Annotated in this window: 56 protein-coding genes; 33 read left to right on the forward strand and 23 right to left on the reverse strand. The window is 72.1% G+C overall.

Annotated elements, in window-relative coordinates; translation table 11 throughout:
• The coding region (locus VGN18_RS13355; protein WP_327540190.1) for an acetate--CoA ligase at positions 1–1,195 on the forward strand (1,195 nt) is incomplete at its 5' end.
• Here the strand turns inward: VGN18_RS13355 and VGN18_RS13360 are convergent.
• On the reverse strand, positions 1,146–2,039 hold the full coding sequence (locus VGN18_RS13360) for a DUF72 domain-containing protein (RefSeq protein ID WP_327540191.1): 894 nt from the start codon (positions 2,037–2,039) through the stop codon (positions 1,146–1,148). The genes VGN18_RS13355 and VGN18_RS13360 overlap by 50 nt on opposite strands.
• 38 nt (positions 2,040–2,077) lie before the next feature.
• Here VGN18_RS13360 and VGN18_RS13365 point away from each other — a divergent pair, with 38 nt between their 5' ends.
• The 6 genes from VGN18_RS13365 to miaB all read left to right on the forward strand — a co-directional run bounded on the left by VGN18_RS13365 (position 2,078) and on the right by miaB (position 9,978).
• Positions 2,078–2,269 (forward strand): DUF3046 domain-containing protein, encoded by a 192-nt coding sequence (locus tag VGN18_RS13365; protein WP_327540192.1) that lies wholly within the window; start codon positions 2,078–2,080, stop codon positions 2,267–2,269.
• A 203-nt stretch (positions 2,270–2,472) separates the two neighbouring features.
• A complete protein-coding gene (gene recA / locus VGN18_RS13370) occupies positions 2,473–3,525 on the forward strand; it encodes a recombinase RecA (protein WP_327540193.1) in 1,053 nt (350 codons plus the stop codon).
• Positions 3,526–3,527: 2 nt separating this feature from the next.
• Positions 3,528–4,106 carry a regulatory protein RecX gene (locus tag VGN18_RS13375; RefSeq protein ID WP_327540194.1) on the forward strand — a complete coding sequence of 193 codons (579 nt, stop codon included), beginning with the start codon at positions 3,528–3,530 and terminating at the stop codon, positions 4,104–4,106.
• Between the two features lie 296 nt (positions 4,107–4,402).
• On the forward strand, positions 4,403–6,172 hold the full coding sequence (gene rny / locus VGN18_RS13380; RefSeq protein ID WP_327540195.1) for a ribonuclease Y: 1,770 nt from the start codon (positions 4,403–4,405) through the stop codon (positions 6,170–6,172).
• Positions 6,173–6,285: 113 nt separating this feature from the next.
• On the forward strand, positions 6,286–8,490 hold the full coding sequence (locus tag VGN18_RS13385; RefSeq protein WP_327540196.1) for an acyltransferase family protein: 2,205 nt from the start codon (positions 6,286–6,288) through the stop codon (positions 8,488–8,490).
• Between the two features lie 42 nt (positions 8,491–8,532).
• A complete protein-coding gene (miaB, locus tag VGN18_RS13390) occupies positions 8,533–9,978 on the forward strand; it encodes a tRNA (N6-isopentenyl adenosine(37)-C2)-methylthiotransferase MiaB (protein WP_327540197.1) in 1,446 nt (481 codons plus the stop codon).
• On the opposite strand, the gene VGN18_RS13395 is transcribed toward miaB, so the two are convergent.
• On the reverse strand, positions 9,979–10,473 hold the full coding sequence (locus tag VGN18_RS13395; protein ID WP_327540198.1) for a limonene-1,2-epoxide hydrolase family protein: 495 nt from the start codon (positions 10,471–10,473) through the stop codon (positions 9,979–9,981). It lies immediately after the preceding gene.
• A 36-nt stretch (positions 10,474–10,509) separates the two neighbouring features.
• Positions 10,510–11,688 (reverse strand): DUF349 domain-containing protein, encoded by a 1,179-nt coding sequence (locus VGN18_RS13400; RefSeq protein WP_327540199.1) that lies wholly within the window; start codon positions 11,686–11,688, stop codon positions 10,510–10,512.
• Positions 11,689–11,885: 197 nt separating this feature from the next.
• Here VGN18_RS13400 and VGN18_RS13405 point away from each other — a divergent pair, with 197 nt between their 5' ends.
• The 6 genes from VGN18_RS13405 to VGN18_RS13430 all read left to right on the forward strand — a co-directional run bounded on the left by VGN18_RS13405 (position 11,886) and on the right by VGN18_RS13430 (position 17,447).
• On the forward strand, positions 11,886–12,539 hold the full coding sequence (locus VGN18_RS13405) for a hypothetical protein (RefSeq protein WP_327540200.1): 654 nt from the start codon (positions 11,886–11,888) through the stop codon (positions 12,537–12,539).
• Entirely contained in the window at positions 12,448–13,464 is a 1,017-nt protein-coding gene (gene miaA / locus VGN18_RS13410; RefSeq protein ID WP_414655053.1) for a tRNA (adenosine(37)-N6)-dimethylallyltransferase MiaA, read from the forward strand. The genes VGN18_RS13405 and miaA overlap by 92 nt, the downstream gene beginning before the upstream one ends.
• A 3-nt stretch (positions 13,465–13,467) precedes the next feature.
• On the forward strand, positions 13,468–14,316 hold the full coding sequence (gene dapF / locus VGN18_RS13415) for a diaminopimelate epimerase (RefSeq protein WP_327540202.1): 849 nt from the start codon (positions 13,468–13,470) through the stop codon (positions 14,314–14,316).
• Between the two features lie 43 nt (positions 14,317–14,359).
• The gene (hflX, locus tag VGN18_RS13420; RefSeq protein ID WP_327540203.1) at positions 14,360–15,796 is read left to right on the forward strand and encodes a GTPase HflX; all 1,437 of its coding nucleotides are present in this window, start codon (positions 14,360–14,362) and stop codon (positions 15,794–15,796) included.
• 102 nt (positions 15,797–15,898) lie between these two features.
• Complete coding sequence (gene tatA / locus VGN18_RS13425; RefSeq protein WP_327540204.1) at positions 15,899–16,231, forward strand: Sec-independent protein translocase subunit TatA; 333 nt, start codon at positions 15,899–15,901, stop codon at positions 16,229–16,231.
• A gap of 19 nt (positions 16,232–16,250) precedes the next feature.
• Entirely contained in the window at positions 16,251–17,447 is a 1,197-nt protein-coding gene (locus tag VGN18_RS13430; RefSeq protein ID WP_327540205.1) for a S8 family serine peptidase, read from the forward strand.
• Positions 17,448–17,454: 7 nt separating this feature from the next.
• Here the strand turns inward: VGN18_RS13430 and VGN18_RS13435 are convergent, their stop codons facing one another.
• The 8 genes from VGN18_RS13435 to eccB all read right to left on the reverse strand — a co-directional run bounded on the left by VGN18_RS13435 (position 17,455) and on the right by eccB (position 24,381).
• The gene (locus tag VGN18_RS13435) at positions 17,455–18,186 is read right to left on the reverse strand and encodes an SDR family oxidoreductase (protein WP_327540206.1); all 732 of its coding nucleotides are present in this window, start codon (positions 18,184–18,186) and stop codon (positions 17,455–17,457) included.
• Complete coding sequence (locus VGN18_RS13440) at positions 18,173–18,946, reverse strand: 2OG-Fe(II) oxygenase (RefSeq protein ID WP_327540207.1); 774 nt, start codon at positions 18,944–18,946, stop codon at positions 18,173–18,175. The genes VGN18_RS13435 and VGN18_RS13440 overlap by 14 nt, the downstream gene beginning before the upstream one ends.
• Positions 18,943–20,241, reverse strand: coding sequence for a S8 family serine peptidase (locus VGN18_RS13445; protein ID WP_327540208.1), 1,299 nt, complete (start codon positions 20,239–20,241; stop codon positions 18,943–18,945). Before VGN18_RS13445 ends, VGN18_RS13440 begins: the two co-directional genes overlap by 4 nt.
• A 106-nt stretch (positions 20,242–20,347) precedes the next feature.
• Positions 20,348–21,526: a hypothetical protein gene (locus tag VGN18_RS13450; protein ID WP_327540209.1), complete on the reverse strand. Its 1,179-nt coding sequence runs from the start codon at positions 21,524–21,526 to the stop codon at positions 20,348–20,350.
• A gap of 15 nt (positions 21,527–21,541) precedes the next feature.
• Positions 21,542–22,027 carry a hypothetical protein gene (locus tag VGN18_RS13455; RefSeq protein WP_327540210.1) on the reverse strand — a complete coding sequence of 162 codons (486 nt, stop codon included), beginning with the start codon at positions 22,025–22,027 and terminating at the stop codon, positions 21,542–21,544.
• A gap of 123 nt (positions 22,028–22,150) precedes the next feature.
• Positions 22,151–22,438: a WXG100 family type VII secretion target gene (locus VGN18_RS13460; RefSeq protein ID WP_327540211.1), complete on the reverse strand. Its 288-nt coding sequence runs from the start codon at positions 22,436–22,438 to the stop codon at positions 22,151–22,153.
• 23 nt (positions 22,439–22,461) lie between these two features.
• Complete coding sequence (locus VGN18_RS13465; protein WP_327540212.1) at positions 22,462–22,773, reverse strand: WXG100 family type VII secretion target; 312 nt, start codon at positions 22,771–22,773, stop codon at positions 22,462–22,464.
• A gap of 183 nt (positions 22,774–22,956) precedes the next feature.
• Positions 22,957–24,381 (reverse strand): type VII secretion protein EccB, encoded by a 1,425-nt coding sequence (gene eccB / locus VGN18_RS13470; RefSeq protein ID WP_327540213.1) that lies wholly within the window; start codon positions 24,379–24,381, stop codon positions 22,957–22,959.
• Positions 24,382–24,513: 132 nt separating this feature from the next.
• Here eccB and VGN18_RS13475 point away from each other — a divergent pair, with 132 nt between their 5' ends.
• Positions 24,514–25,611: a type VII secretion protein EccE gene (locus VGN18_RS13475; protein WP_327540214.1), complete on the forward strand. Its 1,098-nt coding sequence runs from the start codon at positions 24,514–24,516 to the stop codon at positions 25,609–25,611.
• Complete coding sequence (locus VGN18_RS13480; protein ID WP_327540215.1) at positions 25,608–26,330, forward strand: hypothetical protein; 723 nt, start codon at positions 25,608–25,610, stop codon at positions 26,328–26,330. Before VGN18_RS13475 ends, VGN18_RS13480 begins: the two co-directional genes overlap by 4 nt.
• On the opposite strand, the gene eccD is transcribed toward VGN18_RS13480, so the two are convergent.
• Positions 26,300–27,691 carry a type VII secretion integral membrane protein EccD gene (gene eccD / locus VGN18_RS13485; protein WP_327540216.1) on the reverse strand — a complete coding sequence of 464 codons (1,392 nt, stop codon included), beginning with the start codon at positions 27,689–27,691 and terminating at the stop codon, positions 26,300–26,302. The two genes, VGN18_RS13480 and eccD, sit on opposite strands and share 31 nt — an antisense overlap.
• A 118-nt stretch (positions 27,692–27,809) precedes the next feature.
• Between eccD and eccCa the strand changes: the two genes are divergently transcribed.
• On the forward strand, positions 27,810–31,772 hold the full coding sequence (eccCa, locus tag VGN18_RS13490) for a type VII secretion protein EccCa (RefSeq protein ID WP_327540217.1): 3,963 nt from the start codon (positions 27,810–27,812) through the stop codon (positions 31,770–31,772).
• Positions 31,773–31,859: 87 nt separating this feature from the next.
• On the opposite strand, the gene lexA is transcribed toward eccCa, so the two are convergent.
• A complete protein-coding gene (gene lexA, locus VGN18_RS13495) occupies positions 31,860–32,588 on the reverse strand; it encodes a transcriptional repressor LexA (protein WP_414655054.1) in 729 nt (242 codons plus the stop codon).
• A gap of 399 nt (positions 32,589–32,987) precedes the next feature.
• Here lexA and VGN18_RS13500 point away from each other — a divergent pair, with 399 nt between their 5' ends.
• From VGN18_RS13500 to VGN18_RS13525, 6 genes are all read left to right on the forward strand, one after another.
• Positions 32,988–33,491 (forward strand): LysM peptidoglycan-binding domain-containing protein, encoded by a 504-nt coding sequence (locus VGN18_RS13500; protein WP_327540219.1) that lies wholly within the window; start codon positions 32,988–32,990, stop codon positions 33,489–33,491.
• A gap of 284 nt (positions 33,492–33,775) precedes the next feature.
• Positions 33,776–34,237 (forward strand): transcriptional regulator NrdR, encoded by a 462-nt coding sequence (nrdR, locus tag VGN18_RS13505; RefSeq protein WP_327540220.1) that lies wholly within the window; start codon positions 33,776–33,778, stop codon positions 34,235–34,237.
• A gap of 87 nt (positions 34,238–34,324) precedes the next feature.
• Positions 34,325–37,225, forward strand: coding sequence for a vitamin B12-dependent ribonucleotide reductase (locus VGN18_RS13510; protein WP_327540221.1), 2,901 nt, complete (start codon positions 34,325–34,327; stop codon positions 37,223–37,225).
• Positions 37,226–37,339: 114 nt separating this feature from the next.
• A complete protein-coding gene (locus tag VGN18_RS13515; RefSeq protein ID WP_327540222.1) occupies positions 37,340–38,116 on the forward strand; it encodes an SGNH/GDSL hydrolase family protein in 777 nt (258 codons plus the stop codon).
• Between the two features lie 50 nt (positions 38,117–38,166).
• Complete coding sequence (locus VGN18_RS13520; RefSeq protein ID WP_327540223.1) at positions 38,167–38,646, forward strand: TspO/MBR family protein; 480 nt, start codon at positions 38,167–38,169, stop codon at positions 38,644–38,646.
• Between the two features lie 28 nt (positions 38,647–38,674).
• A complete protein-coding gene (locus tag VGN18_RS13525) occupies positions 38,675–39,139 on the forward strand; it encodes a DUF5990 family protein (RefSeq protein ID WP_327540224.1) in 465 nt (154 codons plus the stop codon).
• Here the strand turns inward: VGN18_RS13525 and smpB are convergent.
• On the reverse strand, positions 39,117–39,599 hold the full coding sequence (smpB, locus tag VGN18_RS13530; RefSeq protein WP_349259912.1) for an SsrA-binding protein SmpB: 483 nt from the start codon (positions 39,597–39,599) through the stop codon (positions 39,117–39,119). The two genes, VGN18_RS13525 and smpB, sit on opposite strands and share 23 nt — an antisense overlap.
• A gap of 18 nt (positions 39,600–39,617) precedes the next feature.
• On the reverse strand, positions 39,618–39,944 hold the full coding sequence (locus tag VGN18_RS13535) for a DUF1330 domain-containing protein (RefSeq protein ID WP_327540226.1): 327 nt from the start codon (positions 39,942–39,944) through the stop codon (positions 39,618–39,620).
• Positions 39,945–40,157: 213 nt separating this feature from the next.
• On the opposite strand from VGN18_RS13535, the gene VGN18_RS13540 reads away from it, so the two are divergent.
• The 7 genes from VGN18_RS13540 to VGN18_RS13570 all read left to right on the forward strand — a co-directional run bounded on the left by VGN18_RS13540 (position 40,158) and on the right by VGN18_RS13570 (position 46,174).
• Positions 40,158–41,606, forward strand: coding sequence for an MFS transporter (locus VGN18_RS13540; RefSeq protein WP_349259913.1), 1,449 nt, complete (start codon positions 40,158–40,160; stop codon positions 41,604–41,606).
• The gene (locus VGN18_RS13545) at positions 41,603–42,064 is read left to right on the forward strand and encodes a universal stress protein (protein ID WP_327540228.1); all 462 of its coding nucleotides are present in this window, start codon (positions 41,603–41,605) and stop codon (positions 42,062–42,064) included. Before VGN18_RS13540 ends, VGN18_RS13545 begins: the two co-directional genes overlap by 4 nt.
• A gap of 49 nt (positions 42,065–42,113) precedes the next feature.
• Positions 42,114–42,767: a SatD family protein gene (locus VGN18_RS13550; protein ID WP_327540229.1), complete on the forward strand. Its 654-nt coding sequence runs from the start codon at positions 42,114–42,116 to the stop codon at positions 42,765–42,767.
• The gene (locus VGN18_RS13555; protein ID WP_327540230.1) at positions 42,764–43,498 is read left to right on the forward strand and encodes a hypothetical protein; all 735 of its coding nucleotides are present in this window, start codon (positions 42,764–42,766) and stop codon (positions 43,496–43,498) included. Before VGN18_RS13550 ends, VGN18_RS13555 begins: the two co-directional genes overlap by 4 nt.
• Before the next feature lie 58 nt (positions 43,499–43,556).
• Positions 43,557–43,871 carry a hypothetical protein gene (locus VGN18_RS13560; protein ID WP_327540231.1) on the forward strand — a complete coding sequence of 105 codons (315 nt, stop codon included), beginning with the start codon at positions 43,557–43,559 and terminating at the stop codon, positions 43,869–43,871.
• Between the two features lie 123 nt (positions 43,872–43,994).
• On the forward strand, positions 43,995–45,269 hold the full coding sequence (locus VGN18_RS13565) for a hypothetical protein (protein ID WP_327540232.1): 1,275 nt from the start codon (positions 43,995–43,997) through the stop codon (positions 45,267–45,269).
• A gap of 5 nt (positions 45,270–45,274) precedes the next feature.
• On the forward strand, positions 45,275–46,174 hold the full coding sequence (locus VGN18_RS13570) for a DUF4393 domain-containing protein (protein ID WP_327540233.1): 900 nt from the start codon (positions 45,275–45,277) through the stop codon (positions 46,172–46,174).
• On the opposite strand, the gene VGN18_RS13575 is transcribed toward VGN18_RS13570, so the two are convergent.
• Positions 46,171–46,446 (reverse strand): hypothetical protein, encoded by a 276-nt coding sequence (locus tag VGN18_RS13575; protein ID WP_327540234.1) that lies wholly within the window; start codon positions 46,444–46,446, stop codon positions 46,171–46,173. The two genes, VGN18_RS13570 and VGN18_RS13575, sit on opposite strands and share 4 nt — an antisense overlap.
• 40 nt (positions 46,447–46,486) lie before the next feature.
• Entirely contained in the window at positions 46,487–47,119 is a 633-nt protein-coding gene (locus VGN18_RS13580; protein WP_327540235.1) for a flavin reductase family protein, read from the reverse strand.
• 37 nt (positions 47,120–47,156) lie between these two features.
• On the opposite strand from VGN18_RS13580, the gene VGN18_RS13585 reads away from it, so the two are divergent.
• Complete coding sequence (locus VGN18_RS13585; RefSeq protein ID WP_327540236.1) at positions 47,157–47,861, forward strand: alpha/beta hydrolase; 705 nt, start codon at positions 47,157–47,159, stop codon at positions 47,859–47,861.
• A 22-nt stretch (positions 47,862–47,883) separates the two neighbouring features.
• Here VGN18_RS13585 and VGN18_RS13590 read toward each other — a convergent pair whose 3' ends face one another.
• Positions 47,884–49,806: a glycoside hydrolase family 15 protein gene (locus VGN18_RS13590; protein ID WP_327540237.1), complete on the reverse strand. Its 1,923-nt coding sequence runs from the start codon at positions 49,804–49,806 to the stop codon at positions 47,884–47,886.
• A 13-nt stretch (positions 49,807–49,819) separates the two neighbouring features.
• Entirely contained in the window at positions 49,820–50,656 is an 837-nt protein-coding gene (locus tag VGN18_RS13595; protein WP_327540238.1) for a phosphatase PAP2 family protein, read from the reverse strand.
• 130 nt (positions 50,657–50,786) lie between these two features.
• Between VGN18_RS13595 and VGN18_RS13600 the strand changes: the two genes are divergently transcribed.
• Positions 50,787–51,701, forward strand: coding sequence for a DMT family transporter (locus VGN18_RS13600; RefSeq protein WP_327540239.1), 915 nt, complete (start codon positions 50,787–50,789; stop codon positions 51,699–51,701).
• Between the two features lie 15 nt (positions 51,702–51,716).
• On the opposite strand, the gene VGN18_RS13605 is transcribed toward VGN18_RS13600, so the two are convergent.
• The 3 genes from VGN18_RS13605 to VGN18_RS13615 form a co-directional block, all read right to left on the reverse strand.
• Positions 51,717–52,358 carry a VOC family protein gene (locus VGN18_RS13605; RefSeq protein WP_327540240.1) on the reverse strand — a complete coding sequence of 214 codons (642 nt, stop codon included), beginning with the start codon at positions 52,356–52,358 and terminating at the stop codon, positions 51,717–51,719.
• A gap of 83 nt (positions 52,359–52,441) precedes the next feature.
• Positions 52,442–53,215 (reverse strand): peroxide stress protein YaaA, encoded by a 774-nt coding sequence (gene yaaA / locus VGN18_RS13610; protein WP_327540241.1) that lies wholly within the window; start codon positions 53,213–53,215, stop codon positions 52,442–52,444.
• Positions 53,216–53,244: 29 nt separating this feature from the next.
• Positions 53,245–53,700: an NUDIX domain-containing protein gene (locus VGN18_RS13615; RefSeq protein WP_327540242.1), complete on the reverse strand. Its 456-nt coding sequence runs from the start codon at positions 53,698–53,700 to the stop codon at positions 53,245–53,247.
• Between the two features lie 213 nt (positions 53,701–53,913).
• Between VGN18_RS13615 and VGN18_RS13620 the strand changes: the two genes are divergently transcribed.
• Positions 53,914–54,528: a hypothetical protein gene (locus VGN18_RS13620; RefSeq protein ID WP_327540243.1), complete on the forward strand. Its 615-nt coding sequence runs from the start codon at positions 53,914–53,916 to the stop codon at positions 54,526–54,528.
• Positions 54,529–54,647: 119 nt separating this feature from the next.
• On the forward strand, positions 54,648–55,670 hold the full coding sequence (locus tag VGN18_RS13625; protein ID WP_327540244.1) for a DUF4192 domain-containing protein: 1,023 nt from the start codon (positions 54,648–54,650) through the stop codon (positions 55,668–55,670).
• Positions 55,671–55,698: 28 nt separating this feature from the next.
• Here the strand turns inward: VGN18_RS13625 and VGN18_RS13630 are convergent, their stop codons facing one another.
• A complete protein-coding gene (locus VGN18_RS13630; protein WP_327540245.1) occupies positions 55,699–56,394 on the reverse strand; it encodes a metal-dependent transcriptional regulator in 696 nt (231 codons plus the stop codon).
• Positions 56,395–56,456 lie beyond the last annotated feature (62 nt).

Here is a 56,456-nt window from a genome sequence, read left to right on the forward strand (position 1 = left end):
CATCCTCTACACCTCGGGAACCACCGGTAAACCCAAGGGAATCCTGCACACCACCGGCGGCTACCTGACCCAGGTCGCCTACACCCACCACACCGCCTTCGACCTCAAGCCGGACACCGACGTGTACTGGTGCACCGCCGACATCGGCTGGGTGACCGGGCACTCCTACATCGTGTACGGCCCGCTGGCCAACGGCGCGACCCAGGTGATGTACGAGGGCACCCCCGACACCCCGCACCAGGGCCGGTTCTGGGAGATCGCCGAGAAGTACAAGGTGAGCCTGCTCTACACCGCCCCGACGACGATCCGGACGTTCATGAAGTGGGGCGAGGACATCCCGGCGAAGTTCGACCTGTCCGCACTGCGCGTGCTGGGCTCGGTCGGCGAACCGATCAACCCGGAAGCCTGGATGTGGTACCGCCGGGTCATCGGCGGGGACCGGTGCCCGATCGTGGACACCTGGTGGCAGACCGAGACCGGCGCGATGATGATCAGCCCGCTGCCCGGCGTGACGGCCACCAAGCCCGGATCGGCGATGAAGGGCCTGCCCGGGGTGTCGGTCGACGTCGTGGACGACACCGGCGCCTCGGTCCCCGACGGCGGGGGCGGCCTGCTGGTGCTCACCGAGCCGTGGCCGGCCATGCTGCGGGGGATCTGGGGCGACCCCGAGCGGTTCGCCGAGACGTACTGGTCCCGCTTCGCCGAGGAGGGTTACTACTTCGCCGGCGACGGCGCCAAGAAGGACGATGACGGCGACCTGTGGCTGCTCGGCCGGGTCGACGACGTCATGAACGTGTCCGGGCACCGCATTTCGACCACCGAGGTCGAGTCGGCGCTGGTGTCGCACCCGAAGGTCGCCGAGGCCGCCGTCGTCGGCGCGTCCGACCCGACCACCGGGCAGGGCATCGTCGCGTTCGTGATCCTGCGCGGGACGGGCCCGACCGAGGAGTCCGAGGGCGAGGCGCTGATCAAGGAACTGCGCAACCACGTCGCCCACGAGATCGGCGCGATCGCCAAACCGCGCCAGATCATGGTCGTGGCCGAGTTGCCCAAGACCCGCTCGGGCAAGATCATGCGCCGGCTGCTGCGCGACGTCGCCGACCACAAGGAACTCGGCGACGTCACCACCCTCACCGACTCCTCCGTCATGGACCTGATCGGCGAGAAGATGCCGAGCGCCCCCGCCGAGGACTGACGTCGATCGGCGCACCGGCCGGCCAGACCACGCCGAGCCGGTGCGCCAGGGCGAGTGCGTCGAACGGGGCGCGGACCTTCACGTCGTTGTCGAAGTGCACCTGGACGTCGTGCCCCGCGGCGGTCCAGGCGCGGATGCGGCCGGCCCACTCGTCGAGGGCGGTGCCGGAGTACCCGCTCGTGTAGAGCTCGACGTCGCCGTGCAGGCGCACGTAGACGAGGTCGGCGGTGGCCTCTCGGATCAGCGGCCACTTCCCGGCGGTGTCGGCGACCACGACGCTGATCGCGTGCGCGCGCAGCAGCTCGGTGAACGCCGGCGTCTCGAAGGTGTGGTGGCGCACCTCGAGGGCGTGGCGCAGCGGCCGGTCGGCGTCGGTCGCGGTGATCGAGCGGTCCTTCATCCGCTCGTCATGACGCCGGGCCAGCCAGGCCGCCTCGCCGCTCGAGCGGGGGAGCAGGGCGAAGAACGCCGCCAGCCGCCCGGCGTCGAAGCCGAGGGTCGGCGGCAGTTGCCAGAGCATCGGCCCGAGCTTGTCGCGCAGCGCGAGCACGCCGGAGGCGAAGAAGTTGGCCAGCGGGGTCTCGACGTCGGCCAGCTTCTTCATGTGCGTCACGAAGCGGGGGCCCTTGACCGCGAAGGAGAAGTCCACCGGCGTCTGGTCGTACCAGCGGCGAAAGCTCGTCGGGCGCTGCAGCGAGTAGAACGTGCCGTTGATCTCGACGCTGTTGAGCCGGGACGACAGGTACTCGAGCTCGGCCCGGTGCGGCAGGCCGCGGGGGTAGAAGTCGCCGCGCCAGGGCGGGTACAGCCAGCCCGACGTGCCTATCCGCACCGCAGCGCCCATGGCCTCGACGCTAGCGGCCGGACCGTAGGGTTGACCTTGTGCGACTGACCGAGTTCTGGAACCGGATGGACGAGCGCTTCGGCTCGTCCTACGCCGCGAGCGTGGCGGCCGACTACCAACTCCCCGGGCTCGGCGCCACGATCAACGAGGCGCTCGCCGCCGGGGTCGAGGCCAAGACCGTGTGGAGGGCCGTCTGCGCCGAGTTCGAGATGCCCTCGCAGCTGCGCTAGCGTCGCCCGGCGTGTCGCGCGCGATTCGCCCGGTCATCGAACAGGTGTTCGGCTAGGCTGACCCGAGCAGCTATCCACAGGACGAGTTGAAATCGGCTCGTCATCCACAATCTCGCGCGGCGCACCGGTTCTGTCGGTACCTCGATCTAGCGTCGCAGGCAGCAGTTCACCGCAGGCATCACACGCTACGAAGGAGCGCCTCAATGGCCACCAGCTTCGACCGGGAGAAGGCGCTCGACGTCGCCCTGGCGCAGATCGACAAGCAGCACGGCAAGGGCGCGGTCATGCGCCTCGGCGACCGGGTCGCCGCCCCGATCGAGGTCATCCCCACCGGGTCGATCGCGCTCGACGTCGCGCTCGGCATCGGGGGTCTGCCCCGCGGCCGGGTTGTCGAGATCTACGGCCCGGAGAGCTCGGGCAAGACCACCGTCGCCCTGCACGCGGTGGCCAACGCCCAGGCCGCCGGCGGCGTGGCGGCGTTCATCGACGCCGAGCACGCGCTCGATCCCGACTACGCCCGGGCCCTGGGGGTCGACACCGACTCCCTGCTGGTCAGCCAGCCCGACACCGGCGAGCAGGCGCTCGAGATCATGGACATGCTGATCCGCTCCGGCGCGCTCGACATCGTCGTCGTCGACTCGGTGGCCGCGCTCGTGCCGCGCGCCGAGATCGAGGGCGAGATGGGTGACAGCCACGTCGGCCTGCAGGCCCGGCTGATGAGCCAGGCGCTGCGCAAGATCACCGGCGCCCTGAGCAACTCGGGCACCACGGCCATCTTCATCAACCAGCTGCGCGAGAAGATCGGCGTGATGTTCGGCAGCCCCGAGACCACGACGGGCGGCAAGGCGCTGAAGTTCTACGCCTCGGTCCGCCTCGACGTGCGCCGCATCGAGACGTTGAAGGACGGCGGCGACGCGGTCGGCAACCGCACCCGGGTCAAGGTCGTGAAGAACAAGGTCGCCCCGCCGTTCAAGCAGGCCGAGTTCGACATCGTGTACGGCGAGGGCATCAGCCGCGAGGGCTCGCTCATCGACGTCGGCGTCGATCAGGGGCTCATCCGCAAGTCCGGCGCCTGGTACACCTACGAATCGGATCAGCTGGGCCAGGGCAAGGAGAACGTCCGCAACTTCCTGCGTGACAACCCCGACCTCGCCGACGAGATCGAGAAGCGCATCAAGGAGAAGCTGGGCATCGGGGCCCGGGTCGACCAGGCCGGTGCGCCGGTCGAGCCGCTGCCGGCGCCGGTCGACTTCTGAGCATGGGTCGGGCCCGATCCGGGGTGGCTGCGCCGGGCACCGCGCCGCCGGATCCGGACTCGATCGAGGCGCAGCCGCCGGGCGATCCCGAGACGGTCGCGCGCTCGATCTGCCTGCGCCAGCTCGAGCATCGCGCTCGCAGCCGCGGTGAGCTGGCCCAGACCCTGCGCAAGCGGGGTGTGCCCGACGACGCCGCCGTCCGGGTGCTCGACCGTTTCGAAGAGGTCGGCCTCATCGACGACACCGCGCTGGCGGGGATGATGGCGGGCGCACAGCACCGCGAGCGCGGGCTGGCCCGGCGGGCGATCGCTGCGAAGCTCGGTCAGCGCGGCTTCGAGGCCGAGGCCGTCGGCGCGGCGCTGGCCGGCATCGACGCCGACGACGAGCGGGCCCGCGGGCTCGAGCTGGTGGTCAAGCGGCAGCGGGCGCTCGCGGCGCTGCCGCCCGAGGTGCAGACCCGTCGCCTCGTCGGGCTGCTGGCGCGGAAGGGCTACGCGCCGGGCATGTCTTACGACATCGTTCGTGAGGTCCTGAGCGGCGCGGCCGATGCAGCCGACGATGTCTTCGGCGAGCCGACCTGAGGTCGAACAATTCGGTGGCCGGCCCGCTCCGTCACTTGATTTGTCTGCTCGGCGTTAATAGCCTCGATGAATACCAGGAGTAATCGCAGCACACGCCCGCGACCGGTCCGACGTGGACCGGCCCGCGACATAGCAGCCACAAGCCCCGCCGAGTGAGAAAGGTCCAGCGGCAGGTCCGGCCTTGAGGTCGGCACTCCTGCCTTCACGATCGACCCGCAGACGGACGCAGGTGCGGCCGGTGCGGGCTCGTGTGTCGCATCCCTGGTCGACGGTTGTCCGACGGTCAGGAGGCGCGCGTGAACGGGGTCTGGTACGCGGCGGTCGGGGCGGCCTTCGTCCTCGGGCTGCTCTTCGTGTTCGCCTATTCGCGTCGCTCGACCCCGCCCGGTCGGCACGGCGAGGCGTCGAGCGCCACCGTCGCCGCCGGGAGCGACGAGGTCGCCCGGCGCTCGGCCGAACTCGAGGCCGGCACCGCTGCCGCTGTCGCCGAGGCGTCCGCGCTGCGCAAGGCGGCCCAGACCGAGGCCGAGGGCCTGCGCCGGGTCGCCGAGGCCGAGGCCGAGGCCACCCGGCGGACGGTCCGGACCGAGACCGAATCCGCGCGCGGGCAGGTCGAGGCATTGCTGGCCCGGGCGCGCGAGCAGGCCGCCGGGCTCATCGCCGAGGCCCGCCGCTCGGCGCGGGCCGAGGTCGACACCCTGACCGGGGAGCTGCAGCGCCAGCTCGCCTCACACGCCGCCCGCACCGCCCGCCTGGAGGAGACCGAGGCGCGCCTCGACGCCCAGGAGGCTCGGCTCGCCCAGCGCGCGGCGGAGCTGCAACGTCGCTCCGACGAGCTCGCCGCCCGCAAGAGCGAGCTCGACGAGCGGTCGGCCGAGCTCGAGACCGCCCGGGTCGCCGTCGCCGACGCCACCCGCGAGCACGAGCGTGAGCTCGAACGCATCGCGGGCCTCTCGGCCGACGATGCGAAGGGCGAGCTGCTGGCCACGGTCGAGGCCGGCGCCCGCCGGGAGGCCGCCGTGCTCGTGCGCGCGATCGAGGGCGAGGCCCGGGCCGAGGGCACCGAGCGGGCCCGCTCGATCGTCGTCGAGGCCGTGCAGCGGGTCGCGAGCGCGCAGACCACCGAGACGGTCGTCAGCGTGCTGCACCTGCCGGCCGAGGAGATGAAGGGCCGCATCATCGGCCGCGAGGGCCGCAACATCCGCTCGTTCGAGGCCGTCACCGGCGTCAACGTGATCATCGACGACACGCCCGAGGCCGTTCTGCTGTCCTGCTTCGACCCGGTCCGGCGTGAGGTCGGCCGGCTGACCCTCGAGAAGCTCATCCTCGACGGCCGCATCCACCCGCACCGCATCGAGGAGGCCCACGAGCAGAGCAAGATCGAGGTCGAGGAGCTCTGCCTGCGGGCCGCGCGCGACGCGCTGGCCGATGTCGGCATCGGCCCGATCGACGAGCGGCTGATGCCGACCCTGGGCCGGTTGAAGTACCGCACGAGCTACGGGCAGAACGTGCTCGGCCACCTCGTCGAGACCGCTCACATCGCCGGCGTCATGGCCGCCGAGCTCGGCGTCGAACCCACACTGGTCAAGCGCTGCGCCTTCCTGCACGACATCGGCAAGGCGCTCACCCATGAGGTCGAGGGCAGCCACGCGATCATCGGTGCCGAACTGCTGCGCAAGTTCGGCGAGGACGAGGCTGTGGCCCACGCCGTCGAGGCGCACCACAACGAGGTGCAGCCCAAGACGATCGAGGCCGTCCTCACCCAGGCGTCGGACACCTGCTCGGCGGCTCGGCCCGGCGCGCGGCGCGAATCGCTCGAGTCCTACGTCAAGCGCCTCGCCCGCATCGAGGAGATCGCCGGTGCCCGGCCCGGCGTCGAGAAGGTCTTCGCCATGCAGTCCGGCCGCGAGGTGCGGGTCATGGTGCAACCCACCGAGGTCGACGACCTAGCGTCGTCGGTCATGGCCCGCGAGATCGCCAAGCAGATCGAGGACGAGCTGACCTACCCGGGCCAGATCCGGGTCACCGTCGTGCGTGAGTCGCGCAGCACCGAGATCGCGCACTGACCCCGCGCGCGATCGGGCGCGAACCGGGTCACCGGGTCGGCCGCGCCCGCCGAGGCGCGGGGCCGGTCCGCTAACGTCGGGGGATTGGCGGCAATTGTCATAAGGGGTTCATCGTGACGGCGGCGCGACGCGGGGATCAGGCGATCCCACGTCGGGTCGACCCGGTCCGGCCGGTCCCCGAGTCCGGTGCCCGCCACCGTCCAGCCGCTGCCACCGGTCGCTCCGGGTCGGCCGCGCCCGGCAAACGCCGGGACATCCAGGGCCTGCGCACGATCGCGGTCGTCGCCGTCGTCGTGAACCACCTGACCGGTCATCCCCGGGGCGGATTCGTCGGGGTGGACATCTTCTTCGTGATCTCCGGGTACCTGATCACGGGGCTGCTCGTGCGGGATCTGGGTCGCGGGGACGGCCCGGTGCGCTACATCGCGAACTTCTACCGCCGGCGCGTCCGGCGCCTCATGCCGGCGGCGCTCGTCGTCATCGGCGCCACCGTCCTGACCGCGCATTTCGCCTTCAACGCCACGCGATTCGCCACCACCCGGACCGACGGTCTGTGGTCAGCCGTGTTCTGGGCCAACTGGCACTTCGCGTCCGCCGGGACGGACTACTTCGCCGCGTCGGCACCACCGTCTCCGCTGCAGCACTACTGGTCGCTGAGCGTCGAGGAACAGTTCTACGTGGTGTGGCCGGTCGCGCTGTTCCTGCTCGGCCTGGCGGTCGTGCGCGGGCAGTCCGTCGGGCGGCGTCGCCTGGCGGTCGGCAGCGCGAGTGCCGTGACCCTGCTCGTGTCTCTGGTGTACGCCGTGCACCAGAGCACCGGCGACCCCACCGCGGCCTACTTCTCGACGTTCGCCCGCGGCTGGGAGCTGGCGCTGGGGGCGCTGCTCGCCTGCGCCGTGCCGTACCTGCGCGCCACGCGAACCGTCCTCACGTCGATGTCCTGGCTGGGCACCGCGCTCATCGGCGTGTCGCTGTTCGCGGCGCGCGGCGGCTCGGGGTTCCCGGCGCCCGGCGCGATCCTGCCGTGTGTCGGGTCGGCGCTGGTGGTCGCCGCGGTGAGCAACGACGGGCATGCGGCGCGCAACGGGCTGCTGACCAACCGCGTCTCGGTGTTCGTCGGCGACATGTCCTACTCGATCTACCTCGTGCACTTCCCGGTCGTGATCATGCTGACGACCTACGTGGCGGCCGGCTCGACGAGCTACTACCTCGCCGCGGTCACGCTGGCCTTCGCCCTGGCCCTGGGCCTGTACGGACTGGTGGAGAAGCCGATCCTCGAGTCGCGCTGGCTGCTGCCGACGTCGGCGGGCCGGCGGGCCGGCGGCCCGGCGGACCGGCCGTTCGCCCCCCTGCGGTGGGCCGGCGCGTCCGTGGTGCTCCTCGTCGTCGCGGTGGGTGTGGCCGGGCACGGCCCGACGCCCGGGGCGCTGGACGCGCAGACAGCCGCGGCGATCCACCGGGCCGCCGAGAGCCCCCCGCCGCCCCGGCGCCCCGGGACGTCGGCAGCAGCCGGGCAGCAGCTCGCCCTGACGGCCAAGCTGCAAGCGGCGCTCCGGGCCGGGTCATGGCCGGCCCTCCACCCGAGCTACGACGAGGTGTTCTCCGGGCCGCCCGAGCCGGCGTCGATCTACGAGTGCGGCAAGACCGCCCTGAGCCCGAACTGCGTCTGGGGCGACGCCGCGGCACCGCCGTCCCGCACGATCTACCTGGTGGGCGACTCCACCTCGGTGGCCTACGACCCGGCGTTCCGGGCGGCGGCGGCGCTGCTGCCGGGCTGGAAGGTGCGCGCCGCCGGGGGGTTCTCGTGCAACTTCGGCGACTCCGTCGAGGTTCCGCAGAAGGACAACTTCGCCCAGAGTTGCGCCGCCCGGCAGCAGGCCGTGCTGGCCGACATCAGGCGCCTGCATCCGGCCCTGCTCGTGCTGACCGAGGTGACGGCGACCGCCGGCTACCTCGCCTCGGCCGATCGCGCCCTGCGCAAGATCGCCGGTTTCTACGACAGGATCGTGGTGCTGCCGGCGCCGCCCCTCAATCCCGACCCGCGGACCTGCTTCGTGCCGTCCAGCTCGCCGTCGGCCTGCGTCTCGCGCATGCCGGGCAACTACCGGCCCATCCTCAAGGCCGACAGGGCCTTCGTGACGAAGCATCACGGCCTGTTGATCCCGACCGAGGACTGGTTCGCCGTCGGCGGCTTCTGCCCGCCCTTCGTCGACCACACCCCGATCAAGCGGGACACGACGCACATCACGGCCGCGTACTCGGCCCAGCTCGGGCCGACCGTGGCCGAAGCGTTCCGGAGCCGGGCCGGCGTGCGCTGATGCCGTTCCCCTCGCCGCGGCGGCAGTCGTAGGCTGCTCGCGATGAATCCCCACGCCGCTCCGCCCGACGCCGGACGGACGTACAGCATCCGCACCTACGGCTGCCAGATGAACGTCCACGACTCCGAGCGGCTCGCCGGGCTGCTCGAGGCGCAGGGCTACGTCCGGGCCGGCGACGCCGCCGACCCCCCGGATCTCGTCGTGTTCAACACCTGCGCCGTGCGCGAGAACGCGGACAACCGGCTCTACGGCAACCTCGGTCACCTGTACCCGGCCAAGGTGGCGAACCCCGAGATGCAGATCGCCGTCGGTGGCTGCCTGGCCCAGAAGGACCGCGCGACCATCGTCGAGCGCGCGCCGTGGGTCGACGTCGTCTTCGGCACGCACAACCTCGCCGCGCTGCCGGTGCTGCTCGAGCGGGCCCGGCACAACCGCGAGGCGCAGGTCGAGATCGTCGACGCCCTGCAGAAGTTCCCGTCCGACCTGCCGACGCGGCGCGAGTCGCCCTTCAGCGCGTGGGTGTCGGTGTCGGTCGGCTGCGACAACACCTGCACGTTCTGCATCGTGCCGTCGCTGCGCGGCGCCGAGACCGACCGCCGGCCCGGTGACGTGCTCGCCGAGATCGAGGCGCTCGTCGCCTCCGGAGTCGTCGAGGTGACCCTGCTCGGCCAGAACGTGAACTCCTACGGCCGCTCGTTCGGCGACCGCCACGCCTTCGGCAAGCTGCTGCGGGCCTGCGGCGGCATCGACGGCCTCGAGCGGGTGCGCTTCACCAGCCCGCACCCGCGCGACTTCACCGACGACGTCATCGAGGCCATGGCCGAGACGCCGAACGTGATGCCGCAGCTGCACATGCCGATGCAGTCGGGCTCGGACACCGTGCTCAAGCGGATGCGCCGCTCGTACCGGCAGGAGCGCTACCTGTCGATCATCGGCTCGGTGCGGGCCGCGATGCCCGAGGCCGCGATCACGACCGACATCATCGTCGGCTTCCCGGGTGAGACCGAGGCCGACTTCGACCGGACGTTGGACGTGGTCCGCGCCGCCCGGTTCGCGAGCGCGTTCACATTCCAGTACTCCAAGCGCCCCGGCACCCCGGCGGCCGACATGGACGACCAGATCCCGAAGTCGGTCGTGCAAGAGCGCTACGAGCGCCTCATCGCACTGCAGGAGGAGGTCGGCGGGGCGGCCGCCCGCGCCCTCGTCGGCCGCGAGGTCGAGGTGCTGGTGAACGCCACCGACGGCCGCAAGGACGGCGCCACCGGCCGCGTGTCCGGCCGGGCCCGCGACGGCCGGCTCGTGCACGTGGCCGCGGGAGCGGCCACGGTGGCGCCCGGCGACGTCGTCACCTCGACAATCACCTACGCCGCGCCGCACCACCTGGTCGCCGACGCCGGCATCAGCGCGCACCGCCGCTGGCGCGGTGCCGAGGCGGCCTCGCCGCCCGCCCCCCGTCCGCTGCTGACGATCGGCACTCGCCCTACTTGATCAGTGCCGCCCGGGCGGCGTGTCCGCCGTCGTCGGCAGCGTCGGACGCAGCGACGGGACGGCCAGCCCGAGCACGCCCCGCAGCGACCCGAGCACGACGTCGACGTAGTCGAACGAGTCGCGCCACAGCGTGATGCGCCCGGCGTGCACGTCGAAGCGGCCGGTCACCCAGAACTGGGCGCGGTAGCGGCGGTAGATCAACGCGTCGGTGCGCTCGGTGAGCACGGTCGGACCGCTCGCCGAGATCGCGTGCAGGAAGACCTCGAACGAGGCGCCCGGGCGGTCCATCAGGCCGAGCGCGCGCACCACGCGGTCGCGTCCGCGCAGCGTCGGCAGCCCGACGTTGGTGTAGACGACGCCGTCGGCCAGCAGGGCCGCTGCCGCGTCGAGGTCGGATTCGGCGAGCGCGTCGAGGAAGTCCTCGACCACGGTCTGCGGATCGGCGGCGACGGCCGGGTCACCGTCGGCGACGCTGTGCAGCGGGCGACTGGTCATCGCCCGAGCATAGGGGCGGGAGCGACGCCGTGCGCGTTACTCCGGCAGGAGCGCCCGGCGCTGCTCGACCTCGGTCTCGGCCTTGGCGATCCGGCCGGGGTCGCCGGCCTTGCGGGCCCGCTCCAGCTTGGCCTCGGCCTCGGCCAGCCGGTCGCGCAGGGCGGTCAGAAACGGGTTGGACGCGGCGCTGCTCTGCCGCCACTCGGCGTCGACCGCATCGCGCACCCGCTGCTCGGCGGCCCGCATGCGGTCGTCGAGGCGGCGCATCGCATCGCGCGGCACGTGCCCGATGTCGTCGAACTGCGCCTGCAGGTCACGCAGCACCGACTGGGCCGCCTTCGGATCGCTGACGTCGATCTTCTCGGCCGCCGCGATGATCTCTTCCTTCTTGTGCTGGTTGCCGACCTGCTCGGCGTCGCGCTCGGCGAACGTCTCGCTGCGGCGGCTGAAGAAGGCGTCCTGGGCGGCGCGGAAGCGGGTCCACAGCGCATCCTCGACGTCGCGACCGGCGCGGCCGGCAGCCTTCCACTCGGTCATGAGATCGCGCATCGCGTTGGCGGTCTCTTTCCAGTCCGACGAGGTCGACAGCTCCTCGGCCCGCTTGATGAGCCGCTCCTTGACCTCCTTCACCGAACCCCGCTCGGCATCGAGCTGGGCGAAGTGCTGGCCGCGGCGGCGGCCGAACGCGTCGCGGGCGGCGGCGAACCGCTTCCACAGCGTGTCGTCGGTCTTGCGATCGACGCCCTTGATCTGGCGCCAGTCGTCGACGATCGCGCGCAGGCGATCGCCCGACGCCTTCCAGGCGGTGCTGGACTCGGCGATGGTCTCGGCCTCGGTGACGAGTGCCTCCTTGGCCGCCACGGCGTCGGCGCGGGCCTGCTGGCGTGCGGCCGCGGCCTCACCGGCCTTCTCCTCGGCGGCGGTGAGCAGCGTGTCGAGGCGGCCGGCGAGCGCATCGAGGTCGCCGATCGCGGCCGCGGTGGCGAGCTGGCCCTTCATCTCCGCCGCGTGCGTGCGCGTGTGCGCCGGATCGCCGGCGCCGGAGGCGAGCCTCTTCTCGAGCAGGGTCACCTCGGTCTCGAGGTCGTCGTACCGGCGCACGTAGAACGCCATGCCGGCCTCGGCGTCACCTGCCTGCCACGAACCGATGGCGCGCTCGCCGTCGGCCGTCCGGACGTAGACGGTGCCGTCTGCGTCGATGCGTCCCCACTCCATGACTGTGCATTAGACACGATCACGCGGGGGCGGGGCAGGACAGCACCCGCCCCGCGCGGCGTTCCGGCTAGCCTCGCAACCGTGGATGCCCTGCGAGAGCGCGCTGTGACGCCCCCCGTGACGCCCCGGATCGAGCCGTCGATCGTGTCCGTTTCGTGATCCGCGGCGTCGCGTTCTGCCCTCATCCTCCGGCGCTCGTGCCCGAACTCGCGCAGGCCGCCGCCCCCGAGCTGGACGCCCTCCGGGTCGCCTGCCGCGCCGCGATCCGCCGGGTCGCGCAGCCCGACGCGGAGTTCCTCGTCGTCGGTGCGGGGGAGTCGACCCGCCGCCACGCGCCGACCGCGCGCGGCTCGTTCGCCGGTTTCGGGGTCGATCTCGAGGTGAACCTGGGCCGGGACGAACCGCGCGGAGAGGTCGACCTACCGCTGGCCCTGACCGTCGGCGCCTGGCTGCTGCGCGACGCCCTGGGGCCGGGCCACGCCGCCCACGCGATGTCGGTCGGCCCGGAGGGGCAGGCCGCCACGCCGATGGGGCGGCCCGTCACGCTGCTGGTCATGGGTGACGGCAGCGCCCGGCGCAGCATCAAGGCCCCGGGCTACCTGGACGACCGGGCCGGCGCGTTCGACCGGACGGTCGCGGCGATCCTCGCGGAGGGCGACCCCGTCGCGCTGACCGGCATCGACCAGCCGCTCGCCGACGAGCTCCTCGTCGCCGGCGCCCCGGCCTGGCGCGCCGCCGGGGCGATGCTCCTCGACGCCCATCCGGGTGCCGAGTGGGACGCCGAGCTCCTCTACGACGACGCGCCCTACGGGGTCGGCTACCTCGCCGCCGCCTGGACCCTTCGTGGCTGAGCGGGCCCGGCAACGGGTCGTCGCCGTCGTCGGACCTACCGCGACCGGCAAGTCCGACCTCGCCATCGCGCTGGCCCGGGAACTGGACGGCGAGATCGTGAACGCCGACTCGATGCAGCTCTACGCGGGCATGGACATCGGCACGGCCAAGGTGCCGCCCGCGGAGCGGGGCGGGATCCCGCACCACCTGCTCGACGTGTGGCCGCTGGCGAAGTCGGCCGCCGTCGCGCAGTACCAGGCCATGGCTCGCGAGACGCTCGACGAGATCGGCGCGCGCGGCAAGGTGCCGGTGATCGTCGGCGGCTCCGGGCTCTACCTTCGGGCCGCCCTCGACCACCTCGACTTCCCGGGGGAGTCGCCCGCGTTGCGGGCCGGTCTCTACGCCGCCCTCGAGGAGCGCGGCCCCGAGGCGCTGCACGCCCGGCTCGCCGAGCTCGACCCGCTCGCGGCGGCGGCGATCCTGCCGACGAACGGACGCCGCATCGCCCGCGCGCTCGAGGTCATCGAGCTCACCGGGCAACCGTTCATGGCCCGCATGCCGGGCTTCGACTACGTCTACGACTGCGTGCAGATCGGGCTCGACCGCGCCGACCTCGACGAGCGGGTCGAGACCCGGGTGCACCGCATGATGGCCGCCGGGCTGCTCGACGAGATCCGGGCGCTGCTGCCCGAGGGGCTGCGGGAGAGCCCGACCGCGGGGAAGGCCCTCGGCTACCAGCAGGTGCTCGCCTGCCTCGACGACGAGGGCGGGGTGATCGGCGACCTCGACGAGGCCGTGGAGACCACCGTCCGCCAGACCCGGCGCTTCGTCCGCCGGCAGCGGCGCTGGTTCCGGCGCGACCCGCGGGTGACCTGGCTCGACGCCGCCGACCCCGATCTCCTGCGGCAGGCGAGCGTCGCGGTGGCCGCGACGCATACCCTCTAGTACGTGAGGTTCGTCAAGGGGCACGGGACGGAGAACGACTTCCTTGTCCTGCCCGACGCCGAGGGTGACATCGACCTGACCCCGGCCCTGGTGCGCGCCCTGTGCGACCGGCACGCCGGCCTCGGTGCCGACGGCATCCTGCGCGTCGTCCGGGCCGAGAAGGACCCGGATTCACAGGCCATGGCCGCCGACGCGACCTGGTTCATGGACTACCGCAACGCCGACGGCAGTGTGGCCGAGATGTGCGGAAACGGCATTCGCGTCTTCATGCGATACCTAAACGCCTCCCGCCTCGTTGGAGAAGATGCGGCGGTGGCGACTCGCGGCGGGATCCGACGCGTGCGGACTCGCGGGGACGGAAACGTCACTGTGCACATGGGTCTGCCCCGGGTTCTTGCCGACCGGCCGATCGCCACCGCCGCGCCTCTGCCTCCGACGGCCGGGCTCGCCCTCGAGATCCCGAACCCGCACGTCGTCGTGCCGATCGGTTCGGTCGCCGAACTCGACGCCCTCGACCTCGGCCGGGCCCCGCTCGTCGAGCCGCCGCTGCCGCACGGGCAGAACGTCGAGTTCGTCGTCGAGCGCGGCGAGCGGCACCTGCAGATGCGGGTGCACGAGCGCGGGGTGGGGGAGACCCGCTCGTGCGGCACCGGCATCTGCGCCGCGGCGGTCGCGGTGGCGACCGAACGGGGGGTCGGCGCCGATGGCGTGCCGTGGCGGGTCGACGTGCCCGGCGGCACGTGCGAGGTCACCTGGCAGCCGGACGGCGAGGTGCTGCTCACCGGCCCGGCCGTCCTCGTGGCCGAGATCGACGTCGACGACGCGTGGCTGCGGGCCACGGCCGGCGAGTAATCACGAGCGCTCCGGGGCCCGGCCGTGTCACGATGGAGACACGATGACCGAACACGACACCGCCCCGGACCTCGACGAGGTCGACGAGCCGTACGGCTCCAACGATGCCGACGGCGACTTCCACCTCGAGGAACGGCAGGCGCTGCGGCGCGTCGCCGGGCTGTCCACCGAACTCGCCGACATCACCGAGGTCGAGTACCGCCAGCTGCGACTCGAGCGGGTCGTCCTCGTCGGCGTCTGGACCACCGGCACCCTCGAGGAGGCCGAGAACTCGCTCGCCGAGCTCGCCCGGCTCGCCGAGACCGCCGGCTCCGAGGTGCTCGACGCGATGATCCAGCGCCGCGACAAGCCCGACGCCGCCACCTACATCGGCTCGGGCAAGGCCAAGGAGCTGCGCGACATCGTCGACGCCGAGGGCGCCGACACGGTGATCTGCGACGGCGAGCTGACGCCGGGCCAGCTCAGCCAGCTCGAGGGCGTCGTGAAGGTGAAGGTCGTCGACCGCACCGCGCTCATCCTCGACATCTTCGCCCAGCACGCGCGCTCCAAGGAGGGCAAGGCCCAGGTCGAGCTGGCCCAGATGCAGTACATGCTCCCGCGCCTGCGCGGGTGGGGTGAGTCGCTCTCGCGCCAGGTCGGCGGGCGGGCGGCCAACGGCGTCGGCATCGGTGGCCGTGGCCCCGGTGAGACCAAGATCGAGATGGACCGCCGCCGGATCCGGACCCGGGTCTCGAAGCTGAAGCGCGAGATCGCCGGCATGAAGACCGCCCGCGACGTGAAGCGCTCGCAACGCAATGCCCAGCACATCCCGAGCGTCGTGCTCGCCGGCTACACCAACGCCGGCAAGTCGTCGCTGCTCAACCGGCTGACCGACGCCGGCGTCCTCGTCGAGAACGCCCTGTTCGCGACCCTCGACCCGACCGTGCGCCGGGCCGAGACCGGCGACGGGCGGGTCTACACCCTCGCCGACACCGTCGGCTTCGTGCGCCACCTGCCGACCCAGCTCGTCGAGGCGTTCCGCTCGACGCTGGAGGAGGTCGGCGAGGCCGATCTGATCGTGCACGTCGTCGATGCCGCCGACGCCGACCCCGAGGCCCAGATCCGGGCGGTGCGCGAGGTGCTCACCGAGATCGACGCGCTCGGCGTGCCCGAGCAGTTGGTCTTCAACAAGACCGACGCCGCCACCCCGGAGACGCTGCTGCGGCTGCGCCGCCTGGCCCCCGATGCGCTGTTCGTGTCGGCCCGCACCGGCGCCGGACTCGACGAGCTGCGCCGCATCATCGACGACCGGCTGCCCCGCCCGGACATCGAGGTCACCGCGCTGCTGCCCTACACCCGCGGCGACCTCGTCGCCCGCCTGCACGAGACCGCCGACATCCTGCGCACCGAGCACACCGCCGGTGGCACGCTCGTCCACGCCCGCGTCGACGCCGCGCTGGCCGAGGTGCTGCGGCCCTACGCGTCGGTCGGTGTCCTGTAGCCGCTTCGCCGCAGCCGAACCGGTCGCCCGGGTTGGCGCGAAGTGTGACTGACGTACCCTGAGGGCGTTGACCGGAACGGCAGACGACAGGAGCGAGTGCGGATGTTCGAATCCCCGTGGCACTGGGCCGTTGTGGCGATCGTGGCGTTCGTCCTCTTCTTCGGCTGGAAGAACCTCCCCGACATGTCCCGCTCGCTGGGGCGGTCCCTGCGGATCTTCAAGACCGAGATCAAGGGCATGAGCGAGGACGACAAGCAGCGCGAGGCCGCGAAGGCCGAGCCGGCCGCGCTCGAGGCGCCGGCCCAGCCGGCGCCCCCGCCCGTCGTCGCGCCGCCGCCGCCGCCGCCGCCGCAGGCCGTCCCGATCCCGAACAGCCGCCCGCGTCCGACCCCGCGCCCGCAGGGCTCCGGCTCGTCCGTCGGCGGCGCGCAGTAGCCACCTGATCCCTCCCTTCATGTCCCGAATGCGAGCCCGGTCGTTCCTGGCTGCGCTGCTGCTGTGCGGCCCGGCCCTGGTGGGCGTCGGCGCCGGTCCCGCGGCGGCCCTGCCGGGCGACTGCAGCGTCCAGGGCGGCGGGCCGCCGTCGGCCACCCTGTGGGCCCAGCAGCGGTTGAAGTTCCAGCAGGTCTGGCCGGTCACCCGCGGCCAGGGCGTGCTCGTCGCCGTGATCGACAGCGGCCTCGACACCCAGAACCCGCAGCTGCGGACGCTGCGACCGCTCCCGGGTCGCGACGTCATCGACCAGCCCGGCTTCCCGGTCGACAGCACGCGCGACTGCAAGGGCCACGGCACCGAGGTCACCTCGATCATCGCCGCGCTGCCGTCCCCCGGTTCGTCCTTCCTCGGCATGGCCCCCGGCGTCACCATCCTGCCGATCAAGCAGACCAACACCGACGGTGACCAGACCGGCACCTGGGAGGGCATCGCCCGTGGCATCGACGCCGCGGTCGCCGCCCACGCCCGGGTCGTCAACATCTCCGTCACCAGCCCGAACACCGGCCCGCAGCTCGCCGACGCCGTTCAGCGCGCGGCCGCCGCCGGACTGGTCATCGTCGCCGCGGCCGGCAACGACGGAGCCGGCAACGACCTCCCGGCCTACCCGGCCGCGTACTCCACCCGGTTCCCGAACGTCATCGCGGTGTCGGCCACCGACGCCGCCGACCAGGTCGCCGACTTCTCCCAGACCGGTGCCTACGTCACCGTGGCCGCGCCCGGGGTCGGCGTCGAGGTGCCCGCGCCGATCACCGGCTACGTCAGGGTCGACGGCACCAGCTTCGCCGCGCCGTGCGTCACCGCCACGGTGGCGCTGATGCTGGCCGCGCACCCCGGGATGACCCCGATCCAGGTGCGCAACCGGCTCGAGGCCACGGCCGACCCGCCGCCGGCCACCGTCCCCGACCGCAAGTACGGCTACGGCATCGTCAACCCCTACCTCGCCGTCACGTCGGTGCGCAGCGACTCGCCGGTGGCGTCGTCGAGTGCGGTCGGGCCACCGGTGCCGGCCCGGGCCGCACCCGCGCCGCCGGACCGCCACCTGCAGCACGTCGCGCTGGGCGCGGCCCTCGCCCTCGTCGGACTGGCCGCGATCGTGATCGCGGGGGCGGCGGTGCTGCGCCAGCCGGCCCCGGGCCGGCGCCGCGTCGCGAGCTGAGCGGCCGTCAGGCGTCGACGACCAGCACCCGCCCGCTGACCGTCTCCGCGTCGAGCTGGGCGATGCCGCGGGCCACCCGCTCGGTGGCCACGAGGGTCGGGAAGCTCGTCGGCGCCAGCGCGTTCGCCCGCACGCCCAGGGCCGCGAACTCCGCCGCCTGGTGGCGGGTCAGCTGGTTCAGTGCCGCCTTGGACGCCGCGTAGACCGCCTGGCCACCCGGGTAGATCCGGGACGCCGACAGGCTCGAGACGTTGACGACGTTGCGGTTGCGCCGCCGGTTGGCCACGACGTCGTCGCGCCAGCTGGTCTCGGCGAGCCGGCCGGCCAGGCGCTGGGGCAGCCCCACGTTGACCGCGAAGTGTCGGTCGAAGTCGGCCATGACCCCGGCGTCGTCGATCAGGCCCGGCCGGTGCAGGCGGGTGTAGGCCGCGTTGTTCACCAGCAGGTCGACCGCGCCGAAGCGGGCCAGCGCGAGATCGACGACCCGCTCGACCTGACCCGGCTGCTCGAGATCGGCGTACACGACGTGCACCCGGTGCCCGTTCTCGGCGAGCTCGGCCTCCGGAGCCAGCGGGTCGACGAAGCGCTCGAACTGCGAGGGCACGTCGGGCACGCGGTTGCGGCACACGGCGACGATGTCGTAGCGGTCGACGTAGGCGCGGCAGAACGCGGTACCGAGCGGGCTGCCGGCACCGGTCAGCAGGCAGACCCGCCGATCCGGCCGTTCACCAGTGGACAATGCTCTGCTCTCCCCAGCGCTCGACCACGTCGGCCTTCGGCCGGTGCAGCCACATGACGATCGAGTTGCGCATCGTGTCGGCGTTGGCGAGGTAGCCGTGCCACGAGAACGGCGTGCACTCGAACAGCACCAGCGAGTTGTTGATCGGTGGCACCGCCGCGGCCAGCGCGTCGGGCCGACCGGCCCGGTAGAGGCCGGTCTCGCCGCCGTCGCCGCGTTGCCACGGCACGTTCGCGAGGTAGAACAGCAGCGAGACGCCGCGGATCGTCTCGTGGGCGCCGGTGCCGTCGGGCCGGGTGCCCCGGTGGTACTCGACCGGGCCGTCCGAGCTCAGCCGCACCGCGCCCGGGTCGGGTGGGGGATCGGCGAACCAGCCCGGGTTCAGGTCGTTGTGCGGCCAGCCGCTCGCGGCCCGCGGGTCGTGGTGGTGCAGGCTCGCCGTCACGTCGCCGGTGGCGGTCACCCCGGCCACGCCCGCGATCAGGTCGTGCCAGGCGCGGGAGACGAACACCCCGAGCGGCCCGTCGCGGTAGCGGTCCAGATCCGAGCCGGACGCGTCGTAGCCGGCCATGTCGCGTCGGAAGACCTCCGGGTGGGAGGCCTCGATGCGACGGAACTCGGCGTCGAGCCCGGCGTAGAAGCCGGGGGTGAACACATCGCGGGCCACGACGTGCGGGAACGGCCGCTCGCGCCGGACCCAGCGCCGGTTGGCCAACACCTCGGCCAGGTCGGGGCCGCCCGGTCCGGGGGGTGAGCTCACCGCGGCGGGTAGTAGCCGGGTGGCTGGTAGCCCGGCGGGCCCGGAGGCACCGGCCGCCGCCGCCGCGACAGCACGACCGCGAGGACGATGCCGAGCACGACGACGACCGCGACCGCGAGTGCGGCGATCACGAGCGGACCCACCGACGAGCCGGAGTCCCCCGAGGCCGTGGGCGCGGCGACGCTCGACGAGGACGACGCAGGCGCGCTCGCGGAACCGGAGGCCGGCGGGCCCGGGCTGCCGCTTCCCGACGAGGTCCTCACCTCGTCGAAGATCGGGTTCGGGGCGGTCGGCGGGACCCGGTCGACGATGGCGTTGTACGGCCGGACGATGCCGTAGCCGGTGGCGTCGTCACGACCGGGCGTCGCGGCGTCGTCGGTGACCGTGGCCAGCAGTCGGGCGACCACCTGCCGGTTGGTCAGGTGCGGGTACTTCGACCAGACGAGGGCGACGGCGCCCGAGACCAGGGCGGTGGCGTTGCTCGTTCCGTCGGAGGTGCCGACCACGTTGGTGAGGGTCGTGTCCGCCATGCCCACCCCGGGGGCGGCGACGTCGACGTAGGACTGCCGTTCGGACTTCGGCCAGGGCTTCTTGGCGCCGTCGATCGCGCCGACCGCGATGACGCCCGGGCAGGCCGCCGGCCACTCGGGCGGATTGGCCCCGGCGCCGTCGTTGCCCGCGCCGGCGACGACGACGGCACCGCGGGCGAGTGCGGTCCGCACCGCGGTGGCGACCGTCGTCGGGCAGTGGTCCGGCAGGCCGGTGCCGTCGCTGGCCACCGACAGGTTGATCACCTTGGCCCCGTGCGTCGCGGCGTAGTCGATGCCCATCGAGATGGACTGCTCGGCGCTCAGCGTCTCGCTGTGCACGGTGATCGGCAGGATCTTGGCGCCGGGCGCGATGCCGGTGAGGTCCTGCCGGCCCCCGCCCTGGCCCGCGATGAAGCGGGCGATGGAGGTTCCGTGTCCGACCGGCCGGTCGGTGTCGGTGCGGCCGTCGCCGCCTGCGAAGTCGGTGCCGCGCAGCACCACGCCGCCGGTGAACTCCACCCGGTCGGCCTGCACCCCGCTGTCGAGCACCGCCACGGTGATGCCCTGACCGGTGGCGCCCAGCGCCCAGATCTTGCTGATCTGGTAGTTGCCGAACCAGTACTGCACCGAGGTGTCCGGGACGGGCGGCGTGCTCAAGGGGGCCGCGACGGCCGGGCCGGCCGCCAGCAGCGGCGCGGCGGCCAGGGTCGCGGCGATCAGCGTCCGGGCCGCGCGGGTCCGTCCGGTCAGCCCTGTACGTCGCACTCTGCCGCCTCCTCGTGGTGCCTGCCCGTTCCGCGTCGATTGTTCCCGAACCGGGTAGGGACAGACGAAGGCGGGGCGACGTTCGTCGCCCCGCCTCATGTCGTGCTCAGCCGCCGATGACGCCGGGTGGGGCGTCGTCGGCGCCCCAGATGTCGTCGTCCTCGGCCAGCCAGGTCGACCGCTCGCGCTCGTCGTCACTGCCCTGGCCGCTGCCGTGCATCGGCATCATCGTGCCGGGACGCCCGCCGGCGCCTCCGGCCACGCCACCGGCGGCGCCGATGCTGCCGCCGCTGCCGGCTCCGGCCCCCATGCCGGCGCCCGACCCGGCGAGCCCGGAGGCGCTGCCGGCTCCGAGTCCACCGGCTCCGGGTCCGCCGCTCCCGAGGCCGCCACCGCCGAGGCCCGAGGCGGCGCCGAGCCCCGACGCCCCGCCGGCGCCCAAGCCGCCGCCGGCGCCGCCGCCGGACGGGTCGAAGCCGGCCAGTGCGGAGCTGTTGTCGAGCGTCGGCAGGGCGTGCGGGTTGCAACCGGAGCCTGGGCCCGGACCTGGGCCAGGACCGAGCGGGCCAGGACCTAGCGGGCCCGGACCGGGGCCGGGGCCGATGGGGCCGGGACCGGTGGGACCGGGCTCGTGGGGCGGGGGCGGGTTCACGTGGTGCGGCGGGATCGGGTGCGTCGGCGGGATGGGCGCGACCGGCGTCATGCCGGGGCCCGGGCCCGGGCCGGGGCCCATCGGGCCCGGACCGGGGCCGGGGCCTGGGGTGGCGTGGAACTCGGCGACGTAAGGCGCGTTGTTCTGCACGAGCGAGGACTGCACCTGGCTCGGGATGCAGTAGCCGATGACCTCGTTGTAGCGGCTCAGCAGCGCGACGCGGTGCTGGTTGATCGCATCGGCGTCGCTGCTGGTGGTGATCAGCCCGTCACCCGGGACGTGCGCCTTGTACCACTGCGCGTACTGGTAGGCCCAGTCGGTCGCGCGGGCCATCTGCATGCACTGGTCGGCCAGGGCCTGGGCGGTGGCCTGGGCGAGCTGGAGCTGCTGCTGGGCATCAGGAGAGGTCCTGGACTCCCACGCCTCGTGCAGCGGGGTGCCGGCGGTGGCCTTGAGGTCGTTGGCGACCGTGCCGAGGTGGCTGGCCAGCTTGGACCACGCCGTGCAGGCGACGTTGATCGGTGCCGGGTTCAGCTGGTTGAACTCGTTCTTGATCTCGTCGTAGGTGCCGGAGTAGGTCCCGGTGTCCTGCGACTTGGTGATCTGTTCCTGGCTGTTCTGGACGTTGACCATCGCCGCTCTCCTCTCCTAGAACGCCTTGGAGCTGGTGCTGGGCCCCTGGTCGAGGCTGGCCTGCTGGTTCGTCGCGCTGCTCGTGTTCGTCGACTCGGCGCCCTGGTAGCCCCCGCTCGCCTTGCGAATGGCGTTGGCGGCGTCGGTCAGGTTCGCGATGAGCTGCTGCGTGTAGTTGGTGACCGTCTGCGCCACCTGGCCCGATGCGTCCTTCAGATACACGGCGGCACCCCAGCTGTTCGGGCCGTACGAGACGCTCGTCGAGGACTGGATCTCGGTGAAGTGACTGGCCTGCAGCCCCTGCGCGATGCTCTCGATGGTGCCGGCGACGGCGTTCATCTTCTCCGGGTGCACCCGCTGCTTGTCGGGGGCGGCGTTCAGGCCGGGCCACGAGCCGTCCCGGCTGACGTCGAGCGAGTAGCCACCGAGCCCGGAGGCGGTGTTCTGGCTCTTCTCGTCGCCCAGGTGGACGCGGTCGTTGCCGTAGTTGTAGTCAGCCATCGGGAGTCCCCCCATCGGGTGTCTGCGGAGTGGCGCGCGCATCGCGCCCGGCTGGGCCGAGCGCGAGCGTCGCCGTGGCGGTCACCCGCCACGGCGACGCTCGGTGCATCGCGTCGTCGGCCGTCAGGCCCAGTTGCTACGGGCGCTGTTCTCGGCGGCCGTGTAGTTCTCGTGCGCCTGGCCGACGGCCTGGCCGATGCTGTTCAGCACGGCCGAGAGCGCGAACGCCGCGTCGTCCCACTGCTTCTTGCACGCGACGTAGGACTCCTGGGCCGCACCGCTCCACGAGTTGACCATCGGCGCAAGGTCGCTCTCGAGCTGCTCGAGGGTGGCGGTCAGCTTGGCGTAGTTCTGGCGGATGCCCTGCTCGCCGGCCTGCAGGGACTCGAACTGGACGTGGATCTCACCCATGGTGATCAAATTCCCTTCGGGTCTCAGCCGTTGATCTGACCGGCGAGGCCGGAAAGGGACTGGGTCTGGTTGGTCTCCTGCGTGCCGTACGTGCGGTGCGTGGCGACGAGCGCCTCGTGCATCTGACGAAGGGCGTTGTTGATCTTGGTGGCCTGCTGTTCGAACGACTCGTGGACCTGGACGAACGAGGAGGCGGCCTCGCCGCGCCATCCGCCCATCATGGTCTCGACCTCGGAGCGCAGGTTCTGGATGTGCCCCTGGATCTGGGTCGCCGCGTCGTCGACCTTGGTCGCGCCTTGCGCCATGGCCTCCTGGCTGGTCGTGTACTGAGCCACGATGAGCCTCCTTCTCTGACGAGTGGTTGATGTGTGCGATGTCCGGAATCGTCGCAAATGAAAGTAACGAAAGGCTATGGCAGTGATGATCTGTGGACAACCCGACACGATGGGGAGCACTCCCCGACATGTGGGCCGAACGGGGCGCGATCCGATCCGCGTCGCGTTAGTACCCGGTTAAGATCAATTGCTCACGGGACGGCGGGCCGCGACCGGATCCAGACTCTTCCCGGACGGGATCAGCGGGAGCACCTGCACGGGCAGCGTGGACGGCGTGGCCGAGCCGTAGCCCAGCGCGTTGATCGCGTCCTTCGATGCGGCGGGGTACTTCGTGCCCGGCTCGGCGACGAGGAAGAGCGTGGCCGAGTCGGTCGAGCGGACGAGCGCGACCGACCCGGCGGGCACCGTGACGCTGTCGGCCTGGCCGTGCTGGGAGTCGACCGACTCGTCGACCCCGCCGAACACCACTGACGGCAGCGAGTTCGGGGCCGCCGTGAAGGCGGGTTCCTCGCTGCCCTTGCCGTACACCGCGCACAGCCCGCCCGCCGCGTCGACCGTGCGGGTGTTGGCGGCGATCGCGTCGGGCTGCAGCTGGTCGGGCAGGCCGGCCAGACTCTGCTGGATGCGCGGCCACACCACGGTCGACGGGTGCGTGCCGAACAGGCCGCTCTCCGGCGTCTCGATCGGGTTGTGCGGGGTGGCCGGGGTGCCGGTGGGCAGCGTGCGCAGCAGCGCGGTCTGCACCGAGGTGACCGCGGCCAGGCCGTCGGGGAGCACGACCTGGTACTGGTCGGTGCCGCTGATGTGCAGCAGCTGCCCGATGAGCGGGTGCGTCCCGTTGACCGCATAGTCGGACTGCCCGCCGACGGCGATTGCAGGGGCGCGGAGATCCGGCCCCGGGGGCACGCTCTCGACGAAGGCCGTGCCGACGGTCAGCGGCGAGGTGTTCTGCAGCCCGAGCGCCAGGGCGACGTTCGGCGAGGTGATGGTGAGCCGGTGGCCCCGGCCGAGCAGGTAGCTCGCGCCGCTCGGGGTGCGGACGAGCACGCCGGCGCCGGGACTCGGCAGCGCGTGCGACTGGCCGGTGTCGCCGATGCGCAGGCTCACCCGGGCGTGCAGGGTGGTGCCCGAGGTGCCCTGCAGCCGCGAGCAGCTCGTGACCGGACTGCTCACCAGGCCCGACGCGGGCGGTAGCGAGGCGGGCAGGCCCGGGATGCCGATCTCGACCCCGCGCGGCGTGCCGTCGAGGTCGCTCCGGTCGACCTGCACCACGTGGGCGGCCTGGTTCGTACCGGCCGCGAGCACCGCCGAGGTGTAGTTGGCAACGGGGTGCAGGACGTCCTGGGCGTAGATGTAGGTCGCGCCGGTGTCGCGGTCGATGATCACCGCGCCGGCGTCCTTCCACGCCTTGCCCGTGGTCGGCTTGAACACACCGACGAGGGCGAAGCCGACCGCGATGAGGATCGCGATCATGATCCCGGAGACGGTCGTCGCCGTCAGCCGGCGCATCGGCGGTTCGAGGACGTTGGGCTCACCGGTCACGAGTGCCGCGAGCGCCCGCCGGTTCTGGAAGCGGTAGGCCTGTAACTGGTCCCGTCGGGTCTGCACCTGTCCGCCTCCCGACCTCGCGCGCCCGACCGCACGGCTGCGGCCCGATTCGCCTGGAAGGATACGGGTCGAGACATACGCGCCGTTCCTGCGATGATCGATGCCGGGACGACACGACGACGAGGAGCACGAGTGCCGCAGTTCGCCCGGGCCCAGCTGGTCCTCATCGAGGTCGCCGCCGCGGCCGTCGCCGGCGGTCGTGCCGCCCGGGGCGGGTGGGCGATCGCCGGTGCTGCCGTGGGAGCGGTCGTGCTGCTGACGGCCGTGGTTCCGCTGCGGCGACGCTGGCTCTACCAGGTGCTCGGCTCGTGGGCGGGCCTCGTCCGCCGGCGCCGTCGGGTGGGTCGGCGCACCGGCCTGGCCGGGCTGCTCGGCGACTACGCCATCGAGTCGGTGCCCGGCGGAAGTCGGGGCGGCGCGATCGGCGTCGTGCGCTCGGGAACCACGTGGAGCCTGCCCCTCGCCCTCGGTCTGGACGACGTCTTCAACGACGACCCGGCGGTGCCGGTGCAGGTGCTCGCCGGGCTGCTGCAGATCGAGGACGTCGCGCTGTCCAGCGTGCGGCTGGTGACCGTCACGACGCCGGTGCAGGTTGCCGGGAACGCGCCGAGCGGCCCGTCCGCGCCCCTCACGCCGCTAGCGGCGCGCTACTGCGTGCTGACCGTCGACACGCGTCGCGCCGCCGAGGCGGTGAGCGCTCGCGGCGGGTCGCAGGCGGCGGTGCACCAGATCCTGCGCCGCTGCGCGGTGCACGCCGAGCAGGTGCTCGCCACCGCCGACCTGCGGGTGCGCCGGCTCGACGAGACCGCCGTCGCCGGCCTGTTCGGCACCTGGCTCGGACCGGCCGGACCGGCGGGCGGCCGCCGTGGCGGGCAGACCCTCGAGTCGCGGCGCGACATCCGGGTCGCCGGCGTCTGGTCGACCCTGTTCGCGGTCACCGGCGACGGCGACGTGACGACCCGGGTCGCCCGGCTCGCCGCGGCGGCCCCGACCGCCGTGGTCGTCACCTCGCTCGTCCTCCAACCCGCGGCCCGGCGCCGGCCCGGCGCCCCCCGCGCCGCGCTGCTGGTGCGGCTCAGTGCCCCCGAGACGAGTGCGCACGAGGACGCCGCCCGCTCGCTGGCCCTCCTCGCGCGGGCCTACGACCTCGTCCTGCAGCCGCTGGACGGCGAGCAGGGCGAGTTGTTGCGGGCGACGACGCCGATCGGCGTGGGGGAGGAAGCGGCGTGAGGTCGGGGATCGTGCACCTGGAACTCGGGCCGACGGCGGTCGTGGCCGCCCCGGCGTCGGGGGTGCAGCTGGGACTGGGCCGGGACGGTCCGCTGACGCTGCGGCTGTTCCGCGCAGCCGGCACCCGGCTCGCGCTCGCGGCCCGGGTGTTCCCCGCCCAGCTGATCGCGCTGCGGGCCGCCGTGGCCGGCACGCCGGTGCAGGTGCTGACGACCCGCCCCCAGCTGTGGCAGCCACTGCTGCGCGACGGCGGGTCGCACGTCGTCTCCTCGACCGAGGTGCTCCGGCCGAGCGGTGGGCCGACGCTCCTGGTCGACGACCGCGCGGTGGAGCTGCGCGGGCCGGCCGACGTCCGCCCCTGGCAGTGCCGCATCGACGTCCGCACCCAGTGGACCTACGCCGACATCTCGGCCTTCGGTCGGGCCGACCTCGCGATCTTCGGGGCCGTCCCACCCGACGTCGTCACCGCGGTGGCGACGGCGTTCGGCGTGCCCGCGCCCGTCGCACAGCCGCTCGCGCAGCTCGATTCGGGATCCTTCGGCGTGCTGCGTCGCGGTCGGGTCGAGTACGTGTCGCTCGACCCGACGGCGGCCGAGAGCCAGGTGCTCGAGCTCGCCCGGGTCGTTGCGCCCGACTCCGCGCCGCTACCCGCGGGTGCCGGCCGCTACGACCAGACGATCGCGCGGAGTCAGCTCGACGCGACCCGGACGGCCCCGTAGACGCCGACCACGGCCAGGGCCAGGGGGATCACCGACAGCACGAGAAGTGACTCGACGATGTCGGCCGCACGCGACACCGGCGGGGCGTAGCGCCGTCCGGGCAGCGTCACCGACAGCGCGAAGAGGATCACGGCCAGGGCGACGGCCGGCGCCGCGAAGGCGAGGATGCGGGTCGTGCCGTGGGCGTCGAGCGTGCGGCTGACGACGACGGCGAGCAGCGCGGTCGCCCCGGCCACCTGGAGCAGCACCCGCTGCTCCCGGCCGGTGAACAGCCGGGCCCGCAGCAGGCAGATGAGTCCGAGCACGACGGCGAGCACCTGCTCGGTGACGCCGCGCCCGCTGATCAGCAGCGCTGCGCCGCCGACCGCGAGGGCGACCCCGCCGACGAGCCCGGTGAGGAACTGATCGGCCCGCACCGCCTGCCCGAGGATCTGCCGGGTGTCGACCGTGCCGGTGTCGCGGCGCAGGTCGGCGGCATCGGTCGGGATCGCCGGCAGGGGCAGCCGCGACAGCTTGAACGACAGGGTCGGCAGGAACGGCGACAGCGCGAGCCCGACGGTCGCGACCAGGGCCGCGGTGCCGGCCGGGCTCAGCGTGGTGGCCGAGGCGATGCCGGTGCCGATCGCGGTGAGCAGCGCTGTCGTGATCACCGCGACGAACCCGGCGAAGCCGGCCCCGATGACGAGGAGCAGCAGGGTGGCGGCGAGCGCGGCCGCGGCGGCCCCGACCAGCAGTTGCGGCGAGCCGAACGCGAGCAGGCGGTGGTGGTTCCCGACCGCCGTCGCCCCGCACTCGGTGGCGAAGGCGACGGCGAACCCGCCGGCCGCGAGCGCCGAGCCGCGACGCCGCGACACCCGGCCGACCGCCGCGGCGGTCAGCCCGAGCAGGACGGCGGCGACGCCGGCGGTCACCGCGCTCGGCCCCCAGGACGGCCCGACGGCGAGCAGGGTGACGAACGCGAACACGAGCGCGGCGGCGGCGAAGCCGGCGGCGGCGCGGGCGGTGTGGTGGTCCTGCCAGCGCGAGGTGCGGTTGTTGACGCCGTCGGCCACGGCGTCGAGGACGTCGTCGAACGCGATCTCGGGCAGGTGGGTCGCGCGGGTGCGCAGGTGCAGGACGTCGCCGTCGCGCAGCTGGGACGCCGCGATGCTGGCCGACGGGTCGAGCGGCGACTCGGCCGCCCGCTGCAGCACCCAGCCGCCCTCGGCCGCACCCTGATCGGCGGTCTCGCGGCCGAGGCTCGACACGACGATGGTGAGCAGCTCGGCCACGGACAGCTGGACGGGGACGGCGAGGTCGACCCGCAGCGTGGACGAGATGATCGTGAGCCGGCAGCTGCTCGAGACGACGCTCGCGGACAAGGACGGTCCCTCTTCCTTCGACAAAGGCCGTCCGGGGCGGAATCGGCGGCGCGGTTAGCATCGTGTCCACCGGGCGCCTTTCATCCCGGTTTCGCCAACACGGTAACGGAGGTCGCGGGTGGGCACTGTGCTGTTCCGGCGCCCGGCCCGCCGAACGGGTCCGCACGAGCCCCGCGGTGAGATCGTGCTGGACTCGCCCCCCGAACTCCCGGAGACGGTGAGCGGCGGCGGTGCGGGTCAGATGCTCACCTACCTGCCGATGATCGCCGGGGCGGGCGCGACCGCCCTGCTCGTGACCGGCAGTGGCGGCCAACCGGTCACCTACCTGGCCAGCGGCATGATGGCGCTGTCGATGGTCGGCATGGCCTTCAGCGGCATGGGGCGCTCGTCGGGTGAGAAGCGTCGCCGGCTCGACGCCGACCGGCGCGACTACCAGCGCTACCTCGAGCAGGTCCGTCGCCAGGTGCGTCGCGCCGCAGACCAGCAGCGGGCCGCCTCGTCCTGGCGGCACCCGGCGCCCGACACGCTCTGGTGCATCGCCGTCGGCACCCGCATGTGGGAGCGCCGCCCGGGTGACGACGACTTCCTGACCGCCCGCGTCGGACGCGGCCCGCAGCGCCTGGCGGTCACCCTCGTGACGCCCGAGACGAAGCCGGTCGAGGACCTCGAGCCGATCTCGGCCGCCGCGCTGCGCCGTTTCGTCCGCACGCACAGCTCGGTGAAGGACCTGCCGGTCGCGATCTCGCTGCCCGCCTTCGGACGCGTCTGCGTCGCGGGCGCACCGGGCGCGGCGCGCGGGCTCGTTCGCGCGATGCTGGGCCAGCTCGCCGCCTTCCACTCGCCCGACGACCTGATGATCGCGGTCTGCACCGGCGGCCCGGCGGCCGGTCAGTGGGAGTGGCTCAAGTGGCTACCCCACGCCCTGTCGGCCGACGACTTCGACGCCGTCGGGCAGACCCGGCTGATCAGCGACGACCTGCTCGGGCTCGAGGCTCTCTTCGGCGACACGCTGACCAGGCGTCCCCGCTTCGGCACGGGCGGCTCCACCGAGGGGCCGCACGTCGTCGTCGTGGTCGACGGTGGCCGCGTGCCGCTGGAAGCCCAACTCGTCGACAGCCTGGTCCGGGGGGTGACGGTCGTCGACCTGAGCGGGAGCACCGGCTCCGACTCTGTGCCCGGCGTGCTCCGCCTGGACGTCTCCGACACCGAGCTCGCGGTCGTGGCCCGCCAGCAGCACCGCGGCGAGACGCGGACGCCGCTCGGCGTGCCCGACTCGCTCGCCATCGTGCCGGCCGAGTCGCTCGCGCGGCGGATGAGCGCTATGCGCATCTCGGCCGCGACCGCCGAGCCGACCGACGCGCTCACCGTCGACCTCAGCCTGCCCGACCTGCTGCGCATCGGCGACCCCCGCACCGTCGACCCCTCGGTCACCTGGCGTCCGCGCGCGCCCCGAGACCGGCTGCGGGTTCCGATCGGGGTCGGCTCGTCCGGCCAGCCGGTCGACCTCGACATCAAGGAGTCGGCGCAGGGCGGCATGGGCCCGCATGGCCTGGTCATCGGCGCGACCGGCTCGGGCAAGTCCGAGCTGCTGCGCACCCTCGTGCTCGGCCTGGCGCTCACGCACTCCTCGGAGACGCTGAACTTCGTCCTCGTCGACTTCAAGGGCGGCGCGACGTTCGCGAGCCTCGACGCCCTGCCGCACACCTCGGCGGTGATCACCAACCTCGAGGACGAGCTGATCCTCGTCGACCGCATGCGCGACGCGATCCAGGGTGAGCTGGTGCGCCGCCAGGAGGCGCTCCGCGCGGCCGGCAATTACGCATCGCTCAAGGACTACGAGCGGGCCCGCGAGCAGGGTGCCCCGCTCGAGCCGATGCCGTCGCTGTTCGTCGTGGTCGACGAGTTCAGCGAGCTGCTCTCGGCCAAGCCCGACTTCATCGACCTGTTCGTCATGATCGGCCGCCTCGGCCGCTCGCTCGGGGTGCACCTGCTGCTCGCCTCGCAGCGCCTGGAGGAGGGCAAGCTGCGCGGTCTCGACACGCACCTGTCCTACCGGGTCGGGCTGCGCACGTTCTCGTCGATGGAGAGCCGCGTCGTGCTCGGCGTCCCGGACGCCTACGAGCTGCCCAGCGCCCCCGGCAACGGCTACCTCAAGGAGGCCACCGAGGGCATGGTGCGGTTCAAGGCCGCGTACGTCTCCGGCGCCTACACCAAGACCGCGAGCGCCGGGCCCGACCGCGACATCGCCGGTCGCCATCACGTGCTGCCCTACCAGGTCGACTACCTCGCCCCGCGCGACGAGTCGGCCGAGCCGACCCGTCCCGACGAGCCGGACGAGCCGAGCAGTGGGCCGTCGCAGACGATGCTCGACATCCTGGTCGAGCGGCTCGAGGGCGCCGGGGTGCCCGCGCGCAAGGTCTGGTTGCCGCCCCTGGACACCCCGCCGAGCCTCGACGAGCTGCTGCCGCCGCTCAAGGACACCGAGCACGGCCTGCGTCCCCTCGACTGGGATCCCGCGCCGTCGCTCGCCGCGCCGATCGGGCTCATCGACCGTCCCTTCGACCAGCGGCGCGACCCGCACTGGGTGAACCTCGCCAGTGCGCACTTCGTCGTCGTGGGACGTCCGCAGAGCGGCAAGAGCACGGTGCTGCGCACGCTGATAGCCGGCATGGCGCTGACCCACACCCCGGAGCAGGCCCAGTTCTACTGCCTCGACTTCGGGGGCGGCACGCTCAGCGGTCTGGCCGACCTGCCGCACGTCGGTTCGGTGGCCAGCCGCCTCGAACCCGAGCGCCTGCGCCGCACCATCGCCGAGATCAATGCCCTGCTCGCCGGCCGCGAGCAGATGTTCACGGCCAACCGCATCGACTCGATGACGTCCTACCGCCGCATGGTCGCCAACGGCACCGCTCCGCGCGACGGTTTCGGTGACGTCTTCCTCGTCGTCGACGGCTGGGGAACGGTCCGCCAGGACTACGAGGCGCTGGAGACGGCGATCACCCAGATCGCCGCGCGGGGGCTCGGGTACGGCGTCCACGTCGTGCTGTCCGTCCAGCGCTGGATGGAGCTGCGCCCCGCCCTGCGCGACCTGATCAGCAACCGGCTCGAGCTGCGTCTCGGCGACCCGTCCGAGTCCGAGTTCGACCGACGGGTCGCGTCGGACGTGCCCGAGGGCAGCCCCGGCCGGGGCCTGAGCCCGCACAAGCTGCACTACCTGTCGGCGCTGCCCCGGATCGACGGCACCGACACCGCCGACGACCTCGTCGACGGGGTGGCCGATCTCGTCCAGCGGGTGCGCTCGGCGTGGTCGGGGCCGACGGCGCCGCCGGTGCGGCTGTTGCCGCGCGAGCTCGGTCGCGAGCAGCTGCCGCCGGTGGCCCGCACGGGTGCGGCGATCCCGATCGGGGTCGACGAGGACACGCTGTCGCCGGTGGCGGTCGACTTCGACGCCGAGCCGCACTTCCTGGTCATCGGTGACGTCGAGTCGGGCAAGTCGAACCTGCTGCGCCTCATCGCGCGCGGCATCACCGAGCGCTGGACGCCCGACGAGGCGAAGGTGATCACCTTCGACTACCGGCGCGGGCTGCTGGGCGCGATCAGCACGCCGCACCAGATCGGCTACGTCATGAACTCGGTCAATGCCCCCGAGGTGGGCGCGAACATCGTCGCCGCCCTGCGCGACCGGCTCGCCGGCATCCAGGTCGACCCGGTGGCCGGCGAGGTGCCCAAGTGGAGCGGCCCGCGGCTGATCCTGCTCATCGACGACTACGACCTCATCGCCGCGGGTCAGGGCAACCCCATGCACGCGCTGCTGGAGTTCCTGCCCCAGGCCCGCGACATCGGCCTGCACGTGGTGCTCAGCCGCTCGGCCGGTGGCTCCGGTCAGGGGATGTTCGAGCCGACCCTGCGCAACCTGCGCGACATGGGCACGCCCGGCGTGCTGCTCTCGGGCAGCAAGGACGAGGGCGCGGTGCTCGGCGCGGTGAAGATGGAGCCGCTGCCGCCCGGCCGCGGTCGCCTGGTGCATCGCCGGCTCGGCTCGGTGCTGATCCAGACCGCCCGCACGGTGCCCGGGAACTGAACCGGACACGACGAAGCCCGCCCGGTCGTCGGACCGGGCGGGCTGTCGTCGGGAAGCCTCTGTCGCTCGCGGGGAGGGCCGGCCGGCTCAGACCTTCCGCAGGACCGACACGACCCGGCCGAGGATCGTCGCCTCGTCGCCGTTGATGGGGGAGTAGGCCTCGTTGTGCGGCATCAGCCAGACGTGGCCCTCGCGGCGCTGCAGCGTCTTCACGGTGGCGTCGCCGTCGATCATCGCGGCCACGATCTCGCCGTTCTCGGCGTCCTGCTGCTGACGCACGACGACCCAGTCGCCGTCGGCGATGGCGGCGTCGACCATCGAATCGCCCACGACCTTGAGCATGAACAGCGTGCCGTCACCGACCAGCGCCTTGGGCAACGGGAACACGTCGTCGATCATCTGCTCGGCCAGGATCGGACCGCCGGCGGCGATGCGACCGACGAGCGGCACGAACACCGGGGCCTCGCCGCGCGGGGCGTCGTCGGTGACGGCCACGGCCCGCCGCGCCGCCTTCGTCCTGGCCGGGGTCTCGCCGCCCCGCACGTCGACCGCACGGGGCCGGTTCGGGTCGCGGCGCAGGAACCCCTTGCGCTCGAGCATGGACAGCTGGTGGGCGACGCTGGAGGTCGAGGCCAGCCCGGCCGACTCGCAGATCTCGCGAATGCTCGGCGGGTAGCCGCGCCGCTCGACGGAGTCGCGGATGACGTCGAGGATCGCCTGCTGGCGCCGGGTCAGGCCGGTGACCGGGTCGGGGAGTTCGGTGACCTTGGGGCGGCCCGGGCGGCGCGGCGCGGAGTCGACTGCGGTCTCGACCACCGCCGGTCGCGCTGCCCCGGTCCGGGCGGCGGATGTCTTCTTGCCCGACTTCTCCTGCGTCACTCGCGGCCTCCAGCCTGATTTCGCAGCGACCGTGCTGCGGGGTCCTGTGTGTTCCCGGGTCTGTTCCGGGCCGTGCTCCGGGTCTGTTCTGGTGTCTGTTCTGGGTCTGTAGTGGCGTGTGCTGGGCGTGATCCGCATCGGTTTCGTGGTGCTCCGGACGATGCCTCCGGAATCGGGTGATCGGCTCGAACGCTAGCCCGATCGCGGCGCGAACTCAAACACGTGTTCGAACGACACGCCGGTCCTCGATGGTTTTTGTCGGACCCTGGTGTTACACATTCGAATAGACGTTCTTTCGAATGCCTGTTCGAACTGTTTCGGCTCAAGGAGTACATCATGTCGGTCGCCACCGGGTTCGCCATCGACTTCGACGCGGACTGCTACCACGACCTCGCGGCGGCGTCGTTGCCCGGATTGGTGCCGGACTCGCCGCCGCCCGGCCTGCGGGTCGCGGGTCGACCCGGCGCAGCGCCGCGCCGCCGTCCGGTCTCGGCCCGGCCGCCGCGCCCCGGCACGGTCTCGGTCCTGCACGCCCCCAGTACGCCGGATCGGTGCACGCCGGTGCGCCTGACCCGGCGCGGGGTCGCGGTCGTCGCCGCGGCTGTCGCCGTCCTGGGTGCAGCGCTCGTGTGGCTCGCCGCGGCGTTCGCCCCGGTCGCCGCCCCCGCCGCGGTGGCCGGCCCCGCCACGGTGACGGTGCAGTCCGGCGACACGTTGTGGTCGATCGCCGCACGCGTCGCGCCGCAGCGCGACCCGCGGGCCGAGATCAGCACGCTGCAGCGGCTCAACCACCTCGACCCCGCCGCGCTGGTCCCGGGCCAGCAGTTGCGGGTCCGCTGACGTGCGACGGGCGTGACCGTGATGTGGGGTCCGCGTTACCCCGGTCCGGTGACCGAATTCACGACTCGCCGGGACTGCCCCTTGCGGAACATTGGGTCGCGCTCTACGGTTCACCCCTACATGTAGTAGTTACACCGATGTCGTTCGTCCACAAGTTGGGGTTTCCCGTCCACAGAAGGACGGGTCCATCCACAGCCGGATCCCCAGGTTGTCGACAGGTTCGTCCACAGGACGGCTCGGTCCGTCGCCGCCAGGCGTCGTCGTCAGGGGAAGGGAGCCGGCACATGCGATGCCCGTACTGCCGTCATCCGGACTCCCGCGTCGTGGACTCCCGCGAGCAGGACGAGGGCCAGGTCATCCGGCGCCGGCGTTCCTGCCCCGAGTGCAACCGCCGCTTCACCACGGTGGAGGAGGCGACACTCGCGGTCATCAAGCGCAGCGGCGTCACCGAGCCGTTCAGCCGCGGCAAGGTCGTCAGCGGCGTACGGCGGGCCTGCCAGGGGCGGCCGGTCGACGAGGACCAGCTCGCCCAGCTCGCGCAGACCGTCGAGGAGGCGATTCGGGCCACCGGCGTCGCCGAGATCCCGAGCGACGAGGTCGGTCTCGCCATCCTCGGCCCCCTGCGCGAGCTCGACGAGGTCGCCTACCTGCGCTTCGCCAGCGTCTACCAGGCCTTCACCTCGGTCGAGGACTTCGAGAAGGCGATTCTCGAGTTCCGCGCCGAACACCGCGCGCAAGCGCCCTGATCACTGCATCACCGCAGTTCCGCACCGAGCCCCGTCACGACCCTCCGCATCCCCCGCAGCAACGCAGTCCCAGGAAGGACACCCCGCATGACCGAGGCCGACGTCTCCCGCGCGAGCGCGACAGACTCGAACGACTCCACCTCGTCCGACACCCCGAAGCCCGTCTACAAGAACGACGGTCTGCGGGTCGAGCGCATCTACACCTCGCCGGGCGTGCACCCCTACGCCGAGGTCACCTGGGAACGGCGCGACGTCGTCATGACCAACTGGCGTGACGGGTCGATCAACTTCGAGCAGCGTGGGGTCGAGTTCCCCGACTTCTGGTCGGTCAACGCGGCCAACATCGTCACGACCAAGTACTTCCGCGGCGCGGTCGGCACCGACGTCCGGGAGTGGTCGCTGCGCCAGCTCATCGATCGCGTCGTGCTCACCTACCGCGCGGCCGGCGAGCAGCACGGCTACTTCGCCTCCGCCGCCGACGCCGAGGTCTTCGAGCACGAGCTCACCTGGATGCTGCTGCACCAGGTGTTCAGCTTCAACTCCCCGGTCTGGTTCAACGTCGGCACCACGTCGCCGCAGCAGGTCAGCGCCTGCTTCATCCTCGCCGTCGACGACACGATGGACTCGATCCTGAACTGGTACCGCGAGGAGGGCCTGATCTTCAAGGGCGGCTCCGGCGCCGGTCTGAACCTCTCGCGCATCCGCTCGTCGAAGGAACTGCTGTCCTCCGGCGGCACCGCTTCGGGTCCGGTCTCGTTCATGCGCGGCGCCGACGCGTCGGCCGGCACGATCAAGTCCGGCGGCGCCACGCGTCGCGCGGCCAAGATGGTCGTGCTCGACATCGACCACCCGGACATCGAGGAGTTCGTCCAGACCAAGGCGCGCGAGGAGGACAAGATCCGCGTCCTGCGCGACGCCGGCTACGACATGGACCTCGGCGGGGCCGACATCACGTCGGTGCAGTACCAGAACGCCAACAACTCCGTCCGCGTCAGCGACGAGTTCATGCGCGCGGTCGACGAGGGCAACGAGTTCGGGCTGCGGGCCCGCAGCACCCACGAGGTCATCGAGCGCGTCGACGCCAAGTCCCTGTTCCGCCAGGTCGCGCAGGCGGCGTGGGCGTGCGCCGACCCGGGCATCCAGTACGACGACACGATCAACGACTGGCACACCAATCCCGAGTCGGGCCGCATCACCGCGTCCAACCCCTGCTCGGAGTACATGAGCCTCGACAACACGTCGTGCAACCTCGCGTCGCTGAACCTGATGACCTTCTTGCAAGACGACAACACCTTCGCCGCCGAGCGCTTCGTCAAGGCCGTCGAGCTGATCATCACCGCCATGGACATCTCGATCTGCTTCGCCGACTTCCCGACCGAGTCGATCGGCCAGAACACCCGCGACTACCGCCAGCTCGGTATCGGCTACGCCAACCTCGGTGCGCTGCTCATGGCCACCGGCCTGGCCTACGACTCCGAGGGGGGCCGGGCGCTCGCCGGCTCGATCACCTCGCTGATGACCGGTGTCGCCTACCGCCGCTCGGCCGAGCTGGCCGGCGTCGTCGGCCCGTACGCCGGCTTCAAGCGCAACGCCGCCGCCCACGCTCGCGTCATGCGCAAGCACGCCGCGGCCAACGACGCGGTGCGTCCGCTGCACGAGAACGACCGCGCGGTGCTGTTGCTGGCCACCCAGGAGTGGGCCCGCGGCAACAAGATCGGCGAGAAGAACGGCTGGCGCAACGCGCAGGCGTCGGTGCTCGCGCCGACCGGCACCATCGGCCTGATGATGGACTGCGACACCACCGGCATCGAGCCCGACCTCGCCCTGGTCAAGTTCAAGAAGCTCGTCGGCGGCGGCTCGATGCAGATCGTGAACCAGACCGTGCCGCGGGCACTGCGCATCCTGGGCTACCAGGAGGAGCAGGTCGAGGCGATCGTCGAGTTCATCGGCGAGCACGGCCACGTGATCGACGCGCCGGGCCTGCGCCCGGAGCACTACGAGGTGTTCGACTGCGCGATGGGTGCCCGGGCGATCCGCGCCATGGGTCACGTGCGGATGATGGCGGCGGTCCAGCCCTTCCTGTCCGGCGCGATCTCCAAGACGGTCAACCTGCCCGAGACGGCCACCGTCGAGGACATCGAGGACGTCTACTTCCAGGGCTGGAAGCTGGGCCTCAAGGCGCTCGCCGTCTACCGGGACAACTGCAAGGTCGGCCAGCCGCTGTCGGCGGGCAAGTCCGCCGGCAAGACCAACGCGGGCGCGACCGCCGAGGCCGTCGTCGAGAAGGTCGTCGAGTTCCGCCCGACCCGCAAGCGGCTGCCGAAGGCGCGCCCGTCGCAGACGACGTCGTTCACCGTCGGTGGCGCCGAGGGCTACATGACCGCCGGCTCCTACCCCGACGACGGTCTCGGTGAGGTCTTCCTCAAGCTGGGCAAGCAGGGTTCGACCCTGGCCGGTGTCATGGACGCCTTCTCCATCGCGATCTCCATCGCGCTGCAGTACGGCGTCCCGCTCGAGACCTACGTGCAGAAGTTCACCAACATGCGCTTCGAGCCGGCCGGCCTCACCGACGACCCGGACATCCGGATGGCTCAGTCGATGCTCGACTACATCTTCCGCCGCCTCGCCCTGGACTACCTGCCGTTCGAGACCCGCTCGGCGATGGGCATCCACACCGCCGCGGAGCGCACCCGCCAGCTCGACACCGGCTCGTACGCGCCGGCCGACACCGATCAGGACAGCGACGACCTCGACCTCGAGACCCTCGCCCAGTCCGCACCGCTGACCACGACCCACGACGCCGACGACGTCGTCGAGGAGAAGGCCAGCCCCGCCCCGCCCAGCGTGCACAGCTCGACCGAGCTGCTCGAGACGCTGATGGGCAGCTCCGCCGACGCGCCGCTGTGCATGAACTGCGGCACCAAGATGCGCCCCGCCGGCAGCTGCTTCGTCTGCGAGGGTTGCGGCAGCACCAGCGGCTGCAGCTGATCGCGAGCCCGCGGTCCGTCTGACCCAGCAACGGCCCCGAACCCCGCACCGGGGGGCGGGGCCGTTGCCGTACCGGAGCATGTGGGCGCGAGGCCGTGTCCGATGATGGAGCCCATGCGTTACGTGGCAGTGGGGGACAGCTTCACCGAGGGCATCGGCGACGACGTCGGGGACGGCGCGGTCCGGGGCTGGGCCGACCTGGTCGCCGCCGGGCTGGCCGCGGCGACGGGGGAGCCGATCCAGTACGCGAACCTGGCCGTGCGTGGACGGCTGCTCGGGCCGATCGTGGACGACCAGATCCCCGCCGCGTTGGCCCTCGCCCCGGTCCCGACCCTGATGACGTTCAACGGCGGCGGCAACGACATGATGCGTCCCGGTATCGACCTGGACGCGCTGCTGGCGCGCACCGAGACCGCGATCCGGCAGGTGCTCGACGCCGGCGTGCGCCTGGTGCTGCTGAGCGGAGCCGACCCGTCGGCCGGGCTGCCGTTCGGCCGGGTGATCCACCGTCGCGGCATGGCCCTCACCGAGGGGGTCGAGAAGCTGGCGGCCCGCTACGACCTGACGCTGGTGAACGCCTTCGCCGACGCCGAGATCCGGCGCCCGGTCTACTGGTCGCCCGACCGCCTGCACCTCGGCCCGGTCGGGCACCGGCGGGTCGCCTCGCTCGTGCTCGCCGCGCTCGGCCACCCGGTCGCGGCGCACGCGGTCGAGCCCGCGCCGACCGCGCGGCGGCGGGTCTCGGACGAGGCCCGGTACTACCGCGAGCACGTCCTGCCCTGGGTGAACCGGCACCTGCGCGGGCGTTCCTCCGGCGACGGTCGTACCGGGAAGCACCCGAACTGGGTGCCGGTCGAGCCGGTGCCGTCGGGCGCGGCCCCCCTCGGCTGAGGCAGCTCACGGCCCGCTTGCGTCCGGGCAAACGGGGGTACGAGCAGGTCATGAACCGTCCGGCCCGGGCGCTGACCGCCGCCGCACCGCCCGTCGTCGCCGCTGCGGTCGGCGCCACCGCCGCCCGTAACGCACCCGAGATCTACGCCCGCCTCGACAAGCCCTCCTGGGCGCCGCCGGCGGGAGTCTTCGGCCCGGTGTGGAGCGCGCTCTACCTGCTCATCGGCGCGACCGGCTGGCGGCTGGCGGAGCGGCCGCGGCGGGTGGCGACGGCCCTGCACCTCGTCCAGCTGGGGCTGAACGCCTCATGGACACCGCTGTTCTTCGGCGCCGGGCGGCGCCGGGCGGCCCTCGCCGTCAGCATTGCGCTCGACGTCACCGTGGCCGCCGAGATGGCGCAGCTCGTCCGTGACGGCGACCGGCCGGCCGCCGCGCTGCTCGCGCCGTACCTGGCGTGGTGCGGGTTCGCCACCGCGCTCACGGCGAGCGTCGGCGATCCGCAGCCGGCCGGGGAGGACACCGCTGCGTGAGCAGTCGGATCCGGAGCACGATGGGGTCATGCGCATCCGCACCGAGGGTGAGGACCTGCCCGGGCGACGCTGCGGCCCGAGCCCGGAGCGCCCGAGTGGCCACGACAACATCCAGGTGGGGGTGCAGCGTCGCAACGATCCGCACCAGTGGCTCGACCTGCAGCCCGGCGACGCCGCGACCGTCGCCTGGGAGTTCGAGGCCACGGCGATCGAGCGCGACGGCCGGATCGATGGGCTCGGCCCGTGGATCCAGGGCGGGCCGGGCACACGATTCGTCTACCTCTCGTGGGGCACCGTCGGCGACTCGGGTGGCTTCGAGATGTTCCGCCGGGCCAAGTTGCTCATCGCCGACATCGACGACGCCACGCTGCGCGCGGCCGCACGGTCCGGCGTCCTGGTCGGACGGCTCGGACTCACCGACGCGAAGGGCAATCCGAGCTGCGCGCGGCAGCGCGACGTCCGCTGGTCGGTCAGGCCCGTCGCCGCCCCTTGAGGTGCTGCGACAGGTTGCGCTCGATCTCGCGCTGGGCGTCACGGGCGGCGAGGTCGTGGCGCTTGTCCCACGTCTTCTTGCCCCGGACGAGAGCGAGCTCGACCTTGACCCGCCCGTCGTCGAAGTAGAGCGACAGGGGCACCATCGACAGCCCGCTCTCGTTCACCCGCTGCTCCCATTTCAGGATCTCGGAGCGGTGCAGCAACAGCTTGCGCTTGCGGCGCACGGCGTGATTCGTCCAGCTGCCCATCGCGTACTCGGCGATGTGCAGGTTGTGCATCCACACCTCGTGGTCGTCGACGGTGGCGAACGCGTCGGTGAGGGACGCCCGTCCGAGGCGCAGGCTCTTGACCTCGTTGCCGACCAGGACGACGCCGGCCTCGACCGTGTCGAGGACGACGTACAGGTGTCGGGCCCGCCGGTTCGTGGCGATGGCCTTGCGCCCGCGTTCCTTCACGATGCCGACTGTAGAAGGCGGTCAGCGGTGGAGCAGCGGACGCAGGTCGTCGAGGCGGTCGTAGGTCCACCAGACGTAGCGTCGCGTGCCGTTCTCCCGCAGCGGATGCAGGTCGGCGAGAGCAGGGTCGGCCAGGAATGCGTCGAAGGCATCGCGATCGGGCCACTCGACCAGGACGAGCGCCTGCCGGGGCTCGGTGTCGCCGAGCTCGGCGGGATGGTCAATGTGCTTGCCCAACGCGACGACCCGGCCGCCGTATCGGCCGACGGCATCGGGGGAGCGACGGGAGTAGTCGCGGTAATCGTCGTTGTCGGCGAGGTCGAAGAGGTTCAGCGCGTAGATGCTCACCGGCCGCACCGTACCGAGGGGGAGTCGGTGACGACAGATCGACTCGCGACGTCGAGGCGACCGCGGGTTGATCTCCGCCAATTCCCGGAAGGGCGGATATCTCCCGTCATATCTGGGCAGATCTTCTGACAGCCACCCCAGGCCGAGGAGGACCACGTGAGCACCGCTGCGCCGGAGAAGACCAGGTCGGTACGGAGTCTCGTACCGGCGAGGATGGATCGCCTGCCGTGGACGCGGTTCCACTGGCTGGTGGTCGTCGGCCTCGGCGTCTCGTGGATCCTCGACGGTCTGGAGATCCAGATCGTGACGCTGATCAGCCCGATCATCGGCAAGCCCGGCACCCTCGCGCTGACGACGGGCCAGATCGGCTTCCTGGGCTCCGGTTACCTCATCGGTCAGGTCGTCGGAGCGCTGTTCTTCGGGCGGCTGACCGACAAGCTGGGCCGCAAGAAGCTCTTCATCGCCACGCTCGCCATCTACCTCGTCGGCAGCGGGCTCGGCGGCCTGTCCTGGGACTACTGGTCGCTGCTGTTCTTCCGTTTCGTCGCCGGCCTCGGCATCGGTGGCGAGTACACCGCCATCAACTCGGCGATCGACGAGCTGATCCCGTCGAAGTACCGCGGCCGTATCGACATCGCGGTCAACGGCACCTACTGGGGTGGCGCGGCCATCGGGTCCGCGATCGGCCTCTACCTGTTCAACACCGGAAACGTGCCGATCAACTGGGGCTGGCGCCTGGGCTTCTTCATCGGCCCGGTGCTCGGTCTGATCATCATCTTCCTGCGCCGCACGATCCCCGAGAGCCCGCGCTGGCTGATGACCCACGGTCGCAACGACGAGGCCGAGCGCACGGTCGACGAGATCGAGCAGCGCGTGCAGCACACCGGCGTGCACATCGAGCCGGTCGACGACGACAAGGCCCTGGAGGTCACCGATCCGCCGCGGCTCGGCTTCTTCGAGCTCACCAAGGTCTTCTTCGGCGAGTACCCGCGCCGCTCGATCTACGGCTTCACGATGATGGTGACGCAGGCGTTCCTCTACAACGCGATCTTCTTCAGCTACGGGCTGGTGCTGACCGTGTTCTACAAGGTGCCGACGGCCAGCCTGCCGTACTACTTCTTCCCGTTCGCGATCGGCAACCTGCTCGGCCCGCTGCTGCTCGGCTCGCTGTTCGACTCCATCGGTCGCCGCAAGATGATCCTGTTCTCCTACGGCGTCTCGGGTCTGCTGCTGCTCGTGTCGGCCTGGATGTTCAATAGCGGCATGCTCAGCGCCACGACCCAGACGGTCTTCTGGTCCGTGATCTTCTTCTTCGCCTCGGCCGGCGCGTCGTCGGCGTACCTGACGGTGAGCGAGATCTTCCCGCTCGAACTGCGCGGGCAGGCGATCTCGTACTTCTTCGCGATCTCGCAGGGCGCGGGCGGCGTCGTCGCGCCGTGGCTGTTCGGCCACCTCATCGGTGGGGCGAACAACTCGCATGTGAGGACGGGACCGCTCACGGTCGGCTACCTGATCGGTGCGGCGATCATGATCATCGGCGGTCTCGTGGCCTGGTTCATCGGCGTCAACTCCGAGCGCAAGTCGCTCGAGGACATCGCTGATCCGTTGTCCTCGACCAAGCGGGCGCAGGGCGGCGTCGCCGCGGCCGAGGCGACCGCATGACCGCAACCGCGCCCGGCTCGGTGGTCGTCGGGGTCAGCCCGCGCACGGGCTCGCCGGCGGCCCTGAGCTGGGCGAGCACCTACGCCGCGCTGCGCAAGACGACGGTGACGGCGGTGCTCGCCTGGCGCCCGGCCCGCCCGCCGGCCGCGCCGGGCGGTCGCCCGCCCGGTTCGCTGCTCTCCGGCGACCTTCCCGATCCCGAGCGGGAGGCCGAAGCGCGGCTCGCGAGCTTCGTCGCCGCTGCGCTCGGCCCCGACCACGGGGTGCAGTGCCGGGTGCTGCGGAGGAACGAGGTGTCGGCGCTGCTGGAGTGCGGCGCCGGTGCGGAGCTGATCGTGCTCGGCGAGCCGAGTCCCGGTCGGCTGGCCTCGGTGCGGGCGGGCCTCGTGGCGCCGCAGGTCATCCGGCGGGCCCGGTGCCCGGTGGTGGTCATGCCCGGAACCCTGGCCGCGAACTAGCTTCAGCAATAGCCTTCACTTCTACATAGTTCAGTCATATGCTTAAGCAATGGCTTATGTCTTCACCCTGATCGGCGATCTGGTCGGCTCGCGCCGGGTCGCGTCGCGAGCTGCGGTACAGGACGCGTTGGCCGTCGCACTGGTCGACGCGGCGCGACTCGTCCCGCCCGTCGACCGGCTCGAGGCGACGGTGGGCGACGAGTACCAGGGCGTGTTCAGCTCGCTCGGTGACGCCACCCTCGCGGCCCTGCTCGTGCGCCTGAACCTCGGTGGCACCGTCGACACGCGATGCGGCATCGGGTTGGGCGAGCGCGAGGTGTTCCGGGCCGACCGCACCCCGATGCTGCAGGACGGCCCGGCGTGGTGGAGTGCCCGAGCGGCGATCGACGCGCTGGGTGTGCCGGCCAACCGGTTGCGGCGTACCTGGTTCGACGCCGGCGACGTGGCCGCCACGGCACCCGCCGCCGGGCTAGTGAACGCCTACCTGGCCACCCGCGACGCGCTGGTGGACCGGATGAACGCGCGGGCCCGCAGCGTCCTGTTGCTCGCCGTCGCCGGACGCACCCAGCGGGAGATCGCGCAGGCCGAAGGGGTGTCGGAGTCGGCGGTCTCGCAGGTGATGGCTCGAGGTGTCGGTGCCGTGCGGGACGCTCAAGCCATGCTCACCGAACTGGATGCCGGGAACGGGCGGCCGGCGTCGTGACCGGTCTCGCCGCGTGGCTCGCGATCGTCGCCGTCATTGACCTCTTCCGGGCCCGCCGCGACACGGCCAGTGTGCGACGCCGCCTGGTGCTCAGCGGCTCCGGCGCCGCGCTCGTCGTGCTGACCGCCGTGTCGGCACACCCGCGCGACGGCTCGGGCTGGCTCGCGTGGTGCCTCGGCGCGGTGCTGCTCGCCGGGTGGGTGATCGGGTCGGGGTTCGCGCTCACCGGGGCCCGCCGCTCGCTGGGCGCCGCCCTCGGCTACGGATCGTTCGCCGCCGCCCTGCTCGTGCTCGGCGTGGCCGGTACCCGCACCGGCGAACTCGGCTGGCTGCACCACCTGCTGGCCCGCTCGGCCGTCGCGTCGATCGATCCCGGGCACGCGCTGGCCGCGGTCGCCCTCGGCCTCGTCCAGCTCTCCACCGCCAACATCCTCATCCGGATCCTGCTCGACCTCGTCGGTGTGCCGGCCCAGGACAACGAGAAGTCCTTGCGCGGCGGGCGGATCCTCGGCCCGATGGAGCGATTGGTGATCCTCGGCCTCGGCCTGGCGGGCAGCCTCACCGGCGCGACAGTCGTCGTCGCGGCGAAAGCGTTGCTGCGCTTCCCCGAGCTGCGCCCGCTGCGCACGGACCGCCCGGCCGGTGCCAGCGACGTCACCGAGTACTTCCTCATCGGCAGCTTCGCGAGCTGGATCGTCGCCTTTGCCAGCGTGGCACTCGCTTCAGCCTGACGCTTCACTCACCGGAAGTTAAGGGTGGTGCTTAAACCGCGGGGGACGTCCCCGAGAGGTGGATGCAGACTACGCCTCCGCCCCGGCGAGCTGGCTGCCCGACGACTCGCCGGGCCGCCTGATGCGCGCGCTGGCCGGCGCCAACGACTCGTACTGGGCCGCGCGGGCCTGGCGCGACGACACCTGGAACACGATGAACAAGTACCGCCGCATCGTGCCGGTCGGCAGCATCCTCATCGACCGCGTCTTCGGCACCGCCGGGGTGGCGATGCACTACTGGGCGCAGGGGGTGCACGAGTACCGGGGCACGTTCGTCGGCGTCATCCCGTCCGACCACAATCCGGTCTACGCCGACCTCTCGGTCCAGGGATAGGTCGGGTATCTGCACGCAATAGGATGTTTCGGCTGGACGTCGTCACCGGCGGTTTGCATGATGTGACGACGTGGCACGGGCCTCGTCAACAGCCGAGCCGGAGTGCAGGCGCGAGGAGACCCGATGGATCGCAGGACGCTGATCGATCTGATCACCATCCCCTTGTTCACCGGGGTGATCGGCTACATCACGAACTGGACCGGCGTCCTCATGCTGTTCCGGCCCGTCCAGTTCCACGGATTCCGGGTGCCCGGGCTGCGCGTGCTGTTCCCGCTGCTGCCTCGGCGGGTGCGCATCCTGCCCCTCATCCGCTACGACGGTCGGCTCGGCTGGCAGGGCATCGTGCCCTCGCGGGCCGACAAGATGGCCAGCATCAGCGTCGACAAGGGGCTGGCCAAGCTCGGCAGCATCGGTGACTTCTACCGCGAGCTCGAGCCGGACAAGATCGCCGAACATCTCGCCGCCGTCGCCCAGACCGAGATCCGCGACGTCGTCGAGAAGATCATGGAGCAGGAGAACCCGCAGCTCTGGCACGACCTCCCGCCGATCATCAAGGAGGCGGTGTTCGCCCGGGTGCGCAGCCAACTGCCGGGCATCGTGCGCAGCATCACCGAGGAGATCGGGCAGAACGTCGATCAGCTGATCGACGCCAAGCTGATGGTGATCAGCTACTTCGTCAAGAATCCGGAACTGCTCAACGAGCTGTTCCTGATCATGGGACGCAAGGAGCTGACGTTCATGCAGAACTTCGGCTTCTACTTCGGCGTCCCGATGGGCTTCGCACTGTTCGGCATCCTGCAGGTCGCGCCGTACTGGTGGGTGCTGCCGATCGGCGGCGTGGTGATCGGCTGGACGGTCAACTACCTCGGCATCACGATGATCTTCGAGCCGGTGTTCCCGAACAAGTGGGTGCCGTGGCGCCAGGGGCTGATGATCAAGCGTCAGGCCGAGGTGACCCAGCTCTACTCGCGCATGGTCGCCGACCGCGTCATCACCCTGCAGAACATCGGCAACGAGCTGCTGACCGGCCCGCGCAGCGACCGCACCCTGCAGCTGCTCGAGGACTCGCTGCGGCCCGCGGTCGACAACGCCGTCGGCCCGGCCCGGGCTGCCGTGCGGGTGGCGATCGGCACCAAGGAGTACGACCAGATCCGCAGTTCGGTCGCCACCGAGGCCACCGGCTTCGCTCCGATCGCCTTCAACGACGCCGAGTTCAGCCGCCAGCAGTCCTCGCGCATCTACCGCTTCATCTCCGGTCAGATGACCCAGATGGGGCCGGACGACTTCGTCGAGATGCTGCGTTCGGCCATCAAGCAGGACGAGTGGTTACTGTTCTTCCACGGCGGCGCGCTCGGACTGTTCGCCGGTTTCCTGCATCTCGCGATATTCGGAGTCTGAACCTGATGGTCGACGAAACCCCCGACGTCACGGACCCCGCCAAGGTGGTGGCCCGGCGCCCGCGCCCGGGCGTCTCCCGGGGTCCCGCGGCGGGTGCGGTCACCTCCCTGCGGCCCCGCCCGACCGTGGTCCGGGCGGTGCCGGGCATCGCCCGCGTCGCGGCCGTGTCGGCCTGGCACCTGATGAGCTGGAGCGTCGGCGCCACCGCCGCGGGGGCGAATTACGTGGCCCGCCGCGCCGTCGACGGCGAGCCGGCCACCGCGATTCTGCAGGACGCCGCCAACGACCTGCGCACGGTGGCGTGGAAGGCGCTCGGGCTGACCGGCACGATGCTGCCCACCCCGCAGCCGGCGCCGAGCCGTACCGGCCGGGCCTCGGCGGCCGACCTGCAGCGCCGCGGCACCGACCTCTTGCGCCGTTCCAACGACGTCCACGTGGTCGAGGACACCCACCCGGCGTTCTCGCGCATCCTCGGCGAGATCACGCCGGACGAGGCCCGCATCCTGCGCTTCATCTACCTCGAGGGCCCGCAGCCGGCGATCGACATCCGCACCTGGCGCCCGCTCGGCATCGGGTCGGTGCTGGTGGCAGCCGGGATGAGCATGGTGGCCGAGCACGCCGGGCTGCGCAACATCGACCGCATCGACCCCTACCTCACCAACCTCAGTCGGCTCGGCCTCATCGAGTTCTCCAAGGAGCAGGTCAGCAACCCGACCCGATACCAGGTCATCGAGGCCCAGCCCAAGGTCATCACCGCGCTGAAGAAAGCCGGCCGCTCGCCCAAGCTGGTTCAGCGCAGCATCCGGCTCACCGCGTTCGGTGAGGAGTTCGTGCGTACCTGCCTGCCGCTGAACGGCAAGGTCGTCCCGCAGCGCGATCCACGCGTCGTGACGCCGGAGGCCTAGCGCGGCGTCGAGTGCGGGATCCGCGCGACCTCGTCGAAGGTCGCCTGGGTCCACCCGGCCGAGACGAGATTGGGGCCGTGCGTGGCCTGCACGGTCACCTCGTCGAGCCGGGCGAGGTTGATCAGGCGCAGCTCGCCGCTCGAGCGGTCGCGCAGCCGGATCACCCGGCGCTCGGCCATCCACTCGCCGAGCACGGCGGCGACGAGATCCTCCGGCTGCGCCGTGATCGTGATGGACACCCGGGCCTCGCGCAGCGTGATGATGACGTTCATGCGCCGCAGTGTGCCGTACCGGCGCCGGGCTTGACGACCGTCAGCCGCTGCGCTTGCCCTCGGCCCAGTCGTCGTACCGGATCCGGTTGAGCGACACGACCTCGCCGAGCCGCGACCATTCGGACCGGCCGAGGCGGGCCAGCGGATCGACCGCCGTCGCGTCGGGCAGGCCGTCGGCCGCGAGCACCGCCCGGTGCGCGGCCACGTGCACGACCTCGCCGAACACCATGACGCAGTTGCCGATGACGTGCTCGCCGGAGACCCGGCACTCGAAGGCGATCGGGGCAGCGGCGACCCGGGGCGGGGCGACCAGCCTGCTCGGCTCGCGTTCGAGCCCGGCGGCGTCGAACTCGCTGAGCTCGCCCGGGAAGTCGGTCGCCGAGTCGTTCATCGCGTGCAGCAGGTGCCCGGTGCCGATGTTGAGCACGAACTCGCCGGTGGCCCGCGCGTTGGCCAGGGTGTCCTTCGCGCCGACCGACACGAAGCAGAGGGTCGGCGGTTCGATGCCGGCGACGGTCGTGAACGAGTGAGGCGCGACGTTGTCGACCCCGTCGGCCGACACGGTCGACACCCAGGCGATGGCCCGCGGGATCAGCGACGCGGTCATCCACTTGTAGATTCCGGACTCGATCTCGGACGGGGCGTACTCGACACGCTCGTGGTCGGGGGACATGCCTTCACCTAACCAGCCGTCGTGACAGGGTGGACGAGTGCCCACCGATGCCGCGCCCGCCCTGACCGTCGTCCTCGTCCACGGACTCTGGCACGGCTCCTGGAGCTGGGACGACGTGCGGGCGCGCCTTGCTGACGAGGGCGTCGAGTCGGTGGCGCCGGAGTTGCCGATGCAGTCGCTGGCGGGCGATGCCGCGGTGGTCAGCGAGGTGCTGGACTCGATCGATAAGGACGTGTTGCTGGTGGGGCACTCCTACGGTGGTGCGGTCGTCACGGTGGCCGGCGCGCACCCGAAGGTGGCCCGGCTCGTCTACCTCGCCGGGTTCCTGCTCGACGACGGCGAGAGCATCAGCCGGGTGGCGCCGGAGCAGGAGATCGCGCCGACGGCGCTGGGCGATGCGCTCGTCGTGTCCGCCGACCGCGGCGAGGTGTCGGTCGATCCCGACCGCGCGGTCGGACTGCTCTACAACCGCACCGATCCGGACGTTGCGGCGGCGGCGCTCGCGCGGGTGCGCCCGGTGTCCCGCACGCTCTTCTCGGGACGGCCGGAGCAGCTCGCGTGGCCGGCGCGCCCGTCGACCTACGTGATCTGCCGCGACGACCGCACGGTGGCGCCGGCGCTGCAGGAAATCATGGCCGCCCGGGCGACGACGACGCTGTCGTGGGACAGCGACCACAGCCCGCAGGCGAGCCGGCCGGCCGACGTGGCCGCGCTGCTCGCCGGCCTGGCGACGATGGCCTGACAAGTTTCGCCGGCGGAGTTCGCTAGCGCAGTTCCTTGTCGTACGGCGTGCCGTCGCTCAGCTCGGCGGTCGTGATCACGTGCAGCACGGCGTTGATGAGCGCCAGGTGGGTGAAGGCCTGCGGGAAGTTTCCGAGGTGGGCGCCGCTGTTCGGGTCGATCTCCTCGGCGTAGAGCTCGAGCGGCCCGGCGAAGGAGAGCAGCTTGGCGCAGAGCCGGCGCGCTCGCGTGTAGTCGGCGATCTCGCACAGCGCCGACACCAGCCAGAACGAGCAGATCGTGAACGAGCCCTCCTCGCCGCTGAAGCCGTCATCGGTCTCGCTCACCCGGTAGCGCATCACCATGCCGTGCTCGGTCAGCTCGTCGGCGATCGCGTGCACCGTGGCGACGATGCGCTCGTCGTCGGCCGGCAGGAAGCGCACGAGCGGCGCAAGCAGCAACGACGCGTCGAGGGCCTTCGTCCCGTAGTACTGCGTGAACACGCCCCGCTCGTCCACGCCGTGCTCGAGGATGTCGGCCTTGATCTCGTCGGCCGCCATCTCCCACTCGCTGGCCGCGGCGTCCTGCCCGATCACCGCCGCGAGCTTCGCACCCCGGTCGACGGCCACCCAGCACATGATCTTCGACGACGTGAAGTGCTGCAGCTCGCCGCGCACCTCCCAGATGCCGGCGTCGGGCTCGCGCCAGTGCTTGAGCGCCGCCTTGACCTGCTTGGCCAGGATGGGCCAGAGCCGGCCGTCGACGTGGTCGGCCGCCTTGCTGTGCAGGTACACCGAGTCGAGCAGCGCGCCCCACACGTCGTGCTGGCGCTGCTTGCTGGCGGCGTTGCCGATGCGCACCGGGCGCGAGTTGGCATACCCCGGCAGATGGTCGAGCTCGTACTCGCTGAGATCCCGTTCGCCGCCGATGCCGTACATGATCTGCAGGTCCTCGTCCTGCTCGGCGAGGTCGGCGATGAAGGAGAAGAAGTCGACGGCCTCCCAGTCGTAGCCGAGGGAGTACATCCCCCACAGCGCGAATGTGGCGTCGCGGATCCAGGTGTAGCGGTAGTCGTAGTTGCGGCTGCCGCCGATCGTCTCCGGCAGCGACGTGCTGGCGGCGGCGCAGATCGCGCCGGTGGGGGAGTAGGTGAGCCCCTTCAGCGTCAACGCGCTGCGCTGCAGGTAGCTGCGCCACGGGTGGTCGGGGAAGTTGCCGCGGGCCAACCAGTGCTGCCAGTGGTGGGCCGTCCACACCATGCGTCCGTAGGCGTCGTCGTAGGTGAGCGGCGGGGCGCACCGCCCCCACGACAGCGCGATGTAGCGGGTGTCGCCCTCCTTCAGCAGCGTGCGCACGCTGGCCCGGCTGCCCTCGAAACCGAGACGCATGTCGGTGGTGAGCGTGAGTTGCAGATCCCAGTCGGCCGCGCGCCCGACGCCCTGGTGGTAGACCTTGTCGCCGTACTCCCAGCTGAGCGCGGCCCGGCCGTAGTCGGGCACCGGCTCGCACTCGATGATCGTCTGCACCTCGCCCTTGACGCAGCGGATCGTGCGCAGCAGCAGGTGCTCGGCCTCGTAGTCGGTGGGCGTGCGCTGCTGGGTGCGCGACAGCTCCGACTCGTGGCGCCACGGGCCGAGGATCAGCGCGTCCCGCACGATGATCCAGCCGGTGTCGGTGCCCCAGCTGGTCTCCAGCACCATCGTCCCCGGCAGGTAGCGCCGGGCCACCGGCACCGACACGTCGGTCGGCGCGACGCGGAAGGTGCCGGCGTGCCGACCGAGGATCGCGCCGAAGACGCTCGGCGAATCCATGCGGGGCAGGCACATCCAGTCGACCGAGCCGTCGGGCGCGACGAGCGCCGTCGTCTCGCCGTCGGAGAGGAATCCGTAGTCGCCGATCGGCACGGCACGGGGCGTGATTCCCGCGCCGGCATCGATGTGCGCGGTCGCCCCGCCGGTGGTCTCCATCAGCGCGTTCCCATCAGCTCGACCGCTCCATGACGACAGGGTCCCGCTGTTGGGCCCCGCCCTCAACCCGGTGCTCGTCGCGGGCCCGGACCATCGCGTGGCGACCGGCCCGTTCGAGGACGGCGCAGCCGGCGAGGATCCCGACCGCGACGATGCCGTCGGCCCACCAGTGGTTCGCGGTGGCGACGACGACGAGCACGGTGACCGCGGCGTGGGCCGGGCCGACCCAGCGACCCGGCCCACGCCCGATGCGCCACACGGCCCAACCGATCAGCGCCGCCCAGGCGACGTGCACCGACGGCATCGCCGACAGCGAGTCGTAGCCGCCGGCGTAGACCGACTGGCCGAACTCGATGGCGGTGTCGGTGAAGCCGGGCAGCAACCGGGGCGGTGCCACCGGCACGAACTGCACGAGCAGGCAGGCGAGCGTGGTCAGGGCCAGCACGCGGCGCACCGGGCGGTAGCGCTCCCGGTGCCGCGCGAACAACCAGATCAGGAACACGAAGAGCCCGCCGAAGTGCATGGTCGCGTAGTAGAGGTTCGCGACCCGGGTGACGACATCGTTCGAGGTCACCACGCGTTGGACGGACGCCTCGGACGGCAGGTGCCAGTCACGTTCGATCCGTTCGATCCACCGGGCCCGCGCGAGCGCGTCCTGCGTTCCGGACTTGGACAGCGACCCGACGAGCTGCCACACCGTGTAGAGCCCGGCGATCATGGCCGCCTCGCGTACGAAGGGCGCCACCAACGCCGGCCGGCGGCGACGGGTCGCGGTCAGCGCAGCGGCGCCCAGCCCCAGGGCGGCGGTCAGGGCTCCGGCCTGCTGCCAGCTGAGCGCGACGTTCTGCACGCGCCCACTATGCCGTCCGCCGCCCGCCCGCGCCGCACCCGGGACGTCGGAATATAGGTGTCGTTGCTGCGCTCTACTGTGCAGTGGGCCCGGACGCCGTCCGGGTGATGCCGATGCCGAGAGGAGACCGATGACTCGCCGCAGCTGGGCTCTCTTCGCGGCGATGTGCGTGATCTGGGGCGTGCCCTACCTGCTGATCCGGGTGGCCGTGCGCGACTTCGCGCCCGGCACGCTCGTGTTCGCCCGCACCGCCCTGGGCGGTCTGGTGCTGCTGCCGTTCTGCTTCCGCGCCGGTGGCTTCGGTCCGGTGCTGCGCCGCTGGCGACCGCTGCTCGCGTTCACCGTGATCGAGCTGGCCGTGCCGTGGCTGCTGCTGTCCGACGCCGAGAAGGTGCTGTCGAGCTCGCTCACCGGCCTGCTCATCGCCGCCGTGCCGCTCGTGGGTGTCGTCGTCGCGCGGGCGGCCGGTTCCGACGACCGCGGCGGCGGCCGGGTGCGCTACCTGGGGCTGACGCTTGGGCTGGTCGGTGTCGCCGTCCTGCTCGGTCTGGACTTCGGTCAGATCCACGTCAGCGCACTGCTCGAGCTCGCCGTCGTCGTCGTCGGCTACGCCGTGGCACCGGTGATCATGTCGCGCCGCCTCGCCGACCTGCCGAGCATCCCCGTGGTGGCGGCCTCGCTGCTGGTCACGGCCCTCGCCTACCTGCCCTACGCGATCCTGCGCTGGCCGACGTCGATCTCGGCCCACGCCGCCTGGTCGGTCGTCGCACTCGCGGTGATCTGCACGGCGCTGGCGTTCATCGTCTTCTTCGCGCTCATCGCCGAGATTGGCCCGGCCCGCGCGGTGGTGATCACCTACGTCAACCCGGCGGTGGCCCTGCTGCTCGGGGTGCTGCTGCTGGGTGAGCCGTTGACGCTCGGCATCGGGGTCGGCTTCCCGCTGATCCTGCTCGGTTCGGTGCTCGCCGCCCGCCGCGCCGCCGTCCCGGACTCGCCCGACGCGGCCGTCCCGGAAGCGGCCGCGGCCGAGACCCTGTGCGACTGAGGGCGCGACGCCCGTTCAGTCGAGGCGGACGTCGCCCCGCGGCGTGCTGAACGTGGCCGAGACGACCCCGGTGTCGCCGTCGAACGGGGACACCCACTCGACGTCGATGCCGGCGAGCGGCTCGTGACTGGAGACACCGAGGTACTCGTCGACGGTCGGCTCGTTGCCGGCGATCTCGAGACCGGTGAGCGCGATCGTGCCGCCGGGCTGGGCCGGGTGGTGGATCTCCTCGCTCACCCACTGGACGAAGAACGGCAGCTGCGGGTCCTCGGTGACGTCGTTGATGCCGATCTGGCGCCAGATCAGGTCGAAGCCGTCGGGCCGGCGCCGGTGGCCGGCGGCCGCGGCGCGGTCGAGGCGGGCCTCGATGGGGGCGATGTCGTCGACCCGGATGGCCCAGGCGAGCCAGCCGCCGCCGGTGTCGGCGCGATCGCGCACGGCCCGACCGAACGGGGCCCGGTCGGCCGCCGGGTGGTCGAGCGGCGCGACGACCTCGAGGTACATCCCACTGGCCAGCGGCAGCACGAAGTTGCGCGTGCCGAACGCGGGGTGGATACCGCCGTCGGAGAAGGCCGCTCCGAGGCGGGAGCCGAGCCGCTGCACGCACGCCGCGAGCCCCTCGGGGCCGGCCACGTAGGAGAGGTGGTCCAGTCGCATCTCGCCATGGTGACCCACCACACTGGGTACCCGGCAGGCGGGTCGGCGGCGGACGCGAAATCGATGGTGGTAGGACCTTGCGGTCAGGTGGTGTACAGGTCGACGCCGCCCGCGGTCGGCACGCAGTCGAGGCCACCGCAGTCGGCCCACGCCGCCGCGACGTCGTCCACCGATGCGACCGGACGACCGGCCGCCCGGCGGCGCACGAGCGCCGCGGCAACCCGGCCCTTCGCGAGCTTGCTGGTGTAGCTGATCACCGCGTGACCGCCGCGCGGGGTGGGGGAGAGCACCCGCACCGCGAGCACCCGGTCGGCGTCGGCCCGGTTCGGACGCCACATCGCCGCGTAGTCGCTCGAGCGCAGGTCGACGACGAGCCCGCGGCGCAACGTCGTGGCCAGCACCTCGGTCAGGATCGGGCGCCAGAACGTGCCGGCCACGCCGATCCCGGGCAGCACCGCCTTGGCCGGCACCCGGTAGTCGGGGATCGGCTCGTCGCCGCGGACGACGCCGAACAACCCGGAGAACACGAACGTGGAGCGCAGCGCGAGGCGCTGCTCGGCGGCGGTCAGGGTGTCGAGGGCGAGACCGTCGTAGACGACACCGGCGTACCGGCGCAGGGCCGGCATCGTCCGGGCGTCGAGGACGTCGGCATCGGTGGCGAGCGCGACCGCCGCCATGCCGGCCGGGAGCAGGAGGGCGGCGGCAGCGGCGCCCGGGTCGCCACCGACCAGGTCGAGCAGGGCGTCGATCGTGCGCCGCCGCGCCTCGCCGAGGGGGTCGTCGCCGAGTCGGTCACGCAGCGGGCGACCCCGCCCACCCCGGGCCTTGCCCTCGCTCGGGGGCAGCAGCAGATGCACGGAGCGAGACGGTACGGCAGCGCCGGCGGTCAGCCGGGAGCGACGTCGATGAGCTCGCGCAACGCCGGCCACGCAGCGGCGAACCCCCGGTGCAGGCGCAGGTCGGCGACCTCGTCGAGCGCCCACCACCGGATCGCGGTGCTCTCGGCGTTCGCCGGCCGGACCGCGGCGCGGACCGCGCTGCGGGCCAGGATCGTCGTGTACGACCAGCCGCCGTGCTCGTCGACCCACTCGCTGAACGGTTCGATGTGCTCGGGGTCGAGCGACGTCTCCTCGACGGCCTCACGCAGGGCCGCGGTGAACGGATTCTCGTGGCTGTCCCTCGCGCCGCCCGGCACGGCCCAGGTGTCGCCCTCGTGGGTCCAGGCGGCACGGTGTTGCAGCAGCACCTGCGCGCCGTCGGTGATCAGCAGCCCGGCCGCGCCGAAGCGTCCCCAGTGCCGGTGCCCCAGCGCACAGTGCACCCAGCCGTTGCCGTCACCCACGAGAGGCTCATACCCGATCGTTCGCATGCTCTTCAGGAGTGGTGACGTCGGCCCGCCAGGTCGCCTCTCGGCGGAAGGCCGCTCGTGGCGGCTGTTGTGGGACCGGGGGCCATGGATCGGGCCGACGTCGTCGTCAACGGTACCTGGCGGTCGCGGCCGGACGCGCCGCCCGCCGTATCCTGAAGCTGTGCGAATCGGTGAGGTGACGACGCGGTGACGGGTGATCTGCCGCGCCCGCACCGGCCGGCCCTGTTCGCGGATCTGACCGACATGATCGACGCGGCCGGCGGGTCGTCGCCGAGTTCGCGAGCCGAGGTCGCCGCGGCCACGGCCGCCGTGGTGGTGCAGGCGGGCCGCTCGCCGGGCGACGGCGAGCGCTTCGTCGAGCTCGCCGACCAGGTCGGCCTCGACACCCTGGCCGCGCTGTGGCGCGACGCCGATCCGGTGAGCCTGCCCGGTGCGCTGTGGGCGCTGTACCTGCTGCGGCAGTGGTGCCGCGCCGACGGCGACGAGGTCACTCGTCTCTGGCGCGCCGGCGAGCCGCTCGCGCCGGCCGAGGCGGCGATCGCCGGGGTGGCCGACTTCGCCGACGTCGCGGCGATCCAGCGGCTCGCCGACGCCGTCCTGGCCGGGGTGTACCGCGGCGACCTCGCGGTGGCGCTCGAGCGGGCAGCGGCGTTCTTCCGGGTCGTGGCGACCGGACGGCGGGCCCTCGGGGGCTCCGACCGGACCGGTACGGGTGAGGTCGATCTCGCCGAGCGCAACGACCGGGTGGCCGGGTCGCTCAGCGCCGCGGCGGGTCGCTGGCGGGCGGGTTCGCTGCACTGACCTGGCGCCGTAGCACAGGGCACCGACAGATCCGCTGTCGTCACCCACAGGCCGGTCGGCCGTCCACATCCTGACGGGGACCGCCCCGCCGGCCGCGCTGAGCGATCACGCTCGCTGCCATGACGATCTCCGAGTACGCCGGTTCCGCATCGGCGCCGCACCGCATCTCCGGCCCGGGTGAACTGCTGCAGGCCGTGCCGTACCTGCTCGGCTTCCACCCGCTGGCGAGTCTGGTGCTGGTCGGTCTCGACCGGCACCGCCTCGTCGTCACCGCCCGACTCGACCTCATCGACACCGATCCGCCCACCGTCGCGCATGCGGTCGACACGATGCGCCGCGGCGGTGCACAGCAGTTCGTGGCTGCGATCTACGACGACGCCGCCCGGCCCGATCGGGGCGAGCCGATGCTGCCGAGGGACGCACTGGCCGCGCGCGTGCAGGCCGAGGTGCTGGATCAGGACGGCGAGGTCGTCGACGTGCTACTGGTCTCGCGCGGCCGGTGGTGGTCCTACCGGTGCCAGGAGGCCGAGTGCTGTCCACCGCAGGGGCGCGAGATACCCGCTTCGCCCTCGGCGTTCGCCGCCGCCGCCACCTATGCCGGCGTGGTGGCGCTGCCCGACCGGGCCGCTCTCGGTGCCGCACTCGATCCGGTCGGCGACCCGCACGCTCTGCAACCGCTGCTGGAGCAGGCCGCGCACGACGCGGTGGGGGCCGTGCGGCGGGGCGACATCGCCCGTCACGAACGGTCGGTCAAGCGGGCGATGTTCGCGGCCGCCCGCGAGTCGGACACGCCGGGGTGGCCCGGGCTCGGTGCGGCCGACCGGGCCCGCTTCGGGGTTGCCCTGCGCGAGATCCCGCTACGGGACTCCGTCTGGATGGCCGCCGACGACAGGCGTATCGACGGCCGCGCCCTGTGGCGCCACCTGGCCACCACCCTGCCGCCGCCCTACGCCGCGCCGCCGCTGTTCCTGTTCGGGTGGGTCAGCTGGCGCAAGGGCGAGGGCGCGCTGGCCGCCATCGCCGCCGAGCGGGCCGTGGCGAGCGATCCCGACTACAGCGCCGCCGATCTGCTGCTGGCGGCACTCTCGCGCGGCCTGGATCCGCGTCGTCTGCCGAAGCTGCGCCTGCCGCGGACGGCGTGAGCGGGTGAGCGCAGGCCACCCGGACGGCTCAGGCCACCCGGACAAACACGTGGTCGGTGATCCGCCGCTCGAAGGTCTCCCGCTCGCCGCTCGACGCCCACACCTGCACGCCCCGACTCGTCGGCGCCACGCTGACGCGCTGGCCCGGGCGCATGCCGGCCTCGCGCAACCGGCGCATGACCTCGGCGTCGGGCTGGAGCAATTCGCTGATCCGGTCGATGACGACGTCGAGCGAGTTCGCGGCCGCGTCGGTGAGGCTGAGCAGTTTCTCGCCGAGGTTGGCGGCGGCGAAGGGCAGGCCGAGCTGGTCCAGGCCGGGAATGGGATTGCCGTGCGGGCACACCAGCGGCTTCTGCAACAGGGCCAGGATGCGTCGCTCGACCGCGTCGCTCATCACGTGCTCCCACCGGCACGCCTCGATGTGCACGTCTTCCCAGTCGAGGCCGATGACGTCGGCGAGCAGGCGCTCGGCGAGCCGGTGCTTGCGCATCACCGCGGTGGCCTCGCGCAGGCCGAGATCGGTGAGCTGCAACTGCCGGTCGTCGGCCACGTGCACCAGGCCGTCGCGTTCCATCCGGGCCACGGTCTGGCTGACCGTCGGTCCGCTCTGGCCGAGGCGCTCGGCGATGCGGGCCCGCAACGGGACGACACCCTCCTCCTGCAACTCGTACACGGTGCGCAGGTACATCTCGGTGGTGTCGATCAGGTCGCTGTGGTGACTCATCAACACCTCCCGCGCGGGTCGTCACGAATCGATAGGGGCGCGAGTGCGGCCACGATCGGGGC

Origin of the sequence: Jatrophihabitans sp. (genome assembly GCF_036000465.1) — a bacterium.
Lineage (GTDB): Bacteria > Actinomycetota > Actinomycetes > Mycobacteriales > Jatrophihabitantaceae > Jatrophihabitans.

Coding starts and splice junctions, on each gene's coding strand:
- VGN18_RS13360 (WP_327540191.1), bottom strand. CDS start 2,039: ATGGGCGCTGCGGTGCGGATAGGCACGTCGGGCTGGCTGTACCCGCCC.
- recA (WP_327540193.1), top strand. CDS start 2,473: ATGGCCACCAGCTTCGACCGGGAGAAGGCGCTCGACGTCGCCCTGGCG.
- VGN18_RS13375 (WP_327540194.1), top strand. CDS start 3,528: ATGGGTCGGGCCCGATCCGGGGTGGCTGCGCCGGGCACCGCGCCGCCG.
- miaB (WP_327540197.1), top strand. CDS start 8,533: ATGAATCCCCACGCCGCTCCGCCCGACGCCGGACGGACGTACAGCATC.
- VGN18_RS13395 (WP_327540198.1), bottom strand. CDS start 10,473: ATGACCAGTCGCCCGCTGCACAGCGTCGCCGACGGTGACCCGGCCGTC.
- VGN18_RS13400 (WP_327540199.1), bottom strand. CDS start 11,688: ATGGAGTGGGGACGCATCGACGCAGACGGCACCGTCTACGTCCGGACG.
- hflX (WP_327540203.1), top strand. CDS start 14,360: ATGACCGAACACGACACCGCCCCGGACCTCGACGAGGTCGACGAGCCG.
- tatA (WP_327540204.1), top strand. CDS start 15,899: ATGTTCGAATCCCCGTGGCACTGGGCCGTTGTGGCGATCGTGGCGTTC.
- VGN18_RS13430 (WP_327540205.1), top strand. CDS start 16,251: ATGTCCCGAATGCGAGCCCGGTCGTTCCTGGCTGCGCTGCTGCTGTGC.
- VGN18_RS13450 (WP_327540209.1), bottom strand. CDS start 21,526: ATGGTCAACGTCCAGAACAGCCAGGAACAGATCACCAAGTCGCAGGAC.
- VGN18_RS13455 (WP_327540210.1), bottom strand. CDS start 22,027: ATGGCTGACTACAACTACGGCAACGACCGCGTCCACCTGGGCGACGAG.
- VGN18_RS13460 (WP_327540211.1), bottom strand. CDS start 22,438: ATGGGTGAGATCCACGTCCAGTTCGAGTCCCTGCAGGCCGGCGAGCAG.
- VGN18_RS13500 (WP_327540219.1), top strand. CDS start 32,988: ATGTCGGTCGCCACCGGGTTCGCCATCGACTTCGACGCGGACTGCTAC.
- nrdR (WP_327540220.1), top strand. CDS start 33,776: ATGCGATGCCCGTACTGCCGTCATCCGGACTCCCGCGTCGTGGACTCC.
- VGN18_RS13510 (WP_327540221.1), top strand. CDS start 34,325: ATGACCGAGGCCGACGTCTCCCGCGCGAGCGCGACAGACTCGAACGAC.
- VGN18_RS13515 (WP_327540222.1), top strand. CDS start 37,340: ATGCGTTACGTGGCAGTGGGGGACAGCTTCACCGAGGGCATCGGCGAC.
- VGN18_RS13520 (WP_327540223.1), top strand. CDS start 38,167: ATGAACCGTCCGGCCCGGGCGCTGACCGCCGCCGCACCGCCCGTCGTC.
- VGN18_RS13525 (WP_327540224.1), top strand. CDS start 38,675: ATGCGCATCCGCACCGAGGGTGAGGACCTGCCCGGGCGACGCTGCGGC.
- VGN18_RS13540 (WP_349259913.1), top strand. CDS start 40,158: ATGGATCGCCTGCCGTGGACGCGGTTCCACTGGCTGGTGGTCGTCGGC.
- VGN18_RS13545 (WP_327540228.1), top strand. CDS start 41,603: ATGACCGCAACCGCGCCCGGCTCGGTGGTCGTCGGGGTCAGCCCGCGC.
- VGN18_RS13550 (WP_327540229.1), top strand. CDS start 42,114: ATGGCTTATGTCTTCACCCTGATCGGCGATCTGGTCGGCTCGCGCCGG.
- VGN18_RS13565 (WP_327540232.1), top strand. CDS start 43,995: ATGGATCGCAGGACGCTGATCGATCTGATCACCATCCCCTTGTTCACC.
- VGN18_RS13570 (WP_327540233.1), top strand. CDS start 45,275: ATGGTCGACGAAACCCCCGACGTCACGGACCCCGCCAAGGTGGTGGCC.
- VGN18_RS13575 (WP_327540234.1), bottom strand. CDS start 46,446: ATGAACGTCATCATCACGCTGCGCGAGGCCCGGGTGTCCATCACGATC.
- VGN18_RS13580 (WP_327540235.1), bottom strand. CDS start 47,119: ATGTCCCCCGACCACGAGCGTGTCGAGTACGCCCCGTCCGAGATCGAG.
- VGN18_RS13590 (WP_327540237.1), bottom strand. CDS start 49,806: ATGGAGACCACCGGCGGGGCGACCGCGCACATCGATGCCGGCGCGGGA.
- VGN18_RS13600 (WP_327540239.1), top strand. CDS start 50,787: ATGACTCGCCGCAGCTGGGCTCTCTTCGCGGCGATGTGCGTGATCTGG.
- VGN18_RS13605 (WP_327540240.1), bottom strand. CDS start 52,358: ATGCGACTGGACCACCTCTCCTACGTGGCCGGCCCCGAGGGGCTCGCG.
- VGN18_RS13625 (WP_327540244.1), top strand. CDS start 54,648: ATGACGATCTCCGAGTACGCCGGTTCCGCATCGGCGCCGCACCGCATC.
- VGN18_RS13630 (WP_327540245.1), bottom strand. CDS start 56,394: ATGAGTCACCACAGCGACCTGATCGACACCACCGAGATGTACCTGCGC.